The sequence below is a fragment of the Enterobacter sp. EC_50 genome, from assembly GCF_019584525.1.
Lineage (GTDB): Bacteria > Pseudomonadota > Gammaproteobacteria > Enterobacterales > Enterobacteriaceae > Enterobacter > Enterobacter roggenkampii.
In genome coordinates, this window is the sequence record NZ_VDAF01000012.1 from 1 (window position 1) to 57671 (window position 57671).

The window sequence follows — 57671 nt, forward strand, 5'->3', positions numbered from 1 at the left end:
AAATTGTTAAAGAGCAGTGCAACGCGGCTTTCGCTCACCGTTGCGAGGTGGCGTATATTACGCTTTCCTCTTTCAGAGTCAACCCGTTATTTCAGGATTTTTTCTCTTCAACCGACCGGGCTGTTTGTGAAGTGATTCACATCCGCCGTGTCGATGGAGGCGCATTATAGGGAGTTCTCCGCAGGCCGCAACCGCTAAATGACAGAAAAATGACTGACTGCTGCATTCCACAGCAAAACCCCGCCTTATACCTTTTTACACACAGACTTATCCACAATGATACGAAAAAGTGAAAATGTGCGAGCGTTGCGCAAACGTTTTCGTTAAAATGCTCGCGCTTTACAAGGATGCCTCGTCAGGTGTGTTAGATGAGTTTTTCACAGGAAAATTCATCTAACGCTCTCTGTAATCGTGAAATCCAGGGGATTTACCATGCAACAACGTCGTCCAGTCCGCCGCGCTCTGCTCAGTGTTTCTGATAAAGCCGGTATCGTCGAATTCGCTCAGGCACTTTCTGCACGCGGTGTAGAACTGCTTTCCACAGGTGGAACCGCTCGCCTGTTAGCAGATAAAGGTCTGCCGGTAACCGAAGTGTCCGATTACACCGGTTTCCCGGAAATGATGGATGGACGCGTCAAAACCCTGCACCCGAAAGTCCACGGCGGCATTCTGGGTCGTCGCGGTCAGGATGATGCCATTATGGAGCAGCATGATATCGCGCCAATTGATATGGTTGTCGTTAACCTTTATCCGTTCGCCCAGACCGTGGCGCGTGAAGGCTGCTCTCTGGAAGATGCCGTAGAGAATATTGATATTGGTGGCCCGACCATGGTGCGCTCTGCGGCCAAGAACCATAAAGATGTCGCCATCGTGGTAAAGAGCAGCGATTACAGCGCCATTATTAATGAGATGGACGCCAACGAAGGGTCGCTGACCCTGGAAACGCGTTTCGACCTCGCCATCAAAGCCTTCGAGCACACCGCGGCGTACGACAGCATGATCGCCAACTACTTCGGTAGTCTGGTGCCGGCTTACCACGGTGAAAGCAAAGATCCTTCAGGCCGCTTCCCGCGCACCCTGAATCTGAACTTCATTAAGAAGCAGGATATGCGCTACGGCGAGAACAGCCACCAGCAGGCGGCCTTCTATATAGAAGAAGAGGTAAAAGAAGCCTCAGTTGCGACTGCCCAGCAGGTGCAAGGCAAAGCGCTCTCCTATAACAACATTGCCGATACAGACGCCGCGCTGGAATGCGTGAAAGAATTCAGCGAGCCGGCCTGCGTTATCGTCAAGCATGCGAACCCATGTGGCGTTGCCGTGAGCACCTCAATCCTTGATGCCTACGATCGCGCCTACAAAACCGACCCGACCTCCGCGTTCGGCGGCATTATCGCCTTCAACCGCGAGCTGGATGCTGAAACGGCTCAGGCCATCATCTCCCGCCAGTTCGTTGAAGTGATCATCGCGCCATCGGCCTCCGAAGAAGCGCTGAAAATCACCGCGGCAAAACAGAACGTGCGCGTACTGGTTTGCGGCCAGTGGGCAGAACGCGTGCCGGGCCAGGACTTCAAGCGCGTGAACGGCGGCCTGCTGGTTCAGGACCGCGATCTGGGGATGGTGACAGAAGCCGACCTGCGCGTGGTGACCAAACGTCAGCCGACCGAACAGGAGCTGCGTGACGCGCTGTTCTGCTGGAAAGTGGCGAAGTTTGTGAAATCCAACGCCATCGTCTACGCGAAAGAGAACATGACCATCGGGATAGGCGCAGGCCAGATGAGCCGCGTTTACTCGGCGAAAATCGCGGGTATTAAAGCAGGCGATGAAGGTCTGGAAGTCAAAGGCTCCGCCATGGCCTCTGACGCCTTCTTCCCGTTCCGTGACGGCATCGATGCCGCAGCCGCTGTCGGCATCACCTGCGTGATCCAGCCTGGCGGTTCAATCCGCGATGACGAAGTGATTGCCGCTGCCGACGAACACGGCATTGCGATGATCTTCACCGACATGCGTCACTTCCGCCATTAATTCCCGGAGCAGAAAATGAAAGTATTAGTGATTGGTAACGGCGGACGCGAGCACGCGCTGGCGTGGAAAGCGGCCCAGTCTCCGCTGGTTAAAACGGTCTTCGTGGCACCGGGCAACGCCGGTACCGCACTGGAACCCGCGCTGCAGAACGTGGCTATCGGCGTGACCGACATTCCGGCGCTGTTAAGCTTTGCTCAGCAGGAGAAAATCGACCTGACCATCGTCGGCCCTGAAGCGCCGCTGGTGATTGGCGTGGTGGATGCGTTCCGCGCAGCGGGCCTGAAAATCTTTGGCCCAACGGAAGGCGCCGCGCAGCTGGAAGGCTCCAAGGCCTTCACCAAAGATTTCCTCGCGCGTCATAACATCCCGACGGCGGAATATCAGAATTTCACTGAAGTGGAGCCTGCTCTGGCCTGGTTACGTGAGAAGGGCGCGCCGATTGTTATCAAGGCCGACGGTCTGGCCGCGGGTAAAGGCGTGATCGTCGCGATGACGCTCGAAGAAGCCGAAGCCGCGGTTCAGGATATGCTGGCAGGTAACGCCTTTGGCGATGCGGGCCACCGCATCGTGATTGAAGAGTTCCTCGACGGTGAAGAGGCGAGCTTTATCGTCATGGTCGACGGCGAGCACGTTCTGCCGATGGCCACCAGCCAGGATCACAAGCGTGTGGGCAATGGCGACACGGGGCCTAATACCGGCGGGATGGGCGCTTACTCCCCTGCGCCGGTCGTGACTGACGACGTCCACCAGCGCACCATGGATCGCATCATCTGGCCTACCGTGAAGGGAATGGCGGCAGAAGGCAATACCTACACCGGTTTCCTTTATGCAGGCCTGATGATCGACAAGCAGGGTAACCCTAAGGTCATCGAATTCAACTGCCGCTTTGGCGATCCGGAAACCCAGCCCATCATGCTGCGCATGAAATCCGATCTGGTGGAGCTGTGCCTGGCTGCCTGCGATGGCAAGCTGGACGAGAAAACCTCCGAGTGGGACGAGCGTGCGTCTCTCGGCGTGGTGATTGCTGCGGGGGGTTATCCGGGCAACTACAGCACCGGTGATGAGATCCACGGTCTGCCGCTGGAAGAGATTGACGGTGCGAAGGTGTTCCACGCCGGTACGAAGCTGGCTGAGGACGATCGCGTTCTGACCAACGGCGGACGCGTGCTGTGTGCGACCGCGCTGGGCCATACCGTGGCAGAAGCACAGAAGCGCGCCTATGCGCTGATGGCGGATATTCACTGGAACGGTAGCTTTAGCCGTCAGGATATCGGCTATCGCGCGATTGCGCGTGAGCAGGGGGAGTAATTCCTCCTCGCCCTCACCCTCTCCCACAGGGAGAGGGAATCGTTCGTAGGCCGGATAAGCGTTAGCGCCATCCGGCTTAATCCACAGAACTCAAAAACTCTTCTCTGTCGGCTGCCAGGTGCAGAAATCTTCGTTCGCCACCAATAGCAATTGAGAGCCTTCCGGCGCCTCAAGCCACGCCACACTCACGTCCATTGATGAATGACGCTGACGGCGTTGAATGTGTTCGGTCGCCTAGGATTCAAGCTCAGGCTTCACCGTTTGCCCTTCGCAGGTGGTTACCGTTCCATCGTTATGCCAGCGCCCCTGGCGCAGCACAACGCGTCCCAGACGAAGCGCATCGCTGGTCTGGCGGATTTGTTCGGCACGGTAACGGTAGAGGGCGATTTGGTCGCTGGAAAGCTGCTGTTTTTGACCGCTGACTTCACGCTGCATAAAGCTCAGCTCGCCATGGTCGTCAAAACGCACTTTCACGTGTTCGGGGGTCTTGCTGTAGACGTTCAGCTCAATCAGCGAGAGGTCATCTCCCTGCCAGCGATATTCTGCCGTCGACGTATTGCCGCTATGCCACGGGCTGAAGGCAGATAACAGATGAACTTCATTGCCGGAATCTTTACGCCAGATCCTGACCGCGCCCTGGTTGTCAGCGTAGCCGCTGGCGGTAAACGGCGGCAGAGTGGTGTCGTGACTACAGGCTGACAGCAGCAGCGCACCTGCCAGCGCGAGCGTTCCGCGCCAGAAAGACAAAAGGGGCGTTGCCGCCCCTTCGCTAAAACTGTTCACTGCCACGCGTCTTACTTAACAGCGTCTTTCAGTGCTTTACCAGAAACAAATGCCGGCACGTTAGCTGCGGCGATTTTGATTTCTTTACCGGTCTGCGGGTTGCGGCCAGTACGCTCAGCGCGGTGGTTCACTTTGAAGGTACCGAAACCAACCAGTTGTACAGCATCGCCTTCTTTCAGAGACTCAGTAATAGCAGCCAGGGTAGATTCCAGAGCAGCTTTAGCCTGCACTTTAGACAGATCAGCCTTGTCCGCAATTACATCAATCAGTTGAGTCTTGTTCATAAGTTATCCTTTCAATGTGTTTATCGCTTGCTAAGCATCGAGTGCGACGAAAATGCCAAAAAAGCACTCTCCTGCATACACGCACCGATAGCCACTTTTTTTCGCCCCCCAAATGTAGACCAGACAAGGGTCGAAAGGGAAGAGTCGAGGAGCGACAAAACGGGCGTTATCTCAAGTTTTCTTATCTCATTGGTTAAAAATTATACCAATATTACTCTCACCGGCCTCACGTAAGTCCGCGCGCAGCCCTTTGATCAGCTCAATGTCGCGTTCTTCACACTCTGCCAGCAGGCGGAAAATCTCCCACTGGATATCCCATTCTTGCTCAACGGCCGGGTTCGCACGCAGCTCTTCGTCGGTCATCTCGCGGCCTTCCTGGGTCATTTCCAGCATCGCCACGGTGGTGATAGAGGCCTTACTGACTTCGATAGCGTGCTCCAGCGTCTCACCGCTCAGGCGGGAGTGGAGCAATTCGCTTAACGCCACACAGGCATCAATTGCCGGGTAGACGCCGTACAGGTCAAAATCATCCGCCACCGGGATCGCCTCTTCCAGCTTTTCGAGCTGAGAGTCGAAATTCACCTTCGCGTCTTTCACCGTCAGCGTTTCCCAGATCAGATCCAGAATGCGGCGGTAGATATGGCCATCACCAAAGCCGGTCTGCTTGCAGAACGCGGCATAGTTGGGATACATGCGCTCGCACAGGCAAGCCATAAAGGTGACGTGCTGCCAGCTTTCCAGCTTTTCAAGGCGCAGGTGAATCGGGTTTTGTAGCATGATGATCTCTCGAATCGAAAATTAGGCGCAGTTTACCTGAATCATCGCTGAATTTCCTGCCAACGAACAAAAGCCGGACGCGAAGAGGCCACCGCGTCAGCCCAGCGCGTTGGCTCCGGTAAGCGGTAGCCCTTCATGCAGCGCTGTACCCACGCCAGGGCGCTGTCCATACTCACCCGATGGCCGGTGGCGATGAACAGCGGATTACAGCGTGCCTTGCTGCGCCAGACCCACGCCAGCTGCTCGCCTTTATGGATAAGCGGCGCCAGCGCACCCGGCTCGGCTGAAAGAGGTTCAAAGGTGCCGCAGAGGCGTTTCTTGGCGACACCGATGGTCGGCACATCCACCAGCAGCCCAAAGTGGCTGGCAACGCCTAAACGGCGCGGGTGTGAGATACCGTGCCCATCGACAAAAAGCAGGTCAGGTTTTTGCGAAAGCTGCTCCCACGCTGCCAGCAGCGCGGGATATTCGCGGAAGGAGAGAAAGCCCGGAATGTACGGCATGGTGGTGGCAATACGCGCGACCTTGTACTCCACCAGCTCGAGCGAAGGGTATTTCAGGACCACCATCGCCGCTCGCGTCACGTCCCCACCCTGCTCAAACCCGACGTCGGCTCCGCCAATGTACTGCGGAGGATCCTTATCCAGACGATCCTCGCGGATCACCGATGAGGCCAGTTCGATTTGTTGAGCGCGTAGCGACGCGAGATCCATAACGACTCCTTACTTGTGATACTGGGCAGAAAGCCGATGCACCGCCTCCACAAATACGCCTGCGTGCTCTGGCGGTACATCCTGATGAATACCGTGGCCGAGGTTAAAGACGTGGCCTTCCCCCTGGCCGAAACCAGACAGTATAGTCGACACTTCTTCTTCAATGCGGGCAGGCGGCGCATAGAGCATGGACGGGTCCATATTGCCCTGAAGCGCCACTTTGTCGCCCACGCGGCGGCGGGCATCAGCGATATCGGTGGTCCAGTCGAGACCCAGGGCGTCGCAGCCGGTTGCCGCCATGGCTTCCAGCCACTGACCGCCACCTTTGGTGAACAGCGTCACCGGCACGCGGCGGCCTTCGTTTTCGCGCAGCAGGCCGTCAACGATTTTATGCATGTAATACAGGGAGAACTGTTGATAATCACGCCCGGTCAGCACGCCGCCCCAGGTATCGAAAATCATCACCGACTGCGCACCGGCTTTAATCTGCGCGTTGAGATAGAGCGTGACGCTCTTCGCGAGCTTGTCAAGCAGCGCATGCAGAGCCAGCGGCTCGGCGTACATCATCTTTTTAATCAGGGTGAAGGCTTTGCTGCTGCCCCCCTCCACCATATAGGTTGCCAGCGTCCACGGGCTGCCGGAGAAGCCAATCAGCGGCACCTCACCTTTCAGCTCGCGGCGAATGGTGCGCACGGCGTTCATCACGTAGCCCAGCTCGCCTTCCGGATCGGGGATCGGCAGCTTGTCCACGTCGGCTTTGCTTCTGATCGGAGAGGTAAAACGCGGGCCTTCACCGGTTTCGAAGTACAGGCCAAGGCCCATCGCATCCGGAATGGTCAGAATATCCGAGAAGAGGATCGCAGCATCCAGCGGGAAGCGGCGCAGCGGCTGGAGCGTCACTTCACAGGCCAGCTCGGCGTTTTTGCACAGCGACATAAAATCGCCCGCCTGCGCGCGCGTGGCTTTGTACTCTGGCAGATAGCGTCCCGCCTGGCGCATCATCCACACCGGGGTGACATCAACGGGCTGGCGCAGCAGCGCACGCAGATAACGATCGTTCTTCAGTTCGGTCATTTTTGCAGTTCCTTAAGCGTCATGGCCTCAGTGTAACACTACTCATACTCGGCCCGACACATCGCTACGGTATCTTCTATCAGCCGACGCGCCACGGTACCCGGTGGGGGGAGCAGCGGTAGATCGTCATAGCGATACCAGTTCGCATCCAGCAGCTCTTTCTGATCGATAACGATCTCGCCGCTGTCATAGTCGGCCATAAAGGCCGTCATCAGCGACTGCGGGAACGGCCACGGCTGGGAGGTGACGTAGCGCAAGTTCTTCACTTTGATCCCGCTCTCTTCCATCACCTCGCGCGCCACTGCCTGCTCCAGCGTTTCGCCCACCTCGACGAACCCGGCCAGCACGGTATGAATGCCGTTGCGATGGCGGGTATGCTGTGCAAGCAAAATAGAGTCATCCCGACGGATAGCGACGATAATGCACGGCGCAATTTGTGGGTAATAACGTTCGCGGCAGTGGCTGCAGAGCATCGCCCACTCGGTTTTACTCGGGTGCATGGTATGGCCGCAATAGCCGCAGTATTTGTGTGAGCGGTAAAACTCCGCCAGCTGGACGCCCCGCCCCGCCAGCTGGAACAGGCCTACGTCCAGATCCAACACCTGGCGAACGGATCCCATATCCTGACGACGCGCTTGTTGGATCAACCACACGGGTTCACCCTGCCACTCGCCGATCTTCAGCGCAGGCTGGCCCTCGAGATCAAACGTTTCCGCCGCACCGTAGGGCAGCTCTCCACCGGGCAACCATAATTTTTGTTCGTGACTGACGATCCACCAACCCAGATCTGATTTTTCAATAATACGATCCATATCTATTGCACTACCTTCGCTTCACTGACATGTTGTTAGCATTGTGGTTACATTCTGGATGAGCAGATTCAATCCTACACTTTGCGGAGTCGACCATGTTAAACCAGCTAGAAAGCCTGACTGAGCGCGTTAGAGGAAGTAACAAACTGGTGGATCGCTGGCTACATGTGCGCAAGCATCTACTCGTGGCTTATTACAATCTGGTCGGTCTTAAGCCTGGCAAAGAATCGTTTATGCGGCTGAATGAAAAAGCGCTGGATGATTTTTGTCAGAGCCTGGTCGACTATCTGTCCGACGGCCATTTCAATATTTATGAACGCATTATCCGCGAAATGGAAGGGACAACGCCGTATTTAGCGGCCAGCAAACTTTGTCCGCTGCTGGAAGCCAACACCCAGCAGATCATGGATTACTACGATTCCACGCTTGAGAACGCCATCGATCACGATAACTATCTTGAGTTCCAGCAGGCGCTTTCCGACCTTGGCGAAGCGCTGGAAGAGCGATTCACGCTGGAAGATAAGCTGATTAGCCTCGTCCTGGACGCCAGCCCCGAAGATAACATCGCGCGCCCGGCTTGAGTTCTTAATCGTTAACGAGTAATTTACAACCATTCGCCCCTCTCACGAGGGGGATTTATCTTGTCGGAGTGCCCAGAGCGAAAGCCGGGCTGAGACCGTTAATTCGGGATCCGCGGAACCTGATCAGGCTAATACCTGCGAAGGGAACAAGAGTCACACTGCTGTTGTATCGCCCCCCGGGCGATCCTCTCTTGCTTCATCCGTCGTCTGACAAGCCATATCCTTCACTTTTGGAATGAGCTATGTCTACTGCAAAACTGACCCGCCGCGAACAGCGTGCACAGGCCCAACACTTCATCGACACCCTGGAAGGCACCGCTTTCCCGAACTCGAAACGCATCTACATTTCCGGCTCGCAGGCCGATATCCGCGTCCCGATGCGTGAAATCCAGCTCAGCCCGACGCTTATCGGCGGCAGCAAAGAGAATCCGCAGTATGAAGACAACGAAGCCGTGCCGGTGTATGACACCTCCGGCCCGTACGGCGATCCTGATGTTGCTATTAACGTCCAGCAGGGTCTGGCAAAGCTGCGCCAGCCGTGGATAGAGGCGCGTAACGACTGCGAAGAACTGAGCGTACGCAGTTCTGCATACACCAAAGAACGCCTGGCCGACGACGGTCTGGACGCGCTGCGCTTTACCGGCCTGCTGACGCCAAAACGCGCCAGAGCGGGCAAATGCGTGACGCAGCTGCACTACGCCCGCCAGGGGATCGTCACGCCGGAGATGGAGTTCATCGCCATCCGCGAGAACATGGGCCGCGAGCGTATCCGCAGCGAAGTGCTGCGCTACCAGCACCCGGGCGAAGGCTTTGGCGCACGCCTGCCGGAGAACATCACGCCGGAATTTGTGCGTGGCGAAGTGGCCGCAGGCCGCGCGATCATCCCCGCCAACATTAACCACCCGGAATCCGAGCCGATGATTATCGGCCGCAACTTCCTGGTGAAGGTCAACGCTAACATCGGTAACTCGGCCGTCACCTCCTCCATCGAAGAAGAGGTTGAAAAGCTTGTCTGGTCAACGCGCTGGGGCGCGGACACGGTAATGGATCTCTCCACCGGCCGCTATATTCACGAAACCCGCGAATGGATCCTGCGTAACAGCCCGGTTCCGATTGGCACCGTCCCGATTTATCAGGCGCTGGAGAAGGTCAACGGCATCGCCGAAAACCTTACCTGGGAAGCGTTCCGCGACACGCTGCTGGAGCAGGCGGAACAGGGCGTGGACTACTTCACCATTCACGCGGGCGTGCTGCTGCGCTACGTGCCGATGACCGCGAAGCGTCTGACCGGCATCGTCTCGCGCGGCGGTTCGATCATGGCGAAGTGGTGCCTCTCCCATCACCAGGAGAACTTCCTTTACGAACACTTCCGCGAGATCTGCGAAATCTGCGCCGCTTACGATGTCTCTCTGTCGCTGGGCGACGGCCTGCGCCCGGGCTCCATCCGCGACGCTAACGACGAAGCACAGTTTGCCGAGCTGCACACGCTGGGCGAGCTGACCAAAATCGCCTGGGAGTATGACGTGCAGGTGATGATTGAAGGCCCGGGCCACGTGCCGATGCAGATGATCCGCCGCAACATGACCGAAGAGCTGGAGCACTGCCACGAAGCGCCGTTCTACACGCTGGGGCCACTGACCACCGACATCGCGCCGGGCTATGACCACTTCACGTCAGGCATTGGCGCGGCGATGATCGGCTGGTTCGGCTGCGCCATGCTCTGCTACGTGACGCCGAAAGAGCACCTCGGCCTGCCTAACAAAGAGGACGTGAAGCAGGGGCTGATCACCTACAAAATTGCCGCCCACGCGGCGGATCTGGCCAAAGGCCACCCGGGCGCGCAAATCCGTGATAACGCCATGTCGAAGGCGCGCTTTGAATTCCGCTGGGAAGACCAGTTCAACCTGGCGCTGGATCCGTTCACCGCCCGCGCCTACCACGACGAAACCCTGCCGCAGGAATCGGGCAAAGTCGCGCACTTCTGCTCCATGTGTGGGCCGAAGTTCTGCTCGATGAAGATCAGCCAGGAGGTGCGCGACTACGCCGCCGCGCAAACCATTGAAGTGGGTATGGCGGACATGTCCGAAGCCTTCCGCGCCAAAGGCGGCGAAATCTACCTCAAAAAAGAGGAGGCGTAATGTACCAGCCCGATTTCCCACCCGTTCCCTACCGTTTAGGGCTCTATCCGGTGGTGGACAGCGTGGCGTGGATAGCGCGCCTGCTGGAGGCAGGCGTTCGCACCCTCCAGCTGCGCATCAAGGATAAACGCGATGAGGAGGTGGAAGCCGATGTGGTTGCCGCCATTGCGCTGGGGCGTCGGTATAACGCCCGCCTGTTTATCAATGACTACTGGCGGCTGGCCGTTAAGCACCGGGCGTACGGCGTGCATCTGGGTCAGGAGGACCTGGAAACAACGGATCTGAGCGCAATCCGTGACGCCGGGTTACGTCTTGGCGTGTCAACACACGATGACATGGAGATCGACGTGGCCCTGGCGGCCCGTCCCTCTTACATCGCGCTCGGTCACGTCTTCCCGACGCAAACCAAGCAGATGCCCTCCGCTCCGCAGGGTCTGACGCAACTGGCGGGTCACGTTAAACGCCTTGCCGACTACCCCACCGTCGCCATCGGCGGAATCAGCCTGGAACGCGCCCCGGCAGTGCTGGAGACCGGCGTGGGCAGCATCGCCGTCGTCAGCGCCATCACCCAGGCCGCAGACTGGCAGGCCGCCACCGAACAGCTGTTACAGCTGGCAGGAGCAGGCGATGAATGATCGCGACTTTATGCGCTACAGCCGTCAGATCCTGCTGGAGGATATCGCCATCGACGGGCAGCAAAAACTGCTCGCCAGCCGGGTGCTGATTGTTGGCCTGGGGGGATTAGGCGCACCCGCCGCGCTCTATCTGGCAGGCGCGGGTATCGGCACGCTGGTGCTGGCCGACGACGACGAGGTCCACCTCAGCAACCTGCAGCGACAAATCCTCTTTACCACCGAGGATATCAACCAGCCGAAAGCGCAGATCACCCGGCAGCGGCTGCATCAGCTTAACCCGGATATCGAACTGATTGCCCTACAGGAGCGGCTTGGCGGTGAAAGCCTGCACCGTGAAGTCGCCCTTGCCGACGTGGTGCTGGACTGTACCGACAACATGGCGACGCGCCAGGCGATCAACGCCGCCTGCGTGGCAAATCATACGCCGCTTATCACCGCCAGCGCGGTGGGGTTCGGCGGGCAAATGATGGTTCTGACGCCACCGTGGACGCAGGGCTGCTATCGCTGCCTGTGGCCGGACGATGCCGAGCCGACGCGCAACTGCCGTACGGCGGGCATTCTGGGTCCGGTGGTCGGCGTGATGGGCACGATGCAGGCGCTGGAGGCCATCAAGCTGCTCAGCGGCATGGAGACGGAACGCAATACGCTGCGGCTGTTTGATGCCCGCTCCAGCGGCTGGCGTCATCTGGCGCTGCATCGCGCCAGCCACTGCCCGGTGTGCGGAGGCCGCGATGCGCATTCTGTTTAACGATGAGCCGATGAGCTGCGACGACGGGCTCACCGTTGCCGCACTGCTCGACAAGCTGCGTCAGCTCAAGCCGGGAACGGCGCTGGCGCTCAATCAACAGATCCTGCCGCGCGAGCAGTGGGAACATCAGCAGGTCAATGAAGGCGACCAGATCCTGCTGTTTCAGGTTATCGCAGGGGGCTGAGATGTTACGTATTGCCGATAAGGATTTTGATTCGCATCTGTTTACCGGAACCGGAAAATTCGCCTCGCCGCAGCTGATGGTGGAGGCCATTCGCGAAAGCGGCAGCCAGTTGGTGACGCTGGCGCTTAAGCGCGTGGATCTGCGCCATCACAGCGATGCCATTCTGGCTCCGTTGCTGGAAGCGGGCGTCACGCTGTTGCCCAACACCTCCGGCGCCAAAACGGCAGAAGAGGCGATTTTTGCCGCACAGCTGGCACGGGAAGCGCTCGGCACCCGCTGGTTGAAGCTGGAAATCCATCCGGATGCCCGCTGGCTGCTGCCCGATCCGATTGAAACGCTGAAAGCGGCTGAAAAGCTGGTTCAGCAAGGGTTTACCGTCCTGCCTTACTGCGGGGCCGACCCTGTCCTGTGCAAACGGCTGGAAGAGGTCGGCTGCGCTGCCGTCATGCCGCTGGGGGCCCCCATTGGCTCCAACCAGGGGCTGGAGACCCGCGCGATGCTGGAAATCATTATTGAACAGGCCACCGTACCGGTGGTGGTGGATGCGGGCATTGGCGTGCCCAGCCATGCCGCGCAGGCGCTGGAGATGGGCGCCGACGCGGTGCTGGTGAATACGGCTATCGCGGTTGCCGACGATCCGGTCATGATGGCGCGTGCATTCCGCCTGGCCGTGGAGGCCGGCCTGCTGGCAAGGGGATCCGGCCCCGGCTCGCGCAGTTTCCAGGCGCAGGCCACCAGCCCGCTGACCAGTTTTCTGGAGGCGATCTCATGAGCACGTTTACCGAGCGCTGGCGCCAGCTTAACTGGGACGACATTGCCCTGCGTATCAACAGCAAAACGGCGGCTGACGTGGAGCGCGCGCTGCAGGCCCGTCATCTGACCCGCGAGGATCTGATGGCCCTGCTCTCCCCGGCGGCCAGCGCTTACCTCGAACCGATGGCCCAGCGAGCGCAGCGGCTTACCCGCCAGCGGTTTGGCAACACGGTGAGCTTCTACGTGCCGCTCTATCTCTCCAACCTGTGCGCCAATGACTGCACCTACTGCGGTTTCTCCATGAGCAACCGCATCAAGCGTAAAACGCTCGATGAGGCTGAGATTGCCCGTGAGTGTGCGGCCATCCGTGAAATGGGCTTTGAACATCTTTTGCTGGTCACGGGCGAACATCAGGGGAAAGTGGGAATGGACTATTTCCGTCGGCACCTTCCCGCCATTCGTCGTCAGTTTGCGTCGTTGCAGATGGAAGTGCAGCCTCTGTCGCAGGAGGAGTACGCGGAGCTCAAAACGCTCGGGCTGGACGGCGTCATGGTCTATCAGGAAACCTACCACGAGGCGACGTACGCCCGACACCACCTGAAAGGCAAGAAACAGGATTTCTTCTTCCGCCTGGAAACGCCGGACAGGCTGGGTCGCGCCGGTATCGACAAAATCGGTCTGGGTGCGCTGATCGGGCTTTCCGACAGCTGGCGGGTGGATTGTTACATGGTGGCGGAACATCTGCTGTGGTTGCAGCAGCACTACTGGCAGAGCCGATACTCCATCTCCTTCCCGCGCCTGCGTCCCTGCGCGGGAGGAATTGAACCGGCTTCGCTGATGGATGAACGCCAGCTGGTGCAGACCATTTGCGCGTTTCGCCTGCTCGCTCCGGAAGTGGAATTATCGCTCTCGACGCGCGAGTCCCCGGCGTTTCGCGATCGCGTCATCCCGCTTGCGATTAACAACGTCAGCGCGTTTTCCAAAACGCAGCCTGGCGGCTACGCCGACGACCATCCGGAACTGGAACAATTTGCACCCCATGACGGACGACGCCCGGAAGCGGTCGCCGCCGCCCTGACGGCGCAGGGTCTTCAGCCCGTCTGGAAAGACTGGGACAGCTGGCTGGGAAGAGCCTCGCAGTGACGTTGAAACGCACTGCAACACGTTAAAAAATTGTCGAGCCGCGACGAAAAGGCAAAACCGGAAGATTGTCAGCGATCGTCCGGTTTTTTATTGTCACACGGTCAGCAACGGATGCTGACCAGGGCGAAAAGCTTCTTCCTCGTTTCGCCCTGCCTCTGGTTCATTGCACAAACGGCTCATGCCATTTTAATAAGTATTTTCTTAATGGTTCTTAAGATAAATCATCCTGTCAAAAATCGCGTGCCGTATAATTCACCGCTAACCGCAGGACAGCGACTATGCTGAGAGGATATCGGCAGACGAAAAGTATTCACCATCAGGAACGATGTACAGCTCATGGCACTTCACAGCAAAAAGCTCTCTTTTACCCGGCCCATTATGCTCAGCTTTGCGGGGATCCTCTGCAGTTTTGCGGTGATCGCGATCGCGGTGACGCTTTCGCAACGAAAGGATTTTCTTGAGGATTATCATAAGATCAACAGCAACTTCACGCACAACCTGGCGGTGAACTACACCGAATCTATCCTGCGTGAAAACGACTATATTCTGGGCCGTTCCGCGATGTACTTTGCGCGCGACGACAGGCTAAACGAGACGCTAAACCTTAACCCGACGCAGGGGCTGCAGATGGTCATGCATTTGCAGAACCTGATGCCGACCGTCTCCTCCATTTCGCTTGCCGATACGCAGGGACATTATCTGCGCGCACCGGAGGTGCTCCCCACGGAGAAGAGTAAAACCTTCGATCCCCGAACGCGGCCGTGGTTTGTCGCTCAGGCGGAAGCCAGCATCTTCAGCCACTATACCCGTCCCTACATGGACTACTTTACCGGCCATCCGACAGTAACCCTTTATAAGCCGTTGATCTCGCCGGAGGGCAGACTGAAGGGAACGATCGCCTTTCATCTCGATTTGACGTCAATGGGCTATACCTTGCGCCAGATGGTGGCGCCCGTTCAGGGGGAATTCTTCGTCGTCGAACGCGACGGTGCTGTGGTGCTGCATCCGGATACCGGCGCGCTCTTCAAGCAGTATGTGAGCGAAGCGCTGATGGACAAAATGACCAGCGGCGAAGGCCATCTTTACGACAAGAAAAGCAACGCCTGGTATTACTACTACTCGTTTACCAACCCGGACTGGTTTGTCATCTACCGGGTATCCGGTGCGACGCTCACCGATATCACCCGCCACGAAACGACGATCGTTGGCTGGGGGTTTGCGCTGGCGGCCATCATCATCATCCTTTTCGGCTTATACCTCCGCCACGCCTCGCGTAGCGTGCTGATACACATTATCAATGCCATCAAAACCGGCGACGTTAACGAGGCACCGCGCCTGGAAGCGATGCTGAGCCACACGATTCAGTCCAATAAAGAGCGCGAAATGGCGTATGTGCGCCAGGCTACCCACGATGCGCTGACGGGCTGTAAAAACCGCCGCGCGTTCGACAGCGATATCGCAGAGCTGCTGAATGCCCAGCAGCCCTTCGCGATGGCGCTGGTGGATATTGATAACTTCAAGTCAATTAACGACACGCTGGGTCACCTGACCGGTGATATCGTTCTGCGCAACGTGGCTCGTGAAGGGATCCAGATTATGCAGCCACATCACGTCTCGGTTTACCGTTATGGCGGAGAAGAGTTCGCCATAATCTTCCAGGCGGAGCAGATGTCTTCAGCGCTCTCATTACTGGAAGCGTGGCGTACCGCCGTTGAAAAACGCGTCTGGCGGGAAGAAAACCTGCGGGTTACATTCAGCGGCGGTCTTGGAGAGTGGCATTTTGAACCGCTGGAACAATTTGTCGGAAGCGTTGATAACGCCCTCTACAGCGCCAAACAGCAGGGAAAAAATCGAATCGTTCGCACATCCATCAGCTAATCCTCTCGCTTTCACCCTGCCCGTTTCGACGGTCAGGGTACCCGCCAATGTAAAATTGTAACCGGTTTCAGAAAAACGCCTGTTTCTTTGTGATGCCTGACACACAATCGCGGTAAAGCGGTTGTTGAAGCGGTCTGCACGGGATAATTATCAATAAACACATGTAGATCGAGGCTGATTATGAAGAACATCGTTTTATGCTGTGCAGCGGGAATGTCAACCAGCATGCTGGTTCAACGTATGAAAGACGCCGCGCAGAAAAAAGGGGTTGAAGTCACCATTAAAGCCGTTCCGGTTGCGGAGTTTAAAGACAACATCGCAACGGCCGACATCGTATTGCTGGGGCCACAGGTTAAATACGAGCAGGCTAAATTACAGGCGCAGGCCGACCCGCTGGGCAAAAAGGTCGCGGTGATCGACATGATGGATTACGGCATGATGAAAGGTGATGCCGTACTGGATAAAGCGCTCAAACTTCTGGAGTCATAATGGAAGACTTAGAAACCACGATTATGGAACTGCTTGTTAACGCAGGCGCGGCGCGCAGTGCGGCCCTGACGGCATTGCAGATGGCGCGTAAAGGTGAGTTTGACGAAGCCGAAAAAGCGATGGAAGAGTCGCGGGAATATGTGAAGCATGCGCACACCATACAGACGCAGCTTATCGGTCTTGATGAAGGGACCGGGAAGCTTCCGGTTAACCTGATCACCGTCCACTCGCAGGATCACCTGATGAACGCCATGGTCATACAGGACCTGGCGGGCGATATGATTGAGCTGTATCGACGGATCCCATTAGTAAACTGAAATAGTGCAGATATAAAAAAACCCGCCGAAGCGGGTTTTTTATTAGCGACTGAACGATTACTCGTTGTCGGAGCCACCCAGACCTGCGTTCAGCAGTTCTGCCAGGCTCGCGGATGCATCTTCAGCAGTAACCTGCGGTGCAGCTGGCAGTTCGCCTGCAGCACGACGACGCATACGATCCTGATGGTACGCATAACCGGTACCAGCCGGGATCAGACGACCCACGATAACGTTCTCTTTCAGACCGCGCAGTTCATCACGTTTACCTGCAACAGCGGCTTCGGTCAGGACACGAGTCGTTTCCTGGAACGATGCTGCAGAGATGAAGGACTCGGTTGCCAGAGACGCTTTGGTGATACCCAGCAGATCGCGCGAGAAGGTCGCACCGATTTTGCCGTTCGCTTCGAGTTCGCGGTTAGCGATCTTGACGCGTGAGTATTCAACCTGCTCGCCTTCGAGGAACTCGGAGCTGCCCGCGTTTTCGATGGTTGCTTTACGCAGCATCTGACGAACGATAACTTCGATGTGTTTATCGTTGATCTTAACGCCCTGCAGGCGGTATACGTCCTGTACTTCGTTAACGATGTAACGAGTAACAGCATGCACACCACGCAGACGCAGGATGTCGTGCGGCGCTTCTGGACCGTCGGAAACCACGTCACCACGTTCTACGCGTTCACCTTCGAACACGTTGAGCTGACGCCACTTAGGAATCATCTCTTCGTACGGTTCGCTGCCATCTACTGGAGTGATAACCAGACGGCGCTTACCTTTGGTCTCTTTACCGAAGGAGATGATACCGCTGATTTCAGCCAGGATTGCCGGCTCTTTCGGACGACGTGCTTCGAACAGGTCCGCAACGCGTGGCAGACCACCGGTGATGTCCTTGGTACCGCCGGATTCCTGAGGAATACGCGCCAGGGTGTCACCCGAGCTGATCTGTACGCCATCTTCCAGCTGTACAATCGCTTTACCCGGCAGGAAGTACTGCGCAGGCATATCGGTACCTGGGATCAGAACGTCATTACCCTGAGCATCAACGATTTTCAGTGCAGGACGCAGATCTTTACCACCGGTAGTACGTTCAGCAGAATCCAGAACCACCAGAGAAGACAGACCGGTCAGCTCGTCAGTCTGACGAGTAATGGTCTGGCCGTCGATCATGTCAGTGAAGCGGATGAAACCACTTACTTCGGTGATAACCGGCATGGTGTGTGGATCCCAGTTTGCAACGGTTTCACCGCCGGCAACCTGCTCGCCATCACCTTTCGCCATAACCGCACCGTAAGGCACTTTATAGCTCTCTTTGGTACGACCGAATTCGTCGATCAGCTTCAGCTCGGTGTTACGTGAAGTGATAACCAGTTTACCGCTGGAGTTCACAACCGACTTCGCGTTGCTGAGCTTGATGCTACCTTTGTTTTTCACCTGGATGCTGGATTCAGCAGCCGCACGAGATGCCGCACCACCGATGTGGAACGTACGCATCGTCAGCTGTGTACCCGGCTCACCGATGGACTGTGCCGCGATAACGCCGATGGCTTCACCTTTGTTGATGATGTGGCCACGCGCCAGGTCACGACCGTAGCAGTGCGCACATACACCAAAGTCGGTGTCACAGGATACAACGGAACGCACCTTCACGGAGTCAACAGAGTTCGCTTCCAGCAGGTCACACCACTGTTCGTGCAGCAGGGTGTTGCGTGGAACCAGAATGTCTGCGGTGCCCGGCTTCAGGATGTCTTCCGCGGTCACACGACCCAGTACGCGATCGCGCAGTGGCTCTTTAACATCACCACCCTCGATAACCGGGGTCATGGTGATACCTTCGAGGGTGCCACAATCGTCTTCGGTCACAACCAGATCCTGCGCAACGTCTACCAGACGACGCGTCAGATAACCGGAGTTCGCGGTTTTCAGTGCGGTATCCGCCAGACCTTTACGCGCACCGTGCGTGGAGATGAAGTACTGGAGTACGTTCAGACCTTCACGGAAGTTCGCGGTGATTGGCGTTTCGATGATGGAGCCATCCGGCTTCGCCATCAGACCACGCATACCTGCCAGCTGACGAATCTGTGCTGCAGAACCACGCGCACCGGAGTCGGCCATCATGTAGATGCTGTTGAAGGAAACCTGCTGCTCTTCTACGCCGTCACGGTTAATCACGGTTTCGGTCTGCAGGTTGTCCATCATCGCTTTGGATACACGATCGTTCGCCGCTGCCCAGATATCGATAACTTTGTTATAGCGTTCGCCCGCGGTAACCAGACCAGACTGGAACTGCTCCTGGATCTCAGCAACTTCAGCTTCCGCTTCAGAGATGATCTCGTGTTTCTTCTCTGGGATGACCATGTCATCGATACCAACAGATGCACCTGAACGCGCTGCATAAGCAAAGCCGGTGTACATAGTCTGGTCAGCGAAGATAACGGTCGGCTTCAGGCCCAGAATGCGGTAACAGGTGTTCAGCATTTTGGAGATCGCTTTCTTGCCCAGCGCCTGGTTGACGATGGAGAAAGGCAGACCTTTCGGTACGATCATCCACAGAATGGCACGGCCAACGGTCGTGTCTTTCAGGCTGGTTTTCGCAACGAATTCGCCGTTTGCATCTTTTTCGTATTCGGTGATACGCACTTTAACGCGCGCATGCAGAGAGGCCAGGCCAGCGCGATAAATACGCTCAGCTTCTTTCGGGCCAGTCAGCACCATGCCTTCGCCTTTGGCGTTAACACAGTCACGGGTCATGTAGTACAGACCCAGTACAACGTCCTGAGAAGGAACAATGATTGGCTCACCGTTCGCTGGAGACAGGATGTTGTTGGTAGACATCATCAGCGCACGCGCTTCGAGCTGAGCTTCCAGCGTCAGCGGTACGTGAACAGCCATCTGGTCACCATCGAAGTCGGCGTTATATGCCGCACAAACCAGCGGGTGCAGCTGGATCGCTTTACCTTCGATCAGGACTGGCTCAAATGCCTGGATACCCAGACGGTGCAGGGTTGGTGCACGGTTCAGCAGTACCGGGTGTTCGCGGATAACTTCGTCCAGGATATCCCAAACGACAGCTTCTTCACGCTCAACCATTTTCTTCGCGGCTTTGATGGTGGTGGCCAGGCCACGCAGTTCCAGCTTGCCGTAGATGAACGGTTTGAACAGCTCCAGTGCCATTTTCTTCGGCAGACCGCACTGATGCAGACGCAGGTATGGACCTACGGTGATTACAGAACGACCGGAGTAGTCAACACGCTTACCGAGCAGGTTCTGACGGAAACGACCCTGTTTACCTTTGATCATGTCGGCCAAAGATTTCAGAGGACGTTTGTTAGAACCGGTGATCGCACGACCGCGACGACCGTTATCCAGCAGGGCATCTACCGCTTCCTGCAGCATACGTTTTTCGTTGCGTACGATGATGTCCGGCGCAGCCAGATCCAGCAGACGTTTCAGACGGTTGTTACGGTTGATCACGCGACGATACAGATCGTTCAGATCGGACGTTGCGAAACGACCACCATCCAGCGGAACCAGTGGACGCAGATCTGGCGGCAGAACCGGCAGAACGGTCAGGATCATCCACTCTGGCTTGTTACCAGACTGAACGAACGCTTCCAGCAGTTTGATACGCTTGGTCAGCTTTTTACGCTTGGTTTCGGAGTTGGTTTCGTTCAGCTCTTCACGCAGCTGCTCGCACTCTTGCTCCAGATCCATGCTCTTCAGCAGGGCCTGAATAGCTTCCGCACCCATCTTCGCGTCGAATTCGTCACCGAACTCTTCCAGCGCGTCCAGATACTGCTCTTCAGTCAGGATCTGATGACGTTCCAGGTTCGTCATCCCGCCTTCGATAACCACATAAGATTCGAAGTACAGAACACGTTCGATATCACGCAGCGGCATATCCAGCAGCAGACCGATACGGGACGGCAGTGATTTCAGGAACCAGATGTGAGCAGTCGGAGACGCCAGCTCGATGTGGCCCATGCGCTCACGGCGCACTTTGGTCTGGGTCACTTCAACGCCGCACTTCTCACAGATCACACCGCGGTGTTTCAGGCGCTTGTACTTACCGCACAGGCACTCGTAATCTTTTACTGGCCCGAAAATACGCGCACAGAAAAGGCCGTCACGCTCAGGTTTGAACGTACGGTAGTTGATGGTTTCCGGCTTTTTAACTTCACCGAAAGACCATGAACGGATCATGTCTGGCGAAGCCAGAGCAATTTTGATCGCATCAAACTCTTCGGTTTTAGTCTGCGCTTTCAGAAACTTTAATAAATCTTTCACGGATTTGCTCCCGTCGGAGTTAGCACAATCCGGTGCCGGGGGTTAGCCCGGCACCAGTGACCTGTTTGAGCGAGAATTACTCGTCTTCCAGTTCGATGTTGATACCCAGCGAACGAATCTCTTTCAACAGTACGTTGAAGGATTCTGGCATGCCTGGTTCCATCTGATGGTTGCCGTCCACGATGTTTTTATACATCTTAGTACGACCGTTCACGTCATCAGACTTAACGGTGAGCATTTCCTGCAGGGTGTATGCCGCGCCGTATGCTTCCAGCGCCCACACTTCCATCTCCCCGAAGCGCTGACCACCGAACTGTGCCTTACCACCCAGCGGCTGCTGAGTAACCAGGCTGTAAGAACCGGTAGAACGAGCGTGCATCTTGTCGTCGACCAGGTGGTTCAGTTTCAGCATGTACATGTAACCTACGGTTACCGGACGTTCGAACTGTTCACCGGTACGGCCGTCAAACAGCGTAATCTGACCAGACGTTGGCAGACCACCCAGTTGCAGCAGCTCTTTAATTTCAGCTTCTTTTGCACCGTCGAATACCGGCGTTGCAATTGGCATACCTTTGCGCAGGTTCTCTGCCAGACGCAGCACTTCTTCATCGCTGAAGGTGTTCAGGTCGACTTTCTGACGCACGTCGGTACCCAGATCGTAGGCACGCTGGATGAATTCGCGCAGTTTCGCGACTTCCTGCTGCTGTTTCAGCATGGCGTTAATCTTGTCGCCGATGCCTTTCGCAGCCATACCCAGGTGAGTTTCCAGGATCTGACCAATGTTCATACGAGACGGTACGCCCAGTGGGTTCAGTACGATATCTACCGGCGTACCGTTAGCATCGTGCGGCATATCTTCGATCGGGTTGATCTTAGAGATAACACCCTTGTTACCGTGACGACCTGCCATCTTATCACCAGGCTGGATCTGACGTTTAACAGCCAGATAGACCTTAACAATCTTCAGCACGCCTGGTGCCAGATCGTCGCCCTGAGTGATTTTGCGGCGTTTCGCTTCGAGTTTTTTCTCGAACTCGTGTTTCAGTTCGTCATACTGCTCAGCCAGCTGTTCCAGCTGATTTTGTTTCTCTTCGTCGGTCAGGCCCAGTTCCAGCCAGCGATCGCGTGGCAGTTTGTCGAGCTTCTCAGCTTCAACGCCACCGGCAACCAGCACCGCATAGATACGGCTGAACAGACCCGCTTCGAGGATCTGCAGTTCTTCAGACAGGTCTTTCTTAGCCTGTTTGAGCTGCATCTCTTCGATTTCCAGCGCACGCTTATCTTTCTCAACGCCATCACGAGTGAAGACCTGAACGTCGATAACCGTACCGGAAACACCGTTTGGTACGCGCAGAGAAGAGTCTTTAACGTCAGACGCTTTCTCACCGAAGATGGCACGCAGCAGTTTCTCTTCTGGCGTCAGCTGGGTTTCACCTTTCGGCGTAACCTTACCCACCAGAATGTCGCCGCCGGTCACTTCCGCACCGATGTAAACAATACCGGATTCATCCAGTTTGGAGAGCGCAGCTTCACCCACGTTAGGGATGTCAGCGGTGATCTCTTCTGGCCCCAGCTTGGTGTCACGGGACACGCACGCCAGTTCCTGAATGTGGATGGTGGTGAAACGATCTTCCTGAACCACACGCTCGGAGACGAGGATGGAGTCTTCGAAGTTGTAACCGTTCCACGGCATGAACGCTACGCGCATGTTCTGACCGAGAGCCAGTTCACCGAGGTCGGTGGACGGACCGTCTGCCAGCACGTCGCCGCGCTCAACTGGCTCACCCAGAGATACGCAAGGCATCTGGTTGATACAGGTGTTCTGGTTAGAACGGGTGTATTTGGTCAGGTTATAAATGTCGATACCTGCTTCGCCAGGGTACATCTCGTCTTCGTTAACTTTGATAACGATACGGGAGGCATCCACGTACTGAACAGTACCGCCACGCTTAGCCACTGCAGTAACACCGGAGTCAACGGCAACAGCACGTTCCATACCGGTACCAACCAGCGGCTTATCAGCACGCAGAGTTGGAACGGCCTGACGTTGCATGTTCGCACCCATCAATGCACGGTTGGCGTCATCGTGTTCCAGGAACGGGATCAGGGACGCACCGACGGATACCACCTGCTGGGTGGATACGTCCATGTAGTCAACCTGGTCGCGGCTGAACAAGCTGGATTCGCCTTTGCTACGGCAGGTCACCAGATCTTCTACAAAGTGGCCTTCGTCATCCAGGTTGGAGTTCGCCTGAGCGATAACGTAGTTGCCTTCTTCGATAGCAGACAGGTAATGAATTTCGTCGGTAACAACACCGTCGGTCACTTTACGATACGGGGTCTCGAGGAAACCGTATTCGTTAGTCTGTGCGTACACGGACAGGGAGTTGATCAGACCGATGTTTGGACCTTCAGGCGTTTCGATTGGACATACGCGACCGTAGTGCGTCGGGTGTACGTCTCGAACTTCGAAGCCTGCACGCTCACGGGTCAGACCGCCTGGGCCGAGTGCAGAGATACGACGCTTGTGCGTAATCTCAGACAGCGGGTTGTTCTGGTCCATGAACTGAGACAGCTGGCTGGAACCGAAGAACTCTTTCACTGCTGCAGAAATCGGCTTGGCGTTGATCATATCCTGAGGCATCAGGGTATCCAGATCGCCCAGAGACAGACGCTCTTTCACCGCACGCTCTACACGTACCAGGCCTACGCGGAACTGGTTTTCCGCCATTTCGCCTACGGAACGGATACGACGGTTGCCGAGGTGGTCGATGTCGTCCACTTCGCCTTTGCCGTTACGGATATCGATGAGCTTCTTCATCACTTCGATGATGTCGTCTTTGCTCAGGATACCGGAACCTTCGATTTCGTCGCGCAGCAGAGAACGGTTGAACTTCATACGACCAACCGCGGACAGATCGTAGCGGTCTTCGGAGAAGAACAGGTTCTCGAACAGGCTTTCAGCCGCTTCGCGAGTTGGTGGCTCACCAGGACGCATCATGCGGTAGATTTCAACCAGCGCGCTCAGACGATCGTTGGTTGGGTCGACGCGTACAGTCTCAGAGATGTACGGACCGTGGTCCAGATCGTTAGTGAACAGCGTTTCGATACGTTTGTGGCCAGCCTGACTCAGCTTAGCCAGCAGATCCAGGCTCAGCTCCATGTTAGCCGGGCAGATCAGCTCGCCAGTTGATTCATCAACGTAATCTTTCGCGGCTACTTTTCCTGCAATGTATTCAACCGGAACTTCGATGTGTTTGATATCATCTTTTTCCAGCTGACGGATGTGGCGCGCGGTAATACGGCGACCTTTTTCCACATACACTTTGCCGTCGGCTTCGATGTCGAACGACGCGGTCTCACCACGCAGACGTTCCGGCACCAGCTCCATCTGCAGCTTGTTGTCGCGGATTTCAAAGATCACTTTTTCAAAGAACAGGTCCAGGATCTGTTCAGTGGTATAGTTCAGTGCGCGCAGAATGATGGTTGCAGGCAGTTTACGACGACGGTCGATACGGACAAACAGGTTGTCTTTTGGATCGAACTCGAAGTCCAGCCATGAACCACGGTAAGGAATGATGCGCGCGTTATACAGTACTTTACCGGAAGAGTGTGTTTTACCTTTATCGCTGTCGAAGAAGACGCCCGGGCTACGGTGCAGCTGGGAAACGATAACACGCTCAGTACCGTTAATAACGAAAGTACCGTTGTCCGTCATGAGTGGAATTTCACCCATGTAGACTTCTTGTTCTTTAATGTCTTTTACGGTGCCTTCCGGCGCTTCGCGCTCGTAGATCACCAGACGCAGTTTCACGCGCAGCGGTGCGGAATAGGTCACGCCACGGATCTGACATTCCTGAACGTCAAACACCGGTTCGCCAAGGCGGTAGCTGACGTACTGCAGCTCGGAGTTACCGCTGTAGCTCTGAATCGGGAACACGGAGCGGAAGGCTGCTTCCAGACCGTACTGCCCTTCAGGATCTTGCTCGATAAACTTCTGGAACGAGTCAAGCTGGATAGAAAGGAGATATGGAATGTCCAGAACTTGTGGACGTTTACCAAAATCCTTACGAATACGTTTTTTCTCGGTATAGGAGTAAACCATAGGGTTCCTCAGCTCGCTGACAAGTCGACCCATCTGTCCGACGAAGGGACAGTTTGTGCAACACCATTTTGTGGACCGGAAAATTGAATACTTTCCGCAATACCTGTTGCTATCACGCTTAAACCATTTCATTGCGATTTACACAGAGCGAGCACCCTGTCGCAGTATATTAAGTCGTCGATAGAAACAAGCATTGAAAGACACATCGATAGTCAAACAGTGTGAAATGCTACCGAGGCCTTACAGCGCAAAAAGGCTGGTGACTAAAAAGTCACCAGCCATCAGCCTAATGACTTAGGCTGCAACCAGAAAAGTTGGCTTATTTAACTTCAACTTCAGCGCCAGCTTCTTCCAGAGATTTTTTCAGTGCTTCTGCGTCGTCTTTGCTCACGCCTTCTTTCAGCGCAGCTGGAGCAGATTCTACCAGGTCTTTAGCTTCTTTCAGACCCAGACCGGTAGCGCCACGAACAGCTTTGATTACTGCAACTTTGTTCGCGCCAGCAGCTTTCAGAATTACGTCGAATTCAGTTTTCTCTTCAGCAGCGTCAGCAGCTGGGCCAGCAGCAACAGCTACAGCAGCAGCAGCAGAAACACCGAATTTTTCTTCCATTGCAGAGATCAGCTCAACAACGTCCATTACGGACATAGCGGATACTGCTTCAATGATTTGATCTTTAGTGATAGACATTTAAATTGTTCCTGAATATCAGAATAAGTTTATACGTAAGCAGATGCTTTATAAAGATAACTGCGATTAAGCAGCTTCTTTCGCATCGCGTACAGCAGCCAGAGTACGAACCAGTTTGCCAGCCGAAGCTTCTTTCATGGTTGCCATCAGGCGTGCAATTGCTTCTTCGTAGGTCGGCAGAGTTGCCAGGCGGTCGATCTGAGACGCCGGGATCAGCTCACCTTCAAAGGCAGCGGCTTTGACCTCAAATTTTGCATTCGCTTTCGCGAACTCTTTGAACAGACGAGCAGCAGCGCCCGGGTGTTCCATAGAGTATGCAATCAGGGTCGGACCAACAAACGTGTCTTTCAGGCACTCAAAAGAGGTACCTTCAACAGCACGGCGCAGCAGGGTGTTACGAACAACACGCATGTAAACGCCAGCTTCACGACCTGCTTTACGCAGTTCAGTCATTTTGTCTACAGTAACGCCACGGGAATCCGCAACTACTGCAGACAGCGCGCCTTTGGCTACTTCGCTGACTTCAGCAACAATCGCTTGTTTGTCTTGAAGATTTAAAGCCATTAGCTTTGCTCCTGGATGTTTGCCGGAACTCATGTTCCGGAACTCACTTCACTCTCCCCAACGGAAAGAGCGTCTTAATACGGTGAGCAGAAACAAGCCAGAGTATCCAAAAATAATCTTAGCGTTCTGTCACCGTCTACGCAGGGGATTAAGTCTCTTGCGAAACACCTGCGGTCTTCGACGGAGGCCTGGATTAGGCCAGGCTCCAACGAACAATTCTTTTAGCCGCTAACTTTCGTTAGCAAACGTGGGGGTAAGATTGTAGACAAAATCACCGCCCACGTAAAGGCATTAGTTTGCAGCAGCGCTCAGGCCAGCCTGGTCAACTGCAACACCTGCACCCATGGTGGTGGAGATGCTAACTTTCTTGATGTACACGCCTTTCGCCTGAGTTGGTTTTGCTTTTTTCAGCGCAACCAGCAGAGCTTCCAGGTTTTCTTTCAGTTTGTCAGCGTCAAAGTCCACTTTACCGATGGTGGTGTGGATGATGCCGTTTTTGTCGTTACGATAACGAACCTGACCTGCTTTAGCGTTCTTAACCGCTTCAGCAACGTTAGGGGTTACAGTACCCACTTTCGGGTTTGGCATCAGGCCGCGTGGACCCAGAACCTGGCCCAGCTGGCCAACAACGCGCATTGCATCTGGAGAAGCAATAACAACGTCAAAGTTCATTTCGCCTTTCTTGATCTGATCAGCCAGATCTTCCATACCTACCAGTTCAGCGCCGGCAGCTTTAGCAGCTTCAGCGTTTGCACCCTGAGCAAATACAGCTACACGTACGGAACGGCCAGTACCGTGTGGCAGTACAGTTGCGCCACGAACGTTCTGATCGGATTTACGCGCGTCGATGCCCAGGTTAACGGCAACGTCAACGCTTTCAACGAACTTAGCAGTTGCCAGTTCTTTCAGCAGAGCGATAGCTTCGTTGATGTCGTACTGTTTGGTCGCATCAACTTTGTCACGGATCACGGACATGCGCTTGGTCAGTTTAGCCATTTCTTAGTCCTCCACTACCAGGCCCATGGAACGTGCAGTACCTTCGATTGAGCGAGTCATCGCTTCAATGTCGGCACCAGTCATGTCGGCAGCTTTGGTCTGCGCGATTTCCTGCAGCTGAGCGCGGGAAATTTTACCCACTTTGTCTTTGTTCGGTTTACCGGAACCAGACTTGATACCAGCCGCTTTCTTCAGCAGAACTGCTGCAGGAGGGGTTTTGGTAACGAAAGTGAAAGAACGGTCAGCGTAAACAGTGATTACGACTGGGATTGGCAGACCTTTTTCCAGGGATTCAGTTTTTGCGTTGAACGCTTTACAGAATTCCATGATGTTCACACCCTGCTGACCCAGAGCTGGACCAACTGGTGGACTTGGGTTCGCCATACCAGCTGCAACCTGCAGCTTGACGTAGGCTTGTACTTTCTTAGCCATTCTAAAATCCTCTGATTGGGTAATAGCGCCTCAGTGAGGCTCCCCGTGAATAAAATTCGTTTTACGGGCCGGGCCCATAAAAACAAAAGGCGCGAAATTGTATTCCAATCTCGCGCCCTGTGCAACGATTAAATCGTCGCTTTTTTGATCGCTGCTTAGGCTTTTTCGACCTGCGCAAAGTCCAGTTCTACCGGGGTCGCACGACCGAAGATAGATACAGAAACTTTCAGGCGGGACTTTTCGTAGTCCACTTCTTCAACAACGCCGTTAAAGTCAGCAAACGGACCGTCATTAACACGAACCATTTCACCCGGTTCAAACAGCGTTTTCGGACGCGGCTTATCACCAACCTGCTGCAGGCGGTTCATAATCGCATCCACTTCTTTGTCGCTGATTGGCGCCGGACGGTCAGACGTGCCGCCGATAAAGCCCATCACGCGCGGTACGCTGCGCACCAGGTGCCAGCTCGCGTCGTTCATCACCATCTGAACCAGCACGTAACCCGGGAAGAATTTGCGCTCGCTTTTGCGACGCTGGCCGCCACGGATCTCGACCACTTCTTCGGTCGGAACCATAACTTCGCCAAATAACTCTTCCATGTTGTGTAATTTGATATGCTCACGCAGCGACGTTGCTACGCGGCCTTCAAAACCGGAAAACGCCTGAACGACGTACCAGCGCTTTTTAGGGGCTTCAGACATCTCAGAACCTCAGGCCAGTGATAAAGGATACCAGGCGAACCAGAATACCATCCAGTCCCCACAGGATCAGTGACATTACAGCGGTAACCGCCGCTACGATCAGCGTGGTGTGCAATGTTTCCTGGCGAGTCGGCCAAATTACCTTACGGACTTCGGTACGCGCTTCGCGAGCAAAAGCGACGGTCGCTTTGCCTTTCGTCGTCAACAGCGCGACACCACCCGCTGCAGCAATCAGAATTACCACTGCAAGCGCGCGTAGCGGCAGCATCATGTCACGATAAAGGTAGTTGCCGACAATCGCTACGATCAGCAGAACGGCTACTACTACCCATTTCATCGCTTCCAGGCCGCGCCCGCTCCCTTGAGCTTCGGTATTCGCACTCATAAACCAACCTGTCAGAAGTATTCTACAAACATTTTCACCCCGCGATTGCGAGGCAAACCAAATCGAAATGCTAATTCGCTTTTCGAATTATACGCTCTCTGCAGAGCCTGTCTCAGCAATGATTATGACAAAAATAATCACTGATGAGCCAGGTTCTGACGTGAAAGCGTGCAAAAAGGGCATCAAATGATGCCCTTTTATTGCGCATTGCGTCAAATGTTATCAGCAATTAGCCGAGAACTTTAGCAACCACGCCCGCGCCAACGGTACGGCCACCTTCACGGATTGCGAAACGCAGACCGTCGTCCATCGCGATTGGGTGGATCAGCGTCACAACCATCTTGATGTTGTCGCCTGGCATTACCATCTCAACGCCTTCTGGCAGTTCGATGGTACCGGTCACGTCAGTAGTACGGAAGTAGAACTGTGGACGGTAGCCTTTGAAGAACGGAGTATGACGGCCGCCTTCGTCTTTGGACAGGATGTACACTTCAGATTCGAACTTGGTGTGTGGCTTGATTGAGCCTGGCTTCGCCAGAACCTGACCACGTTCGATTTCTTCACGTTTGATACCACGCAGCAGAACACCAACGTTCTCACCAGCACGGCCTTCGTCCAGCAGTTTGCGGAACATTTCAACGCCAGTACAGGTAGACTTCGCAGTCTCTTTGATACCAACGATTTCAACTTCTTCACCAACTTTGATGATACCGCGCTCTACACGACCGGTAACAACGGTACCACGACCGGAGATGGAGAATACGTCTTCGATTGGCAGCAGGAATGGCTTGTCAATCGCACGCTCTGGTTCTGGGATGTAAGAATCCAGGAAGCCAGCCAGTTCGATGATTTTCGCTTCCCACTCTGCGTCGCCTTCCAGCGCTTTCAGAGCAGAACCACGAACGATTGGGGTATCGTCGCCCGGGAAATCGTACTGAGACAGCAGTTCACGAACTTCCATCTCTACCAGTTCCAGCAGCTCTTCGTCATCAACCATGTCGCATTTGTTCAGGAACACGATGATGTAAGGAACGCCTACCTGACGACCCAGCAGGATGTGCTCACGAGTCTGAGGCATTGGGCCGTCAGTCGCAGCAACAACCAGGATCGCGCCGTCCATCTGCGCAGCACCGGTGATCATGTTTTTAACATAGTCGGCGTGGCCTGGGCAGTCTACGTGTGCGTAGTGGCGAGTCGGGGTGTCGTACTCAACGTGAGAGGTGTTGATGGTGATACCACGAGCTTTTTCTTCTGGTGCGTTATCGATCTGGTCGAATGCACGAGCAGAACCACCGTAGGTTTTTGCCAGAACGGTAGTGATTGCAGCGGTCAGCGTTGTTTTACCATGGTCAACGTGGCCGATAGTACCGACGTTAACGTGCGGTTTTGTACGTTCAAACTTTTCTTTAGACATCGATTGTCCCTCTAAGACACGGATAAATCGGTGATATCACCACATCAACCAGGCGAAATGCCTGAATTGTTGAATACAGTAAAATTGAAACAGAGAGAAACGGGAAGGAGAAGTGAAGTGGTGCTGATACCCAGAGTCGAACTGGGGACCTCACCCTTACCAAGGGTGCGCTCTACCAACTGAGCCATATCAGCACGTATTGGAGCGGGCAGCGGGAATCGAACCCGCATCATCAGCTTGGAAGGCTGAGGTAATAGCCATTATACGATGCCCGCATCCTGAAACTCGGCTACCCAGTTCTTTCTGTAACAAAAAAAGAGATTTCTCTCTTTTTCAGTTTGAGCTGGCTAATTTTTCCAACCAGCTCCGGCGGCATTTACGCTGCCAGAAAGTGGTGGTGGGGGAAGGATTCGAACCTTCGAAGTCTGTGACGGCAGATTTACAGTCTGCTCCCTTTGGCCGCTCGGGAACCCCACCGGACTTGATGGTGCCGACTACCGGAATCGAACTGGTGACCTACTGATTACAAGTCAGTTGCTCTACCTACTGAGCTAAGTCGGCATCAAGTAGCGCGCATTCTATGGATACCTGCGCGGTCATGCAACTAAAAATTTGCATAAAACGTTCTTTCGCTCACATTTTATGCTAACAGCGTGTTGAGCGCTGTAAAAGTAGTCATTCACGGTCAAATAATCAACATGTAAGGGGTATTTGCACTGTAAACACCGTAGCGTGACGGCCTCCGCGTAACGCAGCGCTTTCCATCTTTTTTCTTATTATTCCTGTCATCTGGTGTTAACCTCCTGCCCATTGTCCAAAATTAACTGTGTGATGAGCCACGATCCGGCAGTTTAATGCTGGCTCACTGAAGCATGCTTATGAGCAAAAAAGAGCAAACGTTAATGACGCCTTATCTTCACTTTAACCGCAGCCAGTGGGCTGCCCTGCGTGATTCCGTCCCTATGACGCTGACGGAAGGTGAAATCGCACGGTTAAAAGGGATAAACGAAGATCTGTCCCTTGAAGAAGTGGCAGAAATTTATCTCCCCCTCTCGCGCTTGCTTAACTTCTATATCAGCTCGAACCTGCGTCGTCAGGCGGTGCTGGAGCAGTTTCTCGGGACGAACGGTCAACGCATTCCTTATATCATCAGTATCGCAGGCAGCGTGGCCGTGGGTAAAAGCACCACCGCACGCGTCCTGCAGGCACTGTTGAGCCGCTGGCCGGAACACCGCAGCGTGGAGCTGATCACGACCGACGGCTTCCTGCATCCGAACGAAGTATTAAAAGAACGCGGGCTGATGAAGAAGAAAGGCTTCCCGCTCTCTTATGATATGCACCGTCTGGTAAAATTTGTCTCCGATCTGAAATCCGGCGTGCCTCACGTGACGGCGCCGGTCTATTCGCACCTGATCTACGATCGCATCCCGGGTGGGGATAAGACGGTGGTCCAGCCGGATATTCTCATTCTGGAAGGTCTCAACGTGCTGCAAAGCGGCATGGACTATCCTCACGATCCGCATCACGTCTTTGTCTCAGATTTCGTCGATTTCTCTATTTATGTCGATGCGCCGGAAGACCTGCTGCAGAACTGGTACATCAACCGCTTCCTGAAGTTCCGTGAAGGGGCATTCACCGATCCGGATTCCTATTTCCACCACTATGCTCAGCTTTCTGAAGAAGAAGCGATCAATGTGGCGACGGGGCTATGGAATGAGATCAACTATGTGAATCTTAAAGAGAACATCCTGCCGACGCGCGAGCGTGCGAGCCTGATCCTCACCAAGAGCGAGAAGCACGCCGTCGACCAGATTCGCCTGCGGAAATAATAAAGCAGACATAAAAAAACCGGCTTAGCGCCGGTTTTTTTTCATTATGCGTGTGGCTTCTCGCCATTTTCATCCTGATCGACCGCGAAGCAGGCCACCAGCTGACCACCATACTCCTTCAGCTGCGGCTGTAGCTGGGTGCAGGGGCCAAAGCGGCGGCTGCAGCGGGCGTTGAATGCACATCCCGGCGGCGGATTCAGCGGGCTTGGCAGCTCTCCCGTCAGCTTTATGCGCTCACGACGATCGTCCGGGTTCAGACGCGGCGTCGCAGACAGCAGCGCCTGGGTGTACGGGTGACGAGGGTTATTAAAGATCTGGTCTTTGGTCCCCTTCTCCACGCAGCGCCCCAGGTACATCACCATCACTTCATCGGCAATATGCTCCACCACCGACAGGTCGTGGGAGATGAACACGTAGGAGAGCCCCAGCTCCTGCTGGAGATCCATCATCAGGTTCAGCACCTGCGCCCGCACGGAGACGTCGAGCGCTGAAACAGGTTCATCGGCAATCACCACGTCCGGGTCAAGCATCAGACCGCGCGCGATGGCGATACGCTGGCGCTGGCCGCCGGAGAACATGTGCGGGTAGCGGTCATAGTGCTCGGTTTTGAGGCCGACCTTCGCCATCATCGCCAGCGCTTTTTCACGGCGCTGCTCTTTGCTGAGATTGCTGTTAATCAGCAGCGGCTCTTCCAGAATCTGCCCCACCTTTTTACGCGGGTTCAGCGAACCATACGGGTTCTGGAACACAATCTGGATTTTCTGGCGACGCAGCTTCTGCGCCTGCGGGTCGTGCTTGAGCAGATCCTGCCCCTGATAATAGAGCTCGCCGCCGGTCGGCACTTCAATCATCGTCAGCAGACGGCCCAGCGTGGATTTCCCGCAGCCGGACTCCCCCACCACCGCCAGCGTTTTACCGCGTTCGAGGTTAAAGGAGACGCCGTCCAGCGCTTTCACCAGGCGTTCAGGGGCAAACAGCCCCTTCTTCACCGGGTAATATTTTTTCAGGTCGATGGCCTGCAACAGCGGCTGTTGCGTGGTGGCCTGTTGCGTACTCATAGTGTTGGCCTCCCGGCATCATCGAGTGGGTAGTGGCATTTCGACTGACGACCGTCAGCCAGCTGGTTCAGCTCTGGTTCTTCCGCCCGGCATTTGTCCGTCGCATACGGACAGCGCGGATTGAGCAGACAGCCCTGCGGACGGTCATATTTGCCCGGCACCACACCCGGCAGCGACGCCAGACGCGCTTTATCCTGAGCAAACTCCGGCAGCGCGCGTAAAAGCGCCTGGGTATACGGATGACGCGGCGCGCGGAAGATATCGTGTGAATTTCCGGTCTCGACCACCTGGCCGGCATACATCACGATGATTTTGTGCGCGGCTTCGGCCACCAGCGCCAGATCGTGCGTAATCAGCACCAGCGCCATGTTCTCTTTCTGCTGCAGCTCCAGCAGCAGCTCGATGATCTGTGCCTGGATGGTCACATCCAGCGCCGTCGTCGGTTCATCCGCAATCAGCAGCTTTGGCCGACAGGCAATCGCCATGGCGATCATCACGCGCTGGCTCATCCCGCCTGAAAGCTGGTGCGGGTAAACGTCCAGACGCGATGCCGGGTCAGGAATGCCCACCTGGTTCAGCAGATCGATCGCCCGCTGACGACGCGTTTTCTTATTCCCGCCCTGGTGCACCTTGATTGCTTCCATAATCTGGAAACCGACGGTGTAGCACGGGTTCAGGCTGGTCATCGGATCCTGGAAAATCATCGCCACTTCCGCACCCACCAGCTGGCGGCGCTGTTTCTCAGAAATGCGCTTCAGGTCCTGACCGTTGAACTGCAGGTTTTCCGCCATCACGCGGCCCGGGTAATCAATCAGCCCCATGATCGCCAGTGAGCTCACTGACTTACCGGAACCGGACTCCCCGACAATGCCAACCACTTCGCCCTGATTTACGCTGTAGCTGATGCGGTCCACGGCGCGAAACGGGGTGCCTTCATCGCCGAAGTGCACCGATAATTTATCTACATTTAATAACGCCATCTCGTGCCTCTTACTGCTTCAGTTTGGGATCAAGCGCATCACGCAGGCCATCACCCATCAGGTTAAATGCCAGCACCGTCAGCAGGATTGCCAGACCCGGGAAGGTGACAACCCACCAGGCGCTTTGTGCGAACTGCAACACGTCGGAGAGCATGGTGCCCCACTCCGGTGTTGGCGGCTGCGCACCCATGCCCAGGAAGCCAAGAGCGGCCATATCAAGAATGGCGTTAGAGAAACCGAGCGACGCCTGAACGATCAGCGGCGCAAGGCAGTTCGGGAAGATATTGACGAACATCTGGCGCATCGCACCGGCACCCGCCACGCGAGAGGCGGTGACGTAATCGCGGTTCACTTCCACCAGCACCGCCGCACGGGTTAAACGCACATAGTGAGGAAGCGCCACGAACGTCAGCGCCAGGGCGGCGTTACCGATCGACGGACCGAAGATCGCCACCAGCACCAGGGCCAGCAGCAGGCTTGGCAGCGCCAGCATGATGTCGACGATACGCATGATGATGTTATCAACGATACCGCCGAAGTAGCCGGCAACCAGACCCAGTACGATCCCCATAATCAGGGATAACACCACCACCAGGCAGCCGACCAGCAGCGACAGGCGCGCACCGTACATCAGACGCGACAGCACATCGCGGCCAACATCATCGGTCCCCAGCAGGTGCGCCAGGCTACCGCCATCCTGCCAGGCAGGCGGGGCGAGCAGCGCATCGCGGAACTGATCCGCCGGGTTATACGGCGCGAGGACGTTCGCAAACACCGCAATCAGGATCATGATAGCGACATACACCAGCCCCACCACCGCGCCTTTGTTGCGCTTGAAGTAGTGCCAGAACTCCTGCATCGGCGTCATCGGAACCGGTGCAGCAACAACTTTGTTTTCAGAAACCTGTGACATGATGGCCCCTTACTTCTTATGACGAATACGCGGGTTCACCACGCCGTACAGCAAATCGACCAGCAGGTTGACGAGGATAATCATCGTCGCGACCAGCAGCACACCGCCCTGCACCACCGGATAGTCACGGCGTTGCAGCGCGTCAATCAGCCAGCGACCCAGGCCCGGCCAGGAGAAGATGGTTTCGGTCAGGATCGCCCCCGCCAGCAATGTCCCCACCTGGAGACCGATAACGGTCACCACCGGCAGCATGGCGTTACGCAGCGCATGGACGATGATAACGCGCATACGCGTCAGGCCCTTGGCGCGCGCGGTGCGGATATAATCCTCACCCAGCACTTCCAGCATCGATGAACGGGTCATACGCACGATCACCGCCAGAGGAATGGTGCCCAGCACCATGGCAGGCAGGATCATATGCGCGACGGCATCCATGAAGTTGCCCTCTTCGCCCCAGATAGCCGTATCAATCAGCATAAAGCCGGTGAGCGGGTTGGAGTCATCCAGGAATACCATATCGCTGACGCGCCCGGAGACCGGTGTCAGGTTAAGCTGCACCGAGACCAGCATGATCAGCATCATGCCCCACCAGAAGATAGGCATGGAGTAGCCGGTCAGCGCCAGGCCCACGGCGGTGTGGTCAAAAATAGAGCCACGCTTAACGGCAGCCAGTACCCCGACAGGAATACCCACCGCGGTGGCGAAAATCATGGCGCAGACGCCAAGCTCCAGCGTCGCTTTAAAACGCGGCACGAACTCGTCCCACACCGGAAGACGGCTTTTCAGCGAAATCCCTAAATCACCGTGCAGCACGCCCCAGATATAGTGGAGATACTGCTGCCACATTGGCTTATCGAGGCCAAGTTCAGCCAGCAGCTGTGCATGGCGCTCAGGGGAAATACCACGCTCGCCCGCCATAATCATTACCGGGTCGCCGGGGATCATATGGACGAAGGCAAAAGTGAGAAGGGTGATACCGATAAACGTGGGGATAACAAGTCCCAGACGTCGGAGGATGAACTGCAACATAACCCGGATTCTCTCTGATGACGCACGACCAGTGGCGTGACGTCTGTATTGCTCACAAATCTTATCCCCTCTCCTTTCAGAGAGAGAATTAAGCACTGCTGCCGGGTGGCGCTACGCTTACCCGGCCTACATACCGTAGGCCAGTGCAAGCGCAGCGCCGCCTGGCGTTGCTTTTAATTATTCAACCGATACGTTTTCGAAGTGGTGTTTGCCCAGTGGATCAACCACGTAGCCTTTCACTTCTTTACGCACTGGCTCGTACACGGTGGAGTGAGCAACAATCAGCGCCGGAGCCTGATCGTGCATAACAACCTGCGCCTGCTTGTACAGTTCAATACGTTTGTTGTGATCGTCGGTCGCACGCGCCGGCTGGATCAGGTCTTCAAACGGCTTGTAGCACCAGCGAGAGTAGTTAGAACCGTCTTTCGCTGCAGCACAGCTGAACAGGGTAGCGAAGAAGTTGTCCGGATCCCCGTTGTCACCGGTCCAGCCCATCATCACTGCCTGGTGCTCACCCGCTTTGGCGCGCTTCAGGTACTCGCCCCACTCGTAGGTCACAATCTTGGCCTGTACGCCAATCTTCGCCCAGTCAGCCTGAACCATTTCTGCCATACGGCGTGCGTTCGGGTTGTACGGACGCTGTACCGGCATCGCCCACAGCTCAACGGTGAAGCCTTTATCCTGGCCCGCTTCTTTCAGCAGCGCTTTCGCTTTCTCAGGATCGTAGGAGTAATCTTTAACGTCGTCGTTATAGCCCCACATGGTTGGTGGGATCAGGTTTTTGGCTGCAACGCCAGCGCCCTGGTAAACCGCCTTGATAATCGCTTCTTTGTTCACCGCGTAGGTCAGCGCCTGACGCACTTTCACGTCATCAAACGGTTTCTTCTCGGTGTTGAAGGAGAGATAGCCCACGTTCAGGCCAGCCTGCTCCAGCAGGTTGATGTTCTTATCCTGCTTCATGCGGGCGATGTCAGCCGGGTTCGGGTATGGCATCACCTGGCATTCGTTTTTCTGCAGTTTTGCATAACGTACTGACGCATCCGGCGTGATGGAGAAGACCAGACGATCAATCTTCGGCTTGGTGCCCCAGTAGCCTTCGAATGCTTTATACAGAATACGGGAGTCTTTCTGGTACTGCAGCAGCTGGAATGGACCGGTACCGATTGGGTTCAGGTCGACTTTTTCCGGCGTACCGGCTTTCAGCATGTTGTCCGCGTACTCTTTGGACAGAATTGAGGCGAAGTCCATGGCCAGGTCAGCCAGGAACGGTGCTTCCGGACGCGTCAGCACGAACTGAACGGTATTATCGTCCACTTTTTTCACTTCAGAGATCAGATCCGGCAGACCCATCCCTTCGAAGTATTCATAGCTGCCGCCAGAGACTTTGTGGTACGGGTTCTGAGCATTTTTCTGACGGTCGAAGGAGAACACAACGTCGTCGGCGTTAAAGTCGCGCGTTGGTTTGAATTCTTTGCTGTCCTGCCACTTCACGCCCTTGCGCAGGTGGAAGGTGTAGGTTTTACCGTCTTCGCTGACGTCCCACTTCTCGGCCAGACCCGGAATCACTTCCGTGGTGCCGGTTTTGAATTCAACCAGACGGTTATAGATCGGTACAGAGCTTGCGTCGTAAGTCGTACCAGAGGTAAAGAGCTGTGGGTTAAAGCCTTCCGGCGAGCCTTCAGAACAGTAAACCAGGGTTTTTGCCTGTACGCTTGCTGCCACGGTCATAGCCACCAGGCTCAGACCAAGCTTCAGCATCCCTGACTTCTTCAAGGAAATACTCATTATTCTGCTCCAATGTGATGTTTTGCTTTGTTGTGTTACGCCGCCAGACCTTTATTTATTTTTTACCCGGTCCGGTCGGAGGTGCCCGAAGGCGTTAAAGGGATGGAGAATCCTTTCAGAAGAGCGTTTGAGTTGCAGCGCAGATCGTCCCTGAAATGCCCCTCATGCCCTACAATCTGTCAACAGAATGTGAAAACGTCAATACAGGTGACGGGGATTTACGCTGAGTGTGAGAAACCGCAAACAAAGATTAAAAAAACCATGAGCGTCAGTTTTCAGCAGGGAAATTTATGCTACTCGCCATGTTGCAGCACAACTATCTTCATATTTCGCAACAATCAGTGATTAACTTTTATTCAGAATGGGTAAATTTTCTTGCAGAATGGTGATTATCTGAGCACTAAATACCGCGAACGTTAAAACGCACAGCGAAAAATGCTGAGGTTATCCATAAGCAACGCGAAAAAAGATCAATCTATATATAAAAAAATACAATGGATTATGTCACAAAATCGTTAACAGGCAGGGAGAAGCGGGCGTAAGGGGCGTTTTGATTACTCTGAAGAGCTAAGGCCATAATGCAAAAAGGGCTAACCTTACGGTTAGCCCTTTTCAGAATGTGGTCGGCGAGAGAGGATTCGAACCTCCGACCCACTGGTCCCAAACCAGTTGCGCTACCAAGCTGCGCTACTCGCCGAATGCGGAGCGCATCTTACTGCTGAGGTGCGCCCCCGTCAATCCCTTATTTTCAAAAAGCCATTCAACTGGCGATATTCTCGCCAGAGCAGCTACTGCGCGGCTTTTGCGCTGTTATCAGGGAGTTTACACCAGTTGTTGTTTTCGTTAATCCCACCGTTCGGTGAGGTGTAGCCGAGACAACCCATAATGGTGTCGTACAGCTCAACGTGACGACGCGGCACCTTCATTTCCGCCTCTTTCTTCAGATGGGCAAACATCTTCGCTTTCTCCGGGTCTTCCAGATACTTATCGGACATCCACACCATCATTGGCACTCGGAACTGCTCGGGCGGCGCCATCTTGCGTGGTGTACCGTGCAGATGCTCGAACTCATTGATAGATTCACCGTGGTCCGCCGCATAGAAGACAATAGCCTTCTTATCGCGAACCTGGTCAATCACCGAATCAATAAAGTGATCCACATACATCACGGAGTTGTCATAAGAGTTAATCAACTGGGCTTTGGTGCAGTCTTTATCCACTCCGACGCACTCCGGCGTCCATTTGGCAAAGCTGCGCGGATAGCGCTGCGTGTAGTTAAAGTGCGACCCTTTGGTATGAAGGATGATCATATGCTTACCATCAGGGTTCCCGTTGAGTGAGAGTTTCATCTCATCAATCAGCAACATGTCATCGACAGGTTTGCCACGGTTGCGCGCCTCTGCGCCAATCTGCTCGCGGTAGGAGATGTTTTGCGCCATGGTGTTGCTGTAGAACCACATCTCACTCTGCATCGCATAGAGGTCGGAGGTAAACCCAAGCTGATGCAGCACCGAGAAGACGTTTTGCTCTTTTAGCGTACGCTGCGGGTTATCGCTCGCCCCGCCCTCGCGCACAAACATACAGCGCAGGGAAAGCTTGGTGGCGGTATCACAGGAATAGCCACGATAGGCAATCAGGTTCTTTTCCTGCGCCAGTTTAGGCGTGGTATCACGGTTATAGCCGAGAATGCCCATATGATCCCAGCGTGTGGTCTCTCCGATAATAAAGACGACGTAGGTATCGTCGATATCCTTTGGCGCCACATAGGTAAACTTCTTCGCCGGGTTTATCAGCGACTTATTATCCGAGGACTCATCCACCTGCGCCCACGCATACAGCCCCAGCGCGGAGATCCAGTTAGACGGTAAATACGAGTTGGCAACCACGCCACCGTAGCTCGGCATATCCACGCCGGAGGTACGCTCATCATTCTTCTGCTTCACCTCCAGCAGACGAATCGGCCCCCAGACCATCAGGCCCGCCAGCAGCACCACGGCGACGCTTCTGAATCGCTTTCCGGGCGTGCGGATCTGGTGAACAAGGGTATAGCGGCAGCGGTTGCTCCAGATGAGCAGCAGCGGCAAGGCGCTGACCGCTACCAGCCAGAGGATAAAGTGCAGCCCCACAACCTCTTTAGAGAGGTCGATATCCGTGGTCATCACCGAGGCAATAATGCCGTAGCCAATCACCACGTTCATAAAAGTCATGTAATAGCTGGCACCCGCCGAGCACAGCACGATAAACGTTGCCAGCACTCGCCACACGCGACGGCCAAACAGGGTAAGAATACGGAATAAAAAGAAGGTGACCAGTACCGCAGCGACCAATTCGACAACCGCTGCAATTCCTTTCCAGACGGTAAAATCATGCGCGTAACCGTCAAACCGACGGAAAAAAACTGCGCCGTTCATAAACAGGCCGATGTACAACGCCAGCAAAAAGCAGAGCTTTTGTTGCGCCATCGATTTAATGTATTTCATGCAAGCTACCCGGAAAAAGGGACAGTACCGCCGCCCACCTCGATTAAAAAGTGGGCAGATTAGACATACGCTCAGGGGATCGTTCAATGAAACGTCTACAGGCGTGGTAAGTAGACCACAGGGAAGCGGAAAAGTGGCAGCAGAGAGTGTGATCAGTACAGTTATTTACAAAAAAGCAAATCCAAAAACAGACAAAATCGCTTTATTTCCAGGTTAAGAAAATAAAAAGGCCGGATTACCGGCCTTTCTCGTCGCGATTATGCATGAACTTCTTTAAAAACTTCACGTTGCGGCTGGCGAATCGTGGTTGACAGCGCCAGGGAGATAATCAGCAAGGCAAAAATCACGCAGAAGGTTACGTAGAACCCGCCGAACAGGGAAGCAATCAGCGAGCCGCAGATACTGCCGATCCCGAAGCCCAGATAGATCACGCCGTAGTTTTTCGCCAGATTGTTCAGGCCAAAGAACTCGCTCACCAGTGACGGGAAGACGGTAATGGTGCCGCCGAAGTTAAAGGCCACGCAGGCAATTGCCGCGAAGAAGGTGGCTTCATTCAGCGGAGCGAACAGCAGCGCCGCCATACCGACCAGCGAAACCACCTGCCCAATCGTAATCACGCGGATGCGGGCGATTTTGTCGGACAGAATACCGAGGACCAGACGACCGGAGAGGTTAGCAATGGAGATGACGGTCACCGCGTTGGCCGCCGTGGCTGCATCCAGTTTCACCATCCCCTGTGCGATATCTTTCGCGACGCCGATGACATACAGGCCGCTCATGCAGGCCGTCAGGAACATCACCGCCAGCATCCAGTACTGCGGTTTACGCATCGACTGCGCGAGAGTGAAATCATTCTCCACCACGCCATTCACGGATTTCACTTCCTGCTGCGGCGCATCCTTCATCAGCGTGGCGCCGAACAGAATCATCACCAGCACGATTGCGCCCCAGATCATGAAGGTTTTTTCGAGGCCAACGGACGCCAGCAGATGGGCATCGATAAATTTGAACCCGAGGCTGCCCAAACCATAAGAACCAATGGCAAACGCAGAGATTAAGCCTTTACGTTCCGGGAACCACTTCACGCAGTTTGACAGCGTCAGCAGATAGCCCGCGCCGTCCGCCAGTCCCACCAGCACGCCCGCACTCAGCCAGAGCATCATCAGATTGCTGGAATGCGCGGTCAGGAAAAAGCCCAGCCCCAGCAGGATGCCGGACGCCATGGTCACGCGCTTCACGCCAAAACGCTCCTGCAGCTTGCCCGCGACGGAAGATGAAATCGCCAGACCCAGGCTCAGCAAACCAAAGGAGAACGCGACCTGGCTGACCGGTGCGCCGAGTTTGTCAGAAAGCGCACTGTTAAACAGGCTCCAGGTATAGACCGATCCCAGCGCAAACTGAGTGACGATGGTGCCAAAGAGCGTGAGCCAGCGAGTGCGGTTATAGGTTGATGTGTTCATGGCAGTTGTCCTGCAAGATAAATTGAGGGAATTCGCTGAGGACAACGATAAACAAAACCTCAATATGCCTGGGGTAAAACGGCATGAAATGCAGGCGGAACGGAATGAAATGCCTGGAATCGGGAATGAATGACCTGGCACGGGAATAAAGCGACAGCGTGTTAGTATCTGCTATCGCTGTAAAGCCCGTGGTTATTGTATTCGAGATGTTATCGTAACGTTTAAAAAAGTAACAACGCTAGAAATTGGCGCTGACGCCGAGGGTGTATAAAAACTCCTCACCGGTGGTGGTATGCTCCCCCTGAGCCAGCGAGGCATAGGCCGCCATGTGCGTATTAAAGGGAATATCCGTTCCCACGGTGACATCCATCCAGCTGCCATTTGGGCAGGAGCTGGCGTTTGTGGCATACCAAACTGCGATTTCCACTGGTTTTCACCAAACTGTTGGTTATAGCTGATCTGCGCCCAGGGCCGGAGATCGCCGTACTGGGTGTTAACGCGCCACCCCAGCGTGCTGACGCTGGCATGCCAGAGCGGGTCCGTAACTGACTGTGTCGACGCGCTATCACCAAACTCGTTGATCATCATGGGAGCCGTGCCGTCATAACGCCACGCCACCACCGGGCCGGTGGTAATTCGCGCTGAAACGGGAAAATTCCAGCCTACGCTCATCGCCCCCTCTGTCGTGCTGCCAGACGGTATATTCAGAGCAAGACCCGGCGCATTTTGCGAAGACTGAATACGCTCCGCGAGAATATCCTCATAGCGCGGTTGGTGATCCGCGTCCCATGTATAGCGTTCCGCCGTATTATTTTGGGCGTCTGAAACGATATATTCCTGTTGCCAGGCAGACGCTGTATTACAAAAAAACAGGCAGGCTGAAATCCCCACCAGGCCAGACACAGCATGGCGACCACTGATTTTTTTTATCATCTTCAACGCGACCCCAGAGAGAGCCGAATTCGGCGATATTTGTCGTTATTCAGGAAGAGCTTAGAGAGCATATGGCCCTGTATTAACTATTGTCTTTATAGTAAACACGTCAAGCCAGTCAGAACGAAATTTTTGCGTAATCAGTATCAATAAGGGAGATGACGGATGGAACGTTGCGGTTGGGTAAGCCAGGATCAGCTTTATATCGACTATCACGATCGGGAATGGGGCGTGCCGGAAAGGGATGGCAAAAAGCTCTTTGAGATGATCTGCCTGGAGGGCCAGCAGGCGGGGTTATCATGGATTACGGTACTGAAAAAACGCGAAAATTACCGCAGCGCTTTCCACCAGTTCGACCCCGTCGCCGTCGCCGCGATGACCGATGAGGACGTCGAGCGACTGGTGCAGGATGCCGGCATCATCCGTCATCGTGGTAAGATCCAGGCCATCATCGGTAACGCACGCGCTTATCTGGCGATGGAACAAAACGGCGAATCATTTTCAGATTTTGTCTGGGCGTTTGTGAATAACGATCCGCAAGTCACGGAGGCGACCACGCTCGCGGAAATTCCGGCCGCCACTCCGGCCTCGGATGCGCTCTCGAAGGCCCTGAAAAAACGCGGCTTTAAGTTTGTCGGCTCCACCACCTGCTACGCCTTTATGCAGGCCTGTGGCCTGGTCAACGACCACGTTACCGGCTGCTTCTGTCATCCGGGAGGCCATCATGATCCGCAAATGGCAAAATGAAAATACCGCGCCGCTGCTGAGCCTGTGGCTGGAAAGCACCACGGAAGCGCATCCGTTCATCGCGCCGAATTACTGGAAAGAGAATGAGGCCATGGTGCGGGACGTTTATCTGCCGTCCGCTGAAACCTGGGTCTGGGAGCAGGACGGCGAACCTTGCGGATTTATCAGCGTGATGCAGTCTCAGTTTGTCGGCGCCCTGTTTGTGGCGCCGTCATGCATTGGGAAAGGCATCGGGCGCGCGCTGCTGAACCATGTTCAACAGCGCTTCCCGCACTTAACCTTGGAGGTGTATCAGAAAAATGTCCGGGCGGTGAATTTCTACCATGCTCAGGGCTTTCGCATTGAAGACAGCGCCTGGCAGGATGACACCCAACACCCGACGTGGATCATGAGCTGGCAGGCGGATCAAACGCCGTTAAGGTAAGCTCGGGACCCGTATATTTCTCGACCCAGGCCAGCGCCGTGTTCCCTGCGCAACCATTCCCCAGCTTCGAGCTGGGGAGATCTTTGGTCAGCACGTTAACCGCCCCGTTTTTACAGATACCGCCTTCGGCGAGCTCAAGGTCAGGCCATGCGCCCTGATGAATGCAGATCACGCCCGGCTTAATCCCGTCGCTCACCACCGCCCCTGCCAGCACCTGTCCACGCGCGTTCCAGACGCGCACCACGTCGCCGTCCGCAATCCCGCGCGCTTGCGCATCAAGGGTATTCAGCGTGATGGGCTCTCGCCCGGCGACCGCATACTGCTCGCGCAGGGAGGTATAGTTAAGCTGGCTGTGCAGACGGTGCGCGGGATGGGCAGATAATACCTGCAGCTGATCCGGCCGGGCGTTACCGTGCCATTCGTCCGGCTCGAGCCACGTGGGATGCGGCGGGCAGTCAGCATAGCCAAAGCTGGCGATGCGCTCGCTGTAGATCACGATCTTGCCGCTCTCGGTTTTCAGCGGGTGGTTCTCCGGATCGCGGCGGAAATCGGCAAAACGAACAAACTTCGCGTTCTGTTCGCTCTCCGGCATTTCGACGATCTGGTTCGCCTCCCAGAACTCAGTAAATGGCGGGAGCGTCACGCCCTGCGCCGCGCCGCGCTGCCCGGCAATCTGGTAGAAGGTTTCCAGCCATTCGAGATCGGTTTTTCCCTCGGTAAAACGCGCGCGACCGCCCGCTTCCCACCGCTCGCTCAGTTCAGCAAACACGTCGAAATCATCACGCGCCTCATCGCGCGGGGCCACCACGCGCTTCATCGGGACCATATGCTGATTGCTGTAGTCGCCGGTCATGGTGAGATCGTTACGCTCAAACGAGGTGGTCGCCGGGAGCACGATATCGGCGTGTTTCGCCGAGGCGGTCCAGAAGCACTCGGAGATCACCACCAGCTCCGGCTTCTGCCAGGCGCGGATCAGGCGGTTGGTATCCTGATGATGCGTGAAGTTCGACCCGCCCGCCCACCAGACAAATTTAATATCCGGGAAGTGGCGGTCGAGACCATTGTGCTGATAAAAACCGCCCGGATTTTCCAGGGCTTCAACAATACGCGCCACCGGGATTTTATCTACGGCGTCCACGCCCCCCTGCACCGAACCTTGCAGAGACGCCAGCACCGCCGCTTTACGCGTGGGGTTACCGCCGTTGGCAAAGTGATAGGAGAGACCAAAACCGCCGCCCGGCGTACCGATCTGCCCCAGCATCGCAGCAAGGGTCACCAGCATCCAGTGTTTCTGCTCGCCAAACTGCTGGCGCTGCATCCCCCAGCCGGACATCAACATCGTGGTGTTTTTATGGAATAACGCCGCCAGTTCGCGGAGCTTCTGCGCAGAAACACCGCAAATCTCTGCTGCCCACTCTGCCGTTTTGGCCACGCCATCCGTTTTACCCATCAGATAGTCGGCGAATTTATCGAAGCCGGTGGTACAGCGCGTCAGGAATTCGACATCGTGCCAGCCGTTTTCCACCAGGGTATGGGCGATACCCAGCATCATTGCCACGTCGGTGCCCATATGTGGGGCAATCCACTCGGCGCTGTCGCCGAAGAAATCCAGGGTTTCAGAGCGCATCGGGTCAATGCAGATGATGCGCTTGCCGCTTTTGCGCAGCGCGTCGAAATAGCCAATGCCCTGCTCGTCGCTGGCATTCCAGGCAATTTTCAGCGTGTTAAGAGGGTTAGCGCTCCACAGCACCACCACGTCGGTATGTTCCAGCACCAGCGGCCAGCTGGTCTGCTGCTGGTACACCTCGTTCCCGCCCACGACATACGGCATGATCGCCTGCGCTGCACCGGTGGAGTAATCCCCCAGATGACCGGTATAGCCGCCCGCCAGGCTCATATAGCGCTGCAGCAGCGTCGACGCCTTGTGCAGCACCCCGTTAGAGCGCCAGCCGTAGGACCCGGCGAAAATGGACGACGGACCGTAACTGTCGCGAATGCGCTTGTGCTGGGTGTGGATCAGCGCCAGCGCGTCATCCCAGCTCACGCGAACAAACTCATCCTGACCGCGAATGCCCTGCGGCTTGTCAGGTGAGGCGAGAAAACCTTTACGCACCATCGGCCAGCGCACGCGTGTTTTGCTGTGCACCTGATCGCGAACGACGGTCTGTAAAGAGTTGGGATGTTGTGTTGGCAATGCTCCGCGAGACGACAGAACATTTTCGCCATCGGTTTCGACCAGCATCGGCCCCCAGTGGGCGGCGGTCAGAATGGTTTTCGTTGAGGTGCTCAAGCGTGCGCTCCTGGTTGCGTGCAGGTTTTACGGCCTTCTTGCTGAGACCGTTTATGGTTTGTCACAAATTTCAGAGTTATACCCGGAATTTTCTCCGTATCTGGACGTCATAATCAACTGCCACGTTCGCCGTGGCAAAGAATAAAAAGGATTAAGGAAAGAAGATGAAAAAACGCGTACTCGTTATTGCCGCTCTGGTGAGCGGTGCACTGGCTGTTTCTGGCTGCACAACCAACCCTTACACCGGTGAGCGCGAAGCGGGTAAATCCGGCATTGGCGCGGGTATCGGCTCGCTGGTCGGCGCAGGCGTTGGGGCGCTCTCCTCCTCCAAGAAAGACCGCGGCAAAGGCGCGCTGATTGGCGCAGCGGCGGGCGCGGCCTTGGGCGGCGGCGTCGGTTATTACATGGACGTGCAGGAAGCAAAACTGCGCGACAAAATGAAGGGAACCGGCGTGAGCGTGACGCGCAGCGGCGATAACATCATCCTGAATATGCCGAACAATGTGACCTTTGACAGCAGCAGCGCAACGCTGAAACCCGCGGGTGCGAACACCCTTACCGGCGTGGCGATGGTGCTGAAAGAGTACAACAAGACCGCCGTGAACGTGATTGGCTACACCGACAGCACCGGCAGCCAGGATCTGAACATGCGTCTGTCCCAGCAGCGCGCCGATTCCGTGGCCAGCTCGCTGATTACCCAGGGCGTTGAAGCAAACCGCATCCGCACCAGCGGCATGGGCCCTGCCAACCCTATCGCCAGCAACAGCACGGCGGAAGGCAAAGCGCAGAACCGCCGCGTAGAGATTACGTTAAGCCCAATTCAGTAGGTAAAAGCAAAACGGCAACCCCGTTGCCGTTTTTAGTGTTTGCGCCCTCTCCCGTGGGAGAGGGTTGGGGTGAGGGTATCAGACCGCAACCTCCGGTAAGCGCAGCGCCACCGGGCAAATTACTTGATTCGTCCGATTTTCCCGCTAAGGTATTCTCACTAAATTCAGGGAAATCAGCGATGAGCAAACCAGCCCGGGCCACCATCAGCGACGTGGCGAAAGCCGCCAAAACCGGCAAAACCAGCATTTCGCGCTACCTTAACGGCGAGAAACACCTGCTGTCCGATGCGTTGCTGGCGCGTATTGAACAGGCCATTGCCGATCTCGACTACCGTCCCAGCCTCATGGCGCGCGGGCTCAAACGTGGCCGCACCCGCCTTATCGGGCTCATCATCGCCGATATCACCAACCCCTACTCCGTGAACGTGCTCAGCGGTATCGAAGCCGCCTGTCGCGAGAAAGGCTTTACGCCGCTGGTCTGTAATACCAACAACGAAGTCGACCAGGAGCTGCATTATCTGGACCTGCTGCGCAGCTATCAGGTGGAAGGGATTGTGGTCAACGCGGTAGGCATGCGTGAAGAAGGCTTAAATCGCCTGCAGCAATCCTCCCTGCCCATGGTCCTCATCGACCGTAAAATCCCGGAATTTGCCTGCGATGTGGTCGGGCTGGATAACACCCAGGCCGCCACGACCGCCACCGAACATCTGATTGAACAGGGCTTCGAGGCCATTCTGTTTCTGAGTGAACCGCTGGGGATGGTCAACACCCGACGTGAACGCCTGAGCGCATTTCGCGCCACGCTGGAGCGTTATCCCGGCGTGATCGCCGAAAATGCCGAAACGCCGCTTCACGAAGCCGGGCAGCTTGACAACACCCTGCGTCAGTTCCATACGCGCCATCGTGGGATGCGCAAAGCGGTTATCTCCGCCAACGGGGCACTGACGCTGCAGGTTGCCCGCTCGCTCAAGCGCATTGGCCTGCACTGGGGCAGCGACATCGGTCTGCTGGGGTTTGATGAACTGGAGTGGGCGGAGCTGGCTGGCGTCGGCATTACTACCCTCAAACAGCCCACCTGGCAGATTGGCTATGCTGCTGTTGAACAAGTCGTTCGTCGTATTGAAGGCACCAGCGATGCCGTTCGCGAGCAGGTCTTCTCCGGCGAGCTGATCGTTCGTGGCTCCACCGCGCGTTAAATTTCCCTTGTGATAGCGATCATAAATTCAACATCCTGACCTTTTCTTTGGAACCGGTTCCATCTAGCGTAATAGTATTGATATGTTGCGATGGAGTCCGAAGATGGGCAGGAAAATTATGGTGGTCACCGCCGCGTACGGTGCGGAACAGGTGCGACAGGCGGGCGGTCAACGGGCGATGCTCCCCGTTATTGCTGGCGCGGGGGCTGACGGCGTGGAGATCCGCCGGGAACTGTTCAACAGCGAAGAGCTGCTGGCGCTGCCCGCGCTGGGCGAATCCATTGAGCTGCTGGGTCTGCTGGCGTGCTACTCCGCACCCGCCGCCCTGTTTATGCCCGACGGCACCCTCAACCCGGACCTGCCCCGCTATCTTTCTGAAGCCAACACTCTGAACGCACTTTGGCTGAAGGTTTCCCTGGGCCATTTCAGCGACACGCAACCGCTCGACGCCCTGCGTACGCTGCTGAATACCAGCGGCATGGCGCTGGTCGTGGAGAACGATCAGACCGACTGCGGACAGCTCGCGCCCATGCAGCGCTTCCAGGCCGCCTGTCGGGAAATGGCGCTCCCCGTCACGCTGACCTTCGATATGGGGAACTGGCTGTGGGTGGGCGACTCCCCTGAAGAGGCCGCGCGTCACCTGGCCCCTGCCGTGAGCTATATCCACGTGAAGGCCGCCGTGCCGCATAAAGATAACTTCCGCGCCGTCGCACCGGACCGCGCCGATGCACGCTGGCTGGATCTGCTCGGCCAGCTGCCTGCCGATGCCCCGCGCGGTATCGAATTCCCGCTGGAAGGGGCGGATTTAACCGCCGTTACCCGCCATTACGTCAACCTGCTGCGCGAGGAGTAAACCATGCACAAGACGCTGGATGTCATCACGATTGGTGAAGCCATGGCCATGTTTGTTGCCACCGAAACGGGCGAACTGAGTGCGGTGGAGCACTTTATCAAACGCGTCGCAGGCGCAGAGCTGAACGTCGCGACCGGCCTGGCGCGTCTCGGCCTGAACGTGGGCTGGGTCAGCCGCGTGGGGGATGACAGCTATGGCCATTTCGTTCTCGATTCGCTGAAAAAAGAGGGGATTGATGCTGCAGGGGTCACCCTCGACGGACGCTTCCCTACCGGTTTTCAGCTTAAATCCAAGGTCGAAAATGGAACCGATCCCATCGTGGAGTATTTCCGCAAAGGCTCGGCTGCAAGCCACCTTTCTGTCGCGGATTACCACGCCGATTACTTTGCCTCCGCACGTCATCTGCACCTGAGCGGCGTAGCCGCGGCACTCTCTGCCAGCTCGTATGAGCTGCTGGATCATGCAGCGACCACCATGAAAGCCCAGGGGAAAACCCTATCGTTCGACCCCAACCTGCGTCCGGTGCTGTGGAAAAGCGAAGCGGAAATGGTGGAGAAACTGAACCGCCTGGCGTTCCGGGCGGACTGGGTTCTGCCAGGCCTGAAAGAAGGGATGATCCTGACCGGCGAAAGCACGCCGGAAGGCATCGCCGACTTCTACCTGAATAAAGGGGTAAAAGCGGTGGTGCTGAAGACCGGTGCCGATGGCGCGTGGTTTAAAACGGCCAACGGCGAGCAGGGCGCGGTCGCGGCAGTGAAGGTCGAGAACGTCGTCGACACCGTCGGCGCAGGTGACGGCTTTGCCGTGGGCGTGATTAGCGCCCTGCTGGAAGGTAAAACGCTGCCGCAGGCCGTCGCGCGAGGCAACAAGATTGGCTCGCTGGCCATTCAGGTGCAGGGCGACAGCGAAGGATTACCAACACGAGCACAGCTCGGCGTTTAAATTCCCTCTCCCTGTGGGAGAGGGCCAGGGTGAGGCAGCAAGCCGCACCAGATAATTAAGCCACCGTGTACCCTACAGACAACGGCGGTAACAACCTCAACAACAGAGGCAAGCCTATGAACAGTTCGACCAATGCAGTAAAACGCTGGTGGTACATCATGCCAATCGTGTTTATCACGTACAGCCTGGCGTACCTTGACCGTGCCAACTTCAGCTTCGCGTCCGCCGCAGGGATCACCGAGGACCTCGGGATCACCAAAGGGATCTCCTCCCTGCTGGGTGCCCTTTTCTTCCTGGGCTACTTCTTCTTCCAGATCCCCGGCGCGATCTATGCGGAACGCCGCAGCGTGCGTAAGCTGATCTTCATCTGTCTGATCCTGTGGGGCGCCTGCGCGTCGCTGACCGGCATGGTGAACAATATTCCTGCCCTGGCCGCCATTCGCTTTATCCTCGGCGTGGTTGAGGCGGCGGTTATGCCCGCGATGCTGATCTACATCAGCAACTGGTTTACCAAATCTGAGCGCTCGCGCGCGAATACCTTCCTGATCCTCGGTAACCCGGTCACGGTACTGTGGATGTCGGTGGTGTCCGGCTACCTGATCCAGTCCTTCGGCTGGCGCGAGATGTTTATCATTGAAGGGGTACCGGCAATTATCTGGGCCTTCTGCTGGTGGGTGCTGGTGAAAGATAAACCAGCCCAGGCGAAATGGCTTTCCGAAGACGAAAAAGCGGCGCTGCAGGCGCAGCTGGACAAAGAACAGCAAGGCCTGAAGGCGGTGCGTAACTATGGTGAAGCCTTCCGCTCGCGTAACGTGATCCTGCTCTGCGCGCAGTACTTTACCTGGAGCATTGGCGTGTACGGCTTTGTGCTGTGGCTGCCGTCCATTATCCGCAGCGGCGGTGAAAACCTCGGCATGGTCGAAGTAGGCTGGCTGTCATCCGTACCGTATCTGGCGGCAACCATCGCGATGATTATCGTTTCCTGGGCGTCGGACAAGCTGCAGAACCGCAAGCTGTTTGTCTGGCCGCTGCTGCTGATTGCCGCCTTCGCCTTTATTGGCTCCTGGGCCGTGGGCGTAAACCACTTCTGGGTCTCTTATACGCTGCTGGTGGTTGCCGGTGCGGCCATGTACGCCCCTTACGGACCGTTCTTTGCCATCATCCCCGAGATGCTGCCGCGTAACGTGGCGGGTGGCGCGATGGCGCTGATTAACAGCATGGGTGCGCTGGGTTCGTTCTGCGGCTCCTGGTTCGTCGGTTACCTGAACGGTGCCACCGGCAGCCCATCCGCATCGTACATCTTTATGGGGGTGGCGCTTTTCGCCTCGGTATGGCTTACTCTGATTGTTAAGCCTGCTAATAATCAACAACACCCTGTCGGCGCTCGCCACGCCTGAATCCTTAAAAAAATCAACGGAGATTAGCATGAAGCCGTCCGTCATTTTGTATAAAACCCTGCCGGAAGATCTGCAGAAACGCCTTGAAGAGCACTTCACCGTCACGCAGGTGAAGAACCTGCGCCCGGAAACCGTGGCACAGCACGCCGACGCGTTCGCGAGCGCGGAAGGCCTGCTGGGTTCAAGCGAAAAAGTAGATGTCGCCCTGCTGGAGAAAATGCCGAAGCTTCGTGCTACCTCAACCGTTTCCGTGGGTTACGACAACTTCGACGTGGATGCGCTTAACGCCCGCAAAATCCTGCTGATGCATACCCCGCATGCTCTGACGGAAACCGTGGCCGATACGCTGATGGCGCTCATGCTCACCACGGCCCGTCGCGTGGTGGAAGTGGCTGAGCGCGTCAAAGCGGGCGAATGGACAAAAAGCATTGGTCCGGACTGGTTCGGCGTGGATGTTCACGGCAAAACGCTGGGCATTGTCGGTATGGGGCGTATCGGGCTGGCGCTGGCGCAGCGCGCCCATTTTGGTTTTAACATGCCGATTCTGTATAACGCGCGTCGCCATCACAGTGAAGCCGAAGAACGCTTCAACGCCCGTTACTGCGAGCTGGATGCCCTGCTGCAGGAAGCCGATTTTGTCTGCCTGGTGCTGCCGCTGACGGATGAAACCCGTCATCTGATCGGTAAAGAGGCGTTTGAAAAAATGAAGGCGTCCGCCATTTTCATCAACGCGGGTCGTGGCCCGGTGGTGGATGAGAAGGCGCTGATTGAGGCTCTGAAAAACGGTGAGATCCATGCAGCAGGTCTGGACGTGTTTGAGCAGGAGCCGCTGCCGGTGGACTCCCCGCTGCTGACAATGCCTAACGTGGTTGCCCTGCCCCACATCGGCTCAGCCACCCATGAGACGCGCTACAACATGGCGGCCACCGCGGTCGATAACCTTATTGCCGCCCTTAGCGGAAAGGTGGAGAGAAACTGCGTGAACCCGCAGGTGCAACGGTAGAAACGAAAAAACCCGCCAGAAGGCGGGTTTTTAAATTCTTTGCTACTGGGTTGGAAGCTTACAGGCTTACAACGTTACCAGCTGCTGGGCCTTTAGCGCCGCTTTCGATGGTGAAGGACACTTTCTGACCTTCGTCCAGAGATTTGTAGCCATCGTTCTGGATAGCAGAGAAGTGTACGAACACGTCTTTAGAGCCATCGTCAGGAGTGATGAAGCCGAAACCTTTATCAGCGTTGAACCATTTTACCAGACCAGTCATTTTAGCAGACATAGAAATTACCTTATTAACAAATATATTGTGCCTTCCGGCTTGATGGATTGCGTTACAGATTTTTAAGCGATGAAGGAAGGGTCACTACGAAGGGTATCTATGGATAACAATCTGGACTGCTTTACTAAACTGCTTTAGGTCTGTGTAACAAACCGACGGGAATAGTTATACCGATGTGGTAGAGGAATGACAAGCGTTATTTTCGCAACGCATAAAAAAACCCCGCCAGAAGCGGGGTTTTTTCGGTTTATTCTGTGGCAGCGACTGCGGCACTCCAGGCCTGGCTGAAGGCCTGATGCTGAGAGGCCAGCGGCCCAATCAGCGTATTGTACTGGCTTGCCTGCTGGGAGGTCGGGAACTGAATACCGTTGGCAACAAAGCTTACCTGCGTATTCTGCTGGGCAATAAAGTCACCCACCTGGACCAGCTGCTGCGTGAAGATTTGCGCGGCCGGAATCAACGGTTGCAGTGCTTCTGACGGTTTGGTCACCACTTTCTCATACACTTTGTCGAAGACCGGTTTGAGATCGTCGCCCTGCTTCAGCGCAGAACGTGACGCGTCAGCCTGCATTTTCGCATTCTGCAGCTGCTGGCTCAGCACGCCAAGCGCACCGTTGGACTGACGCAATGGTTCACGCTGCGTCATGTAATCCTGTGGAACGCGGATGGCGTTCACGCTATCCACTACCGGGCGGATACCGGAATCCATCGCCTGGCTCACCTGCTGTGAATAACCATAAAGAATGGCGTAATCGGACACAAAGGGGCCAAACTGCTTTTTCTGATCCGCAGTTAGCGTTGGCAACCGCTCGCCGCTGCGCATCACTGTATTCTGCAGAAAATCGATAAACGCTTTGCGCTGATCGCCTTCTTTATCAAAACACCCACTCAGGCTAACAACCATCAACAACGCCGCAATAGGCGCAAACCAGCGAGAGCAGGACTTTCCTGTCGCCATTTTATTACTCCTTTCACCCAAAAAAGCGCACACCGGCACACGCGTGCCCGACGCTGACAAGGATAGTCCAGGTCAGCCTTGCAAGATACTCTTTTCATGCAAAACGGCTATTGCCGATTTATTTCTTACCATTTACAAAAAAATACCTGGCGAAGCCGACATATGACTAATCAGGGAATTAGCATAACTCTCCATATTGCTGAATCGGATACAGCGATCGTTACCGCACGATTAATCACACCCGTGACGATCCTGGGTTGGTATTAGGGACTATTCTTAACTGGCTCTCTGATGTTCTTGATCACGATGTGAGATTTAAGAGGAGTCCTCAATGGAATATAAAGATCCTGAGTTTGAGCTGCTGAGCAGCCTGGAACAGATCATTTTTAAAGATGTACCGCAGACGATTACCCTGCAACAAAAATCCAATCCCTTTACAGAATATGAGCAATTGCGCAAAGGGACAGGACTGAAAACCGAAGAATTCGCCAGAGCGATGGGTGTCAGCGTGGCTATGGTGCAGGAGTGGGAGTCAAAACGTGAGAAACCCACCCCAACCGAGTTACGGCTGATGCGCCTGATTCAGGCCAACCCTGCACTCAGCAAGCAGATCGCGTAGTGAAGATTGAATGCCCCCGCCTTTGCGGGGGCTTGTGTTTTACAGGCTATCACAACGCCAACCTGCCTCTTCCCACACCAGCGCATGCGTTAACGTTAAGCCGCTTAAAAACGCCTCATCGTGTGATACCACCAGCAGTGCCCCAGGGAAACCGGCCAGCGCCGCTTCAATGGCCTGGACTGAAGCCAGATCCAGATGGTTGGTCGGTTCATCCAGCAGCAGAAGCTGCGTGGCTTCCGCGCGCCACAGCATGCAGGCCAGGGCAGCCTTAAGACGCTCACCGCCGCTGAGCGCCGCCAATGGGAGCATCACTTTGTCAGCCCCCAGTTGAAGCTGCGCTAAACGGGTTCGCAATACCCCCTCTTCCAGAGGGGTATGACTCAAATTGAGATGCGTCATGACCGACTGCGAGAGATCGAGACGGGAGAGATGCTGGTCGAGATAAGCGCAGCTGACGGACACTTTACAGCTACCCGAACGGGGGGCAACCTCGCCGAGGAGGGTTTTTAACAGCGTCGACTTCCCGCAGCCGTTTGGTCCCTTTAACGCCACGCGCATCGGTCCGTCCATCCGCCAGTTGAGCGGAGGAACAGGTACATGCTGCAGCACCAGATCCTCCAGCACCAGCACCTGCTTCCCCTCCGGGATCTGACTCCCCGGTAAAGTGAACATCACCGGGTTATCGTCTTCAACGCGTTCACGCGCCTTGTTTACCGCGGCGTTCAGCGCTTCGTTTTGCTCGCTGTGCTGTTTTTTCCAGGTGCCGATACGTTCCTTTGCCGCGCCTTTATATTTGACCCGCTCGAACGACGCGATATTCAGGGTATCGACGGTGCGTAACGTCTTTGCCGACCGCCGCTGGCTGTCATCATGCTCTTTTTGCATGCGCGCGCGGGTGCGTTTGCGCTCGGTTGCCGCATGTTCCAGCGCCGCGCGGGCCGCCTGCTGTTCGGCATCGCGCTGGGTTTGATAATCCGCATAATTCCCGCCGTAGCTGCGCAGACCCGAACCGCTCAGTTCAAGGATACGGGGTACATGAGCCAGTAACTCCCGGTCATGGGAGGCCACCAGCACGCCGCCCTGATACCGACTCAACTGGTCGTAGAACCACGCCCGGCCTTGTCGATCCAGATGGTTAGTCGGTTCGTCCAGCAGAAGAAAGTCCGCGCCCGCCGTAAACGCCCCGCACAGCAGGGCGCGGATGCGCTCGCCGCCGCTGAGTTCTATGGCGGGCTTATCAGGCTCAAACGGTGGGAGCGTCGCATTGATAAACGCTTCGCTCAGACGTTCGGCGATATCCCAGTAGCCGTCGAGCAACGCCAGATCGTCAGGCTGGTAATCGCCGCTGTCAATGCGCTTTCGCGCAGTAAAAATCGCGTCATACCCGAGAAGTTCAGCCAGCGTCGTCTGCGAAGAAATAACATGCTGCTGCGCCACCCAGGCATGCGAGCCAAAGCGTTCAATATGACCGGTAGCCGGTTCGTCCAGCCCCGCCAGCAGACGCAGCAGACGCGTTTTTCCGCTGCCGTTGCGGCCAACCAGCGCGCACAGGGAGGGTTCCAGCGTGAGATTCAGCGGACCAAAAAGGGTATCGCCCGTCGGAAACTGACAGGTGACCTGATGCAAAATAAAAGAAGGGGACTGCGCAAAATGAGCCATAAGCACTCCTGAATGAAATCAAAACATCCCCTGCCGACGCGATGGCGTTTAGCAAGGATCGAAATTCATCAGTCGTGTTTGTTCATTTTTGGGGGGCACTCCAGCGCGAGAAAGTTAACGGGGATAAGGATAGCGGGAATGGGTTGACCATTTCAAGGTTAAATTTTCAGCAACACACTATAAAAAAACCCGCCGAAGCGGGTTTTTAGCATTTGTCACAACGGGCACATTACTGCAGCAGCGAAATATCCGCCACGCGCAGGAACAGCTCACGCAGTTTCTCGAGCATAGAGAGACGGTTAATACGCAGCTCTTTATCTTCTACGTTTACCATCACTTTCTCGAAGAAGGCGTCGATGACGTCACGCAGCTCGGCCAGCTCCACCAGCGCTTCCTGGTAGCGACCTTCCGCGAAGACCGGCTCGAGCTTGTCGCGCAGCACCACAACCTGCATCGCCAGGGCGATCTCTTCCGGCTCTTTCAGCGTCGCGGCGTTCACACGCTCGTTCAGCGTCTCGTCGGACTTCGCCAGGATGTTGGAGACACGCTTGTTGGCCGCCGCCAGAGCAGATGCCGCTTCCAGCGTACGGAAGTGGGAAACCGCCTTCATACGCGCATCGAAATCAGCCGGACGGGTCGGACGACGCGCCAGCACCGCCTGAATGGTGTCGACGGTGTAACCTTCATCCTGATACCAGGCGCGGAAACGACCGAGCATAAAGTCGATCACGTCATCCACAACGTTGGCGTTGGTCAGCTTGTCGCCGTACAGACGCACCGCTTCTTCGGTCAGGGTCTGCAGATCCAGGTTCAGGTTCTTCTCAACGATGATACGCAGCACGCCGAGCGCAGCACGACGCAGCGCAAACGGGTCTTTGTCGCCTTTCGGATGCTGGCCGATACCGAAGATACCCGCCAGGGTGTCCATCTTATCGGCAATTGCGACAGCACAAGCTACCGGGTTGGACGGCAGTTCGTCACCCGCAAAGCGCGGCTGATACTGCTCGTTCAGGGCAACCGCCACGTCTTCCGCTTCGCCATCGTGACGCGCGTAGTGCATGCCCATCACGCCCTGGGTGTCGGTAAATTCGAACACCATGTTGGTCATCAGGTCACACTTGGAGAGCAGGCCCGCACGCGTCGCGTGGTTAACGTCGGCACCGATTTCACGAGCGATCCAGCCGGACAGCTCCGCAATACGGTCGGTCTTGTCGCGCAGCGTACCCAGCTGCTGCTGGAACAGTACGGTCTGCAGGCGTGGAAGATGATCTTCCAGACGCTTTTTACGGTCGGTGTTGAAGAAGAACTCGGCATCCGCCAGACGTGGGCGCACGACCTTCTCGTTACCGGAGATAATCTGGCTCGGATCTTTCGATTCGATGTTCGCCACGAAAATGAAGTTTGGCAGCAGCTTGCCGTCGTTGGCATAGACCGGGAAGTACTTCTGGTCACCCTTCATGGTGTAAACCAGCGCTTCAGCCGGAACGGCCAGGAATTTCTCTTCGAACTTCGCGGTCAGCACAACCGGCCATTCCACCAGCGAGGTCACTTCTTCCAGCAGGCTGTCGCTCAGATCGGCTTTACCGCCAATCTTACGCGCCGCGTCTTCCGCGTCCGCTTTGATTTTGGCTTTACGCTGTTCATAGTCAGCAATGACCTTGCCGCGCTCCAGCAGGATTTGCGGATACTGGTCGGCATTGTCGATGGTGAACTCAGGCTCGCCCATAAAGCGGTGGCCGCGAATCACGCGATCGGACGCCACGCCCAAAATGGTCGCCGGAATAACGGTGTCGCCCAGCAGCAGGGTCACGGT

At 55.7% G+C, this 57671-nt stretch carries 48 protein-coding genes, 5 tRNA genes, 2 pseudogenes and 1 riboswitch (1 of these 56 running past the window's edge); of the genes and pseudogenes, 22 read left to right on the top strand and 33 right to left on the bottom strand.

Annotated elements, in window-relative coordinates; all coding sequences use genetic code 11:
- The first annotated feature begins 432 nt into the window (after positions 1-432).
- The gene (gene purH / locus FHC48_RS11440; RefSeq protein ID WP_059364627.1) at positions 433-2022 is read left to right on the top strand and encodes a bifunctional phosphoribosylaminoimidazolecarboxamide formyltransferase/IMP cyclohydrolase; all 1590 of its coding nucleotides are present in this window, start codon (positions 433-435) and stop codon (positions 2020-2022) included.
- Positions 2023-2037: 15 nt separating this feature from the next.
- A complete protein-coding gene (gene purD / locus FHC48_RS11445; protein WP_008503470.1) occupies positions 2038-3330 on the top strand; it encodes a phosphoribosylamine--glycine ligase in 1293 nt (430 codons plus the stop codon).
- Positions 3331-3420: 90 nt separating this feature from the next.
- On the opposite strand, the pseudogene FHC48_RS11450 reads toward purD, so the two are convergent.
- From FHC48_RS11450 to nudC, 6 genes and pseudogenes are all read right to left on the bottom strand, one after another.
- Positions 3421-4113, bottom strand: a pseudogene (locus tag FHC48_RS11450) (DUF1481 domain-containing protein).
- An 11-nt stretch (positions 4114-4124) separates the two neighbouring features.
- Complete coding sequence (gene hupA / locus FHC48_RS11455) at positions 4125-4397, bottom strand: nucleoid-associated protein HU-alpha (protein ID WP_002445246.1); 273 nt, start codon at positions 4395-4397, stop codon at positions 4125-4127.
- Between the two features lie 186 nt (positions 4398-4583).
- Positions 4584-5174 carry a YjaG family protein gene (locus FHC48_RS11460; RefSeq protein ID WP_008503468.1) on the bottom strand — a complete coding sequence of 197 codons (591 nt, stop codon included), beginning with the start codon at positions 5172-5174 and terminating at the stop codon, positions 4584-4586.
- A gap of 41 nt (positions 5175-5215) precedes the next feature.
- The gene (gene nfi / locus FHC48_RS11465) at positions 5216-5887 is read right to left on the bottom strand and encodes a deoxyribonuclease V (RefSeq protein WP_059360277.1); all 672 of its coding nucleotides are present in this window, start codon (positions 5885-5887) and stop codon (positions 5216-5218) included.
- 9 nt (positions 5888-5896) lie between these two features.
- On the bottom strand, positions 5897-6961 hold the full coding sequence (gene hemE, locus FHC48_RS11470; RefSeq protein WP_008503466.1) for a uroporphyrinogen decarboxylase: 1065 nt from the start codon (positions 6959-6961) through the stop codon (positions 5897-5899).
- 38 nt (positions 6962-6999) lie between these two features.
- On the bottom strand, positions 7000-7773 hold the full coding sequence (nudC, locus tag FHC48_RS11475; protein ID WP_059364629.1) for an NAD(+) diphosphatase: 774 nt from the start codon (positions 7771-7773) through the stop codon (positions 7000-7002).
- A 95-nt stretch (positions 7774-7868) separates the two neighbouring features.
- Between nudC and FHC48_RS11480 the strand changes: the two genes are divergently transcribed.
- The 10 genes from FHC48_RS11480 (at position 7869) to FHC48_RS11525 (ending at position 16639) form a co-directional block, all read left to right on the top strand.
- The gene (locus tag FHC48_RS11480; RefSeq protein WP_008503464.1) at positions 7869-8354 is read left to right on the top strand and encodes an Rsd/AlgQ family anti-sigma factor; all 486 of its coding nucleotides are present in this window, start codon (positions 7869-7871) and stop codon (positions 8352-8354) included.
- Positions 8355-8408: 54 nt separating this feature from the next.
- A riboswitch (TPP riboswitch) is annotated at positions 8409-8517 on the top strand.
- Between the two features lie 79 nt (positions 8518-8596).
- Positions 8597-10492, top strand: coding sequence for a phosphomethylpyrimidine synthase ThiC (thiC, locus tag FHC48_RS11485; protein WP_059364631.1), 1896 nt, complete (start codon positions 8597-8599; stop codon positions 10490-10492).
- On the top strand, positions 10492-11127 hold the full coding sequence (gene thiE, locus FHC48_RS11490; protein ID WP_021242961.1) for a thiamine phosphate synthase: 636 nt from the start codon (positions 10492-10494) through the stop codon (positions 11125-11127). Before thiC ends, thiE begins: the two co-directional genes overlap by 1 nt.
- Positions 11120-11875 (top strand): HesA/MoeB/ThiF family protein, encoded by a 756-nt coding sequence (locus tag FHC48_RS11495; protein WP_008503461.1) that lies wholly within the window; start codon positions 11120-11122, stop codon positions 11873-11875. Before thiE ends, FHC48_RS11495 begins: the two co-directional genes overlap by 8 nt.
- Positions 11859-12059 carry a sulfur carrier protein ThiS gene (thiS, locus tag FHC48_RS11500; protein WP_021242959.1) on the top strand — a complete coding sequence of 67 codons (201 nt, stop codon included), beginning with the start codon at positions 11859-11861 and terminating at the stop codon, positions 12057-12059. The genes FHC48_RS11495 and thiS overlap by 17 nt, the downstream gene beginning before the upstream one ends.
- 1 nt (position 12060) lies before the next feature.
- Complete coding sequence (thiG, locus tag FHC48_RS11505) at positions 12061-12831, top strand: thiazole synthase (RefSeq protein WP_032675757.1); 771 nt, start codon at positions 12061-12063, stop codon at positions 12829-12831.
- Positions 12828-13955, top strand: a complete 1128-nt coding sequence (thiH, locus tag FHC48_RS11510; protein WP_059364633.1) for a 2-iminoacetate synthase ThiH — start codon at positions 12828-12830, stop codon at positions 13953-13955. Before thiG ends, thiH begins: the two co-directional genes overlap by 4 nt.
- A gap of 336 nt (positions 13956-14291) precedes the next feature.
- Complete coding sequence (locus FHC48_RS11515) at positions 14292-15833, top strand: sensor domain-containing diguanylate cyclase (RefSeq protein ID WP_059364635.1); 1542 nt, start codon at positions 14292-14294, stop codon at positions 15831-15833.
- Between the two features lie 180 nt (positions 15834-16013).
- On the top strand, positions 16014-16322 hold the full coding sequence (locus tag FHC48_RS11520; protein ID WP_008503456.1) for a PTS sugar transporter subunit IIB: 309 nt from the start codon (positions 16014-16016) through the stop codon (positions 16320-16322).
- Complete coding sequence (locus tag FHC48_RS11525; RefSeq protein ID WP_008503455.1) at positions 16322-16639, top strand: PTS lactose/cellobiose transporter subunit IIA; 318 nt, start codon at positions 16322-16324, stop codon at positions 16637-16639. Before FHC48_RS11520 ends, FHC48_RS11525 begins: the two co-directional genes overlap by 1 nt.
- A gap of 57 nt (positions 16640-16696) precedes the next feature.
- Here FHC48_RS11525 and rpoC read toward each other — a convergent pair whose 3' ends face one another.
- The 13 genes from rpoC to FHC48_RS11590 form a co-directional block, all read right to left on the bottom strand.
- On the bottom strand, positions 16697-20920 hold the full coding sequence (gene rpoC, locus FHC48_RS11530) for a DNA-directed RNA polymerase subunit beta' (RefSeq protein WP_008503454.1): 4224 nt from the start codon (positions 20918-20920) through the stop codon (positions 16697-16699).
- Positions 20921-20996: 76 nt separating this feature from the next.
- On the bottom strand, positions 20997-25025 hold the full coding sequence (gene rpoB, locus FHC48_RS11535) for a DNA-directed RNA polymerase subunit beta (protein ID WP_008503453.1): 4029 nt from the start codon (positions 25023-25025) through the stop codon (positions 20997-20999).
- 319 nt (positions 25026-25344) lie between these two features.
- The gene (rplL, locus tag FHC48_RS11540; protein ID WP_013095002.1) at positions 25345-25713 is read right to left on the bottom strand and encodes a 50S ribosomal protein L7/L12; all 369 of its coding nucleotides are present in this window, start codon (positions 25711-25713) and stop codon (positions 25345-25347) included.
- A 66-nt stretch (positions 25714-25779) separates the two neighbouring features.
- Positions 25780-26277, bottom strand: coding sequence for a 50S ribosomal protein L10 (gene rplJ / locus FHC48_RS11545; protein WP_013095001.1), 498 nt, complete (start codon positions 26275-26277; stop codon positions 25780-25782).
- A gap of 291 nt (positions 26278-26568) precedes the next feature.
- Positions 26569-27273, bottom strand: a complete 705-nt coding sequence (gene rplA / locus FHC48_RS11550; protein WP_006810530.1) for a 50S ribosomal protein L1 — start codon at positions 27271-27273, stop codon at positions 26569-26571.
- Between the two features lie 3 nt (positions 27274-27276).
- Complete coding sequence (gene rplK / locus FHC48_RS11555) at positions 27277-27705, bottom strand: 50S ribosomal protein L11 (protein WP_008503452.1); 429 nt, start codon at positions 27703-27705, stop codon at positions 27277-27279.
- Positions 27706-27860: 155 nt separating this feature from the next.
- Positions 27861-28406: a transcription termination/antitermination protein NusG gene (gene nusG / locus FHC48_RS11560; RefSeq protein WP_003862341.1), complete on the bottom strand. Its 546-nt coding sequence runs from the start codon at positions 28404-28406 to the stop codon at positions 27861-27863.
- 1 nt (position 28407) lies between these two features.
- Positions 28408-28791, bottom strand: a complete 384-nt coding sequence (gene secE, locus FHC48_RS11565) for a preprotein translocase subunit SecE (RefSeq protein WP_003862342.1) — start codon at positions 28789-28791, stop codon at positions 28408-28410.
- A 229-nt stretch (positions 28792-29020) separates the two neighbouring features.
- Positions 29021-30205 carry an elongation factor Tu gene (gene tuf / locus FHC48_RS11570; protein ID WP_014830236.1) on the bottom strand — a complete coding sequence of 395 codons (1185 nt, stop codon included), beginning with the start codon at positions 30203-30205 and terminating at the stop codon, positions 29021-29023.
- Positions 30206-30323: 118 nt separating this feature from the next.
- Positions 30324-30399: transfer RNA gene (locus tag FHC48_RS11575), tRNA-Thr, on the bottom strand.
- Between the two features lie 6 nt (positions 30400-30405).
- Positions 30406-30480, bottom strand: a tRNA-Gly gene (locus FHC48_RS11580).
- Between the two features lie 117 nt (positions 30481-30597).
- Positions 30598-30682, bottom strand: a tRNA-Tyr gene (locus FHC48_RS11585).
- An 8-nt stretch (positions 30683-30690) separates the two neighbouring features.
- Positions 30691-30766 (bottom strand) — tRNA-Thr (locus FHC48_RS11590).
- A gap of 317 nt (positions 30767-31083) precedes the next feature.
- Between FHC48_RS11590 and coaA the strand changes: the two genes are divergently transcribed.
- Positions 31084-32034 (top strand): type I pantothenate kinase, encoded by a 951-nt coding sequence (coaA, locus tag FHC48_RS11595; protein ID WP_021242480.1) that lies wholly within the window; start codon positions 31084-31086, stop codon positions 32032-32034.
- 44 nt (positions 32035-32078) lie between these two features.
- Here the strand turns inward: coaA and dppF are convergent, their stop codons facing one another.
- The 9 genes and pseudogenes from dppF to FHC48_RS11640 all read right to left on the bottom strand — a co-directional run bounded on the left by dppF (position 32079) and on the right by FHC48_RS11640 (position 42672).
- Positions 32079-33092: a dipeptide ABC transporter ATP-binding subunit DppF gene (gene dppF / locus FHC48_RS11600; protein WP_008502773.1), complete on the bottom strand. Its 1014-nt coding sequence runs from the start codon at positions 33090-33092 to the stop codon at positions 32079-32081.
- On the bottom strand, positions 33089-34072 hold the full coding sequence (gene dppD / locus FHC48_RS11605; RefSeq protein WP_008502772.1) for a dipeptide ABC transporter ATP-binding protein: 984 nt from the start codon (positions 34070-34072) through the stop codon (positions 33089-33091). Before dppD ends, dppF begins: the two co-directional genes overlap by 4 nt.
- Before the next feature lie 10 nt (positions 34073-34082).
- Positions 34083-34985: a dipeptide ABC transporter permease DppC gene (dppC, locus tag FHC48_RS11610; RefSeq protein WP_008502771.1), complete on the bottom strand. Its 903-nt coding sequence runs from the start codon at positions 34983-34985 to the stop codon at positions 34083-34085.
- 9 nt (positions 34986-34994) lie between these two features.
- The gene (dppB, locus tag FHC48_RS11615; RefSeq protein WP_008502770.1) at positions 34995-36014 is read right to left on the bottom strand and encodes a dipeptide ABC transporter permease DppB; all 1020 of its coding nucleotides are present in this window, start codon (positions 36012-36014) and stop codon (positions 34995-34997) included.
- Positions 36015-36191: 177 nt separating this feature from the next.
- A complete protein-coding gene (gene dppA, locus FHC48_RS11620; protein WP_008502769.1) occupies positions 36192-37799 on the bottom strand; it encodes a dipeptide ABC transporter periplasmic-binding protein DppA in 1608 nt (535 codons plus the stop codon).
- Positions 37800-38419: 620 nt separating this feature from the next.
- Positions 38420-38496, bottom strand: a tRNA-Pro gene (locus FHC48_RS11625).
- A gap of 91 nt (positions 38497-38587) precedes the next feature.
- Positions 38588-40279: a kdo(2)-lipid A phosphoethanolamine 7''-transferase gene (gene eptB / locus FHC48_RS11630; RefSeq protein ID WP_008502768.1), complete on the bottom strand. Its 1692-nt coding sequence runs from the start codon at positions 40277-40279 to the stop codon at positions 38588-38590.
- Between the two features lie 257 nt (positions 40280-40536).
- Positions 40537-41739 carry an MFS transporter gene (locus FHC48_RS11635; RefSeq protein WP_008502767.1) on the bottom strand — a complete coding sequence of 401 codons (1203 nt, stop codon included), beginning with the start codon at positions 41737-41739 and terminating at the stop codon, positions 40537-40539.
- 238 nt (positions 41740-41977) lie between these two features.
- Positions 41978-42672, bottom strand: a pseudogene (locus FHC48_RS11640) (autotransporter domain-containing protein).
- A 165-nt stretch (positions 42673-42837) separates the two neighbouring features.
- On the opposite strand from FHC48_RS11640, the gene tag reads away from it, so the two are divergent.
- Positions 42838-43419: a DNA-3-methyladenine glycosylase I gene (gene tag / locus FHC48_RS11645; RefSeq protein WP_059364281.1), complete on the top strand. Its 582-nt coding sequence runs from the start codon at positions 42838-42840 to the stop codon at positions 43417-43419.
- Positions 43397-43843, top strand: coding sequence for an N-acetyltransferase (locus tag FHC48_RS11650; RefSeq protein WP_008502764.1), 447 nt, complete (start codon positions 43397-43399; stop codon positions 43841-43843). Before tag ends, FHC48_RS11650 begins: the two co-directional genes overlap by 23 nt.
- Here FHC48_RS11650 and FHC48_RS11655 read toward each other — a convergent pair.
- Positions 43806-46085: a molybdopterin guanine dinucleotide-containing S/N-oxide reductase gene (locus tag FHC48_RS11655; protein ID WP_248275345.1), complete on the bottom strand. Its 2280-nt coding sequence runs from the start codon at positions 46083-46085 to the stop codon at positions 43806-43808. The genes FHC48_RS11650 and FHC48_RS11655 overlap by 38 nt on opposite strands.
- Before the next feature lie 212 nt (positions 46086-46297).
- Between FHC48_RS11655 and FHC48_RS11660 the strand changes: the two genes are divergently transcribed.
- From FHC48_RS11660 to ghrB, 6 genes are all read left to right on the top strand, one after another.
- Positions 46298-46960 carry an OmpA family lipoprotein gene (locus FHC48_RS11660; protein ID WP_008502762.1) on the top strand — a complete coding sequence of 221 codons (663 nt, stop codon included), beginning with the start codon at positions 46298-46300 and terminating at the stop codon, positions 46958-46960.
- Between the two features lie 179 nt (positions 46961-47139).
- The gene (locus FHC48_RS11665) at positions 47140-48156 is read left to right on the top strand and encodes a LacI family DNA-binding transcriptional regulator (protein WP_008502761.1); all 1017 of its coding nucleotides are present in this window, start codon (positions 47140-47142) and stop codon (positions 48154-48156) included.
- A 103-nt stretch (positions 48157-48259) separates the two neighbouring features.
- Positions 48260-49009: a sugar phosphate isomerase/epimerase gene (locus tag FHC48_RS11670; protein ID WP_032635477.1), complete on the top strand. Its 750-nt coding sequence runs from the start codon at positions 48260-48262 to the stop codon at positions 49007-49009.
- A 3-nt stretch (positions 49010-49012) separates the two neighbouring features.
- Positions 49013-49951, top strand: coding sequence for a sugar kinase (locus tag FHC48_RS11675; protein ID WP_059364279.1), 939 nt, complete (start codon positions 49013-49015; stop codon positions 49949-49951).
- A gap of 116 nt (positions 49952-50067) precedes the next feature.
- The gene (locus FHC48_RS11680) at positions 50068-51348 is read left to right on the top strand and encodes an MFS transporter (RefSeq protein ID WP_023294841.1); all 1281 of its coding nucleotides are present in this window, start codon (positions 50068-50070) and stop codon (positions 51346-51348) included.
- Positions 51349-51376: 28 nt separating this feature from the next.
- The gene (gene ghrB / locus FHC48_RS11685; protein ID WP_023345234.1) at positions 51377-52351 is read left to right on the top strand and encodes a glyoxylate/hydroxypyruvate reductase GhrB; all 975 of its coding nucleotides are present in this window, start codon (positions 51377-51379) and stop codon (positions 52349-52351) included.
- Between the two features lie 58 nt (positions 52352-52409).
- Here ghrB and cspA read toward each other — a convergent pair whose 3' ends face one another.
- Both cspA and FHC48_RS11695 read right to left on the bottom strand, forming a co-directional pair.
- A complete protein-coding gene (gene cspA / locus FHC48_RS11690) occupies positions 52410-52622 on the bottom strand; it encodes an RNA chaperone/antiterminator CspA (protein ID WP_003860775.1) in 213 nt (70 codons plus the stop codon).
- A gap of 247 nt (positions 52623-52869) precedes the next feature.
- Positions 52870-53580: a DUF3053 domain-containing protein gene (locus FHC48_RS11695; protein ID WP_008502756.1), complete on the bottom strand. Its 711-nt coding sequence runs from the start codon at positions 53578-53580 to the stop codon at positions 52870-52872.
- Positions 53581-53911: 331 nt separating this feature from the next.
- Here FHC48_RS11695 and FHC48_RS11700 point away from each other — a divergent pair, with 331 nt between their 5' ends.
- Positions 53912-54199, top strand: coding sequence for an HTH-type transcriptional regulator (locus FHC48_RS11700; RefSeq protein WP_008502755.1), 288 nt, complete (start codon positions 53912-53914; stop codon positions 54197-54199).
- Between the two features lie 39 nt (positions 54200-54238).
- On the opposite strand, the gene FHC48_RS11705 is transcribed toward FHC48_RS11700, so the two are convergent.
- Positions 54239-55858 (bottom strand): ABC-F family ATP-binding cassette domain-containing protein, encoded by a 1620-nt coding sequence (locus FHC48_RS11705; RefSeq protein ID WP_059364277.1) that lies wholly within the window; start codon positions 55856-55858, stop codon positions 54239-54241.
- 229 nt (positions 55859-56087) lie between these two features.
- A protein-coding gene (gene glyS, locus FHC48_RS11710; protein ID WP_008502753.1) for a glycine--tRNA ligase subunit beta crosses the window boundary here: on the bottom strand, positions 56088-57671 show its 3' portion. 486 nt of this gene lie beyond the right edge of the window; the window shows 1584 of its 2070 coding nt (coding positions 487-2070); its start codon lies off the right edge, out of view; its stop codon occupies positions 56088-56090.

Coding starts and splice junctions, on each gene's coding strand:
- ghrB (WP_023345234.1), top strand. CDS start 51,377: ATGAAGCCGTCCGTCATTTTGTATAAAACCCTGCCGGAAGATCTGCAG.
- eptB (WP_008502768.1), bottom strand. CDS start 40,279: ATGAAATACATTAAATCGATGGCGCAACAAAAGCTCTGCTTTTTGCTG.
- FHC48_RS11705 (WP_059364277.1), bottom strand. CDS start 55,858: ATGGCTCATTTTGCGCAGTCCCCTTCTTTTATTTTGCATCAGGTCACC.
- nudC (WP_059364629.1), bottom strand. CDS start 7,773: ATGGATCGTATTATTGAAAAATCAGATCTGGGTTGGTGGATCGTCAGT.
- purH (WP_059364627.1), top strand. CDS start 433: ATGCAACAACGTCGTCCAGTCCGCCGCGCTCTGCTCAGTGTTTCTGAT.
- dppC (WP_008502771.1), bottom strand. CDS start 34,985: ATGTCACAGGTTTCTGAAAACAAAGTTGTTGCTGCACCGGTTCCGATG.
- tuf (WP_014830236.1), bottom strand. CDS start 30,205: ATGTCTAAAGAAAAGTTTGAACGTACAAAACCGCACGTTAACGTCGGT.
- FHC48_RS11675 (WP_059364279.1), top strand. CDS start 49,013: ATGCACAAGACGCTGGATGTCATCACGATTGGTGAAGCCATGGCCATG.
- FHC48_RS11695 (WP_008502756.1), bottom strand. CDS start 53,580: ATGGCGACAGGAAAGTCCTGCTCTCGCTGGTTTGCGCCTATTGCGGCG.
- FHC48_RS11660 (WP_008502762.1), top strand. CDS start 46,298: ATGAAAAAACGCGTACTCGTTATTGCCGCTCTGGTGAGCGGTGCACTG.
- FHC48_RS11670 (WP_032635477.1), top strand. CDS start 48,260: ATGGGCAGGAAAATTATGGTGGTCACCGCCGCGTACGGTGCGGAACAG.
- cspA (WP_003860775.1), bottom strand. CDS start 52,622: ATGTCTGCTAAAATGACTGGTCTGGTAAAATGGTTCAACGCTGATAAA.
- rpoB (WP_008503453.1), bottom strand. CDS start 25,025: ATGGTTTACTCCTATACCGAGAAAAAACGTATTCGTAAGGATTTTGGT.
- thiC (WP_059364631.1), top strand. CDS start 8,597: ATGTCTACTGCAAAACTGACCCGCCGCGAACAGCGTGCACAGGCCCAA.
- FHC48_RS11680 (WP_023294841.1), top strand. CDS start 50,068: ATGAACAGTTCGACCAATGCAGTAAAACGCTGGTGGTACATCATGCCA.
- FHC48_RS11635 (WP_008502767.1), bottom strand. CDS start 41,739: ATGAACACATCAACCTATAACCGCACTCGCTGGCTCACGCTCTTTGGC.
- rplL (WP_013095002.1), bottom strand. CDS start 25,713: ATGTCTATCACTAAAGATCAAATCATTGAAGCAGTATCCGCTATGTCC.
- dppD (WP_008502772.1), bottom strand. CDS start 34,072: ATGGCGTTATTAAATGTAGATAAATTATCGGTGCACTTCGGCGATGAA.
- FHC48_RS11460 (WP_008503468.1), bottom strand. CDS start 5,174: ATGCTACAAAACCCGATTCACCTGCGCCTTGAAAAGCTGGAAAGCTGG.
- rplK (WP_008503452.1), bottom strand. CDS start 27,705: ATGGCTAAGAAAGTACAAGCCTACGTCAAGCTGCAGGTTGCAGCTGGT.
- FHC48_RS11495 (WP_008503461.1), top strand. CDS start 11,120: ATGAATGATCGCGACTTTATGCGCTACAGCCGTCAGATCCTGCTGGAG.
- dppB (WP_008502770.1), bottom strand. CDS start 36,014: ATGTTGCAGTTCATCCTCCGACGTCTGGGACTTGTTATCCCCACGTTT.
- secE (WP_003862342.1), bottom strand. CDS start 28,791: ATGAGTGCGAATACCGAAGCTCAAGGGAGCGGGCGCGGCCTGGAAGCG.
- nfi (WP_059360277.1), bottom strand. CDS start 5,887: ATGGATCTCGCGTCGCTACGCGCTCAACAAATCGAACTGGCCTCATCG.
- FHC48_RS11665 (WP_008502761.1), top strand. CDS start 47,140: ATGAGCAAACCAGCCCGGGCCACCATCAGCGACGTGGCGAAAGCCGCC.
- tag (WP_059364281.1), top strand. CDS start 42,838: ATGGAACGTTGCGGTTGGGTAAGCCAGGATCAGCTTTATATCGACTAT.
- hupA (WP_002445246.1), bottom strand. CDS start 4,397: ATGAACAAGACTCAACTGATTGATGTAATTGCGGACAAGGCTGATCTG.
- FHC48_RS11525 (WP_008503455.1), top strand. CDS start 16,322: ATGGAAGACTTAGAAACCACGATTATGGAACTGCTTGTTAACGCAGGC.
- FHC48_RS11520 (WP_008503456.1), top strand. CDS start 16,014: ATGAAGAACATCGTTTTATGCTGTGCAGCGGGAATGTCAACCAGCATG.
- FHC48_RS11515 (WP_059364635.1), top strand. CDS start 14,292: ATGGCACTTCACAGCAAAAAGCTCTCTTTTACCCGGCCCATTATGCTC.
- FHC48_RS11700 (WP_008502755.1), top strand. CDS start 53,912: ATGGAATATAAAGATCCTGAGTTTGAGCTGCTGAGCAGCCTGGAACAG.
- thiG (WP_032675757.1), top strand. CDS start 12,061: ATGTTACGTATTGCCGATAAGGATTTTGATTCGCATCTGTTTACCGGA.
- rplA (WP_006810530.1), bottom strand. CDS start 27,273: ATGGCTAAACTGACCAAGCGCATGTCCGTGATCCGTGACAAAGTTGAT.
- dppA (WP_008502769.1), bottom strand. CDS start 37,799: ATGAGTATTTCCTTGAAGAAGTCAGGGATGCTGAAGCTTGGTCTGAGC.
- thiE (WP_021242961.1), top strand. CDS start 10,492: ATGTACCAGCCCGATTTCCCACCCGTTCCCTACCGTTTAGGGCTCTAT.
- thiH (WP_059364633.1), top strand. CDS start 12,828: ATGAGCACGTTTACCGAGCGCTGGCGCCAGCTTAACTGGGACGACATT.
- FHC48_RS11650 (WP_008502764.1), top strand. CDS start 43,397: ATGATCCGCAAATGGCAAAATGAAAATACCGCGCCGCTGCTGAGCCTG.
- coaA (WP_021242480.1), top strand. CDS start 31,084: ATGAGCAAAAAAGAGCAAACGTTAATGACGCCTTATCTTCACTTTAAC.
- hemE (WP_008503466.1), bottom strand. CDS start 6,961: ATGACCGAACTGAAGAACGATCGTTATCTGCGTGCGCTGCTGCGCCAG.
- rplJ (WP_013095001.1), bottom strand. CDS start 26,277: ATGGCTTTAAATCTTCAAGACAAACAAGCGATTGTTGCTGAAGTCAGC.
- thiS (WP_021242959.1), top strand. CDS start 11,859: ATGCGCATTCTGTTTAACGATGAGCCGATGAGCTGCGACGACGGGCTC.
- dppF (WP_008502773.1), bottom strand. CDS start 33,092: ATGAGTACGCAACAGGCCACCACGCAACAGCCGCTGTTGCAGGCCATC.
- nusG (WP_003862341.1), bottom strand. CDS start 28,406: ATGTCTGAAGCCCCTAAAAAGCGCTGGTACGTCGTTCAGGCGTTTTCC.
- FHC48_RS11480 (WP_008503464.1), top strand. CDS start 7,869: ATGTTAAACCAGCTAGAAAGCCTGACTGAGCGCGTTAGAGGAAGTAAC.
- purD (WP_008503470.1), top strand. CDS start 2,038: ATGAAAGTATTAGTGATTGGTAACGGCGGACGCGAGCACGCGCTGGCG.
- FHC48_RS11655 (WP_248275345.1), bottom strand. CDS start 46,085: ATGCTGGTCGAAACCGATGGCGAAAATGTTCTGTCGTCTCGCGGAGCA.